At 69.8% G+C, this 42,511-nt stretch carries 32 protein-coding genes and 2 pseudogenes; 9 read left to right on the top strand and 25 right to left on the bottom strand.

Features of this window, described 5'->3' with window-relative positions; translation table 11 throughout:
- A partial coding sequence (locus A5704_RS18960) for a type I polyketide synthase (protein ID WP_156737704.1) occupies nucleotides 1–3,634 on the bottom strand: 3,634 nt, incomplete at its 3' end.
- A 338-nt stretch (nucleotides 3,635–3,972) separates the two neighbouring features.
- On the bottom strand, nucleotides 3,973–4,332 hold the full coding sequence (locus A5704_RS18955; RefSeq protein ID WP_082950444.1) for a hypothetical protein: 360 nt from the start codon (nucleotides 4,330–4,332) through the stop codon (nucleotides 3,973–3,975).
- A 169-nt stretch (nucleotides 4,333–4,501) separates the two neighbouring features.
- Between A5704_RS18955 and A5704_RS18950 the strand changes: the two genes are divergently transcribed.
- Complete coding sequence (locus tag A5704_RS18950; RefSeq protein WP_067760885.1) at nucleotides 4,502–4,837, top strand: RNA polymerase-binding protein RbpA; 336 nt, start codon at nucleotides 4,502–4,504, stop codon at nucleotides 4,835–4,837.
- A 12-nt stretch (nucleotides 4,838–4,849) separates the two neighbouring features.
- Here the strand turns inward: A5704_RS18950 and lnt are convergent.
- The 3 genes and pseudogenes from lnt to A5704_RS18930 form a co-directional block, all read right to left on the bottom strand.
- Nucleotides 4,850–7,434 (bottom strand): annotated as a pseudogene (gene lnt / locus A5704_RS18940) (apolipoprotein N-acyltransferase).
- Nucleotides 7,435–7,702: 268 nt separating this feature from the next.
- Nucleotides 7,703–9,235 (bottom strand): amidohydrolase, encoded by a 1,533-nt coding sequence (locus A5704_RS18935; protein WP_156675630.1) that lies wholly within the window; start codon nucleotides 9,233–9,235, stop codon nucleotides 7,703–7,705.
- Nucleotides 9,236–9,341: 106 nt separating this feature from the next.
- A complete protein-coding gene (locus A5704_RS18930) occupies nucleotides 9,342–9,878 on the bottom strand; it encodes an FxsA family protein (protein ID WP_067890464.1) in 537 nt (178 codons plus the stop codon).
- A 73-nt stretch (nucleotides 9,879–9,951) separates the two neighbouring features.
- Here A5704_RS18930 and A5704_RS18925 point away from each other — a divergent pair, with 73 nt between their 5' ends.
- Nucleotides 9,952–10,659, top strand: coding sequence for a dienelactone hydrolase family protein (locus A5704_RS18925; RefSeq protein ID WP_067760893.1), 708 nt, complete (start codon nucleotides 9,952–9,954; stop codon nucleotides 10,657–10,659).
- A 5-nt stretch (nucleotides 10,660–10,664) separates the two neighbouring features.
- Here the strand turns inward: A5704_RS18925 and A5704_RS18920 are convergent, their stop codons facing one another.
- The 4 genes from A5704_RS18920 to A5704_RS18905 all read right to left on the bottom strand — a co-directional run bounded on the left by A5704_RS18920 (nucleotide 10,665) and on the right by A5704_RS18905 (nucleotide 16,257).
- Nucleotides 10,665–11,519 (bottom strand): type 1 glutamine amidotransferase domain-containing protein, encoded by an 855-nt coding sequence (locus A5704_RS18920; RefSeq protein WP_067890462.1) that lies wholly within the window; start codon nucleotides 11,517–11,519, stop codon nucleotides 10,665–10,667.
- Between the two features lie 5 nt (nucleotides 11,520–11,524).
- Nucleotides 11,525–11,911 carry a PPOX class F420-dependent oxidoreductase gene (locus tag A5704_RS18915; protein ID WP_067890460.1) on the bottom strand — a complete coding sequence of 129 codons (387 nt, stop codon included), beginning with the start codon at nucleotides 11,909–11,911 and terminating at the stop codon, nucleotides 11,525–11,527.
- A 98-nt stretch (nucleotides 11,912–12,009) separates the two neighbouring features.
- The gene (gene cobN / locus A5704_RS18910; protein WP_067782271.1) at nucleotides 12,010–15,585 is read right to left on the bottom strand and encodes a cobaltochelatase subunit CobN; all 3,576 of its coding nucleotides are present in this window, start codon (nucleotides 15,583–15,585) and stop codon (nucleotides 12,010–12,012) included.
- A gap of 3 nt (nucleotides 15,586–15,588) precedes the next feature.
- Complete coding sequence (locus A5704_RS18905; RefSeq protein WP_067890457.1) at nucleotides 15,589–16,257, bottom strand: alpha/beta hydrolase; 669 nt, start codon at nucleotides 16,255–16,257, stop codon at nucleotides 15,589–15,591.
- 67 nt (nucleotides 16,258–16,324) lie between these two features.
- On the opposite strand from A5704_RS18905, the gene cobG reads away from it, so the two are divergent.
- From cobG to A5704_RS18890, 3 genes are read left to right on the top strand one after another with little or no spacing between them, the layout of a single operon-like run.
- Complete coding sequence (cobG, locus tag A5704_RS18900; protein ID WP_067890454.1) at nucleotides 16,325–17,473, top strand: precorrin-3B synthase; 1,149 nt, start codon at nucleotides 16,325–16,327, stop codon at nucleotides 17,471–17,473.
- A gap of 9 nt (nucleotides 17,474–17,482) precedes the next feature.
- Nucleotides 17,483–18,109, top strand: a complete 627-nt coding sequence (locus A5704_RS18895) for a precorrin-8X methylmutase (RefSeq protein ID WP_067782262.1) — start codon at nucleotides 17,483–17,485, stop codon at nucleotides 18,107–18,109.
- Nucleotides 18,106–19,587: a precorrin-2 C(20)-methyltransferase gene (locus tag A5704_RS18890; RefSeq protein ID WP_067760907.1), complete on the top strand. Its 1,482-nt coding sequence runs from the start codon at nucleotides 18,106–18,108 to the stop codon at nucleotides 19,585–19,587. Before A5704_RS18895 ends, A5704_RS18890 begins: the two co-directional genes overlap by 4 nt.
- On the opposite strand, the gene A5704_RS18885 is transcribed toward A5704_RS18890, so the two are convergent.
- A complete protein-coding gene (locus tag A5704_RS18885; protein WP_067890452.1) occupies nucleotides 19,584–21,164 on the bottom strand; it encodes a PPE family protein in 1,581 nt (526 codons plus the stop codon). The two genes, A5704_RS18890 and A5704_RS18885, sit on opposite strands and share 4 nt — an antisense overlap.
- Before the next feature lie 131 nt (nucleotides 21,165–21,295).
- On the opposite strand from A5704_RS18885, the pseudogene A5704_RS29570 reads away from it, so the two are divergent.
- Both A5704_RS29570 and sigC read left to right on the top strand, forming a co-directional pair.
- A pseudogene (locus A5704_RS29570) lies at nucleotides 21,296–21,964 on the top strand (DUF2275 domain-containing protein); the annotation flags it as partial.
- A 147-nt stretch (nucleotides 21,965–22,111) separates the two neighbouring features.
- Entirely contained in the window at nucleotides 22,112–22,669 is a 558-nt protein-coding gene (gene sigC, locus A5704_RS29300) for an RNA polymerase sigma factor SigC (protein WP_231969178.1), read from the top strand.
- On the opposite strand, the gene A5704_RS18875 is transcribed toward sigC, so the two are convergent.
- The 4 genes from A5704_RS18875 to A5704_RS18860 are packed head-to-tail and all read right to left on the bottom strand — an operon-like array spanning nucleotide 22,666 to nucleotide 26,061.
- Complete coding sequence (locus A5704_RS18875) at nucleotides 22,666–23,391, bottom strand: cobalt-precorrin-6A reductase (protein ID WP_067755047.1); 726 nt, start codon at nucleotides 23,389–23,391, stop codon at nucleotides 22,666–22,668. The genes sigC and A5704_RS18875 overlap by 4 nt on opposite strands.
- The gene (cobM, locus tag A5704_RS18870; protein WP_067890476.1) at nucleotides 23,391–24,146 is read right to left on the bottom strand and encodes a precorrin-4 C(11)-methyltransferase; all 756 of its coding nucleotides are present in this window, start codon (nucleotides 24,144–24,146) and stop codon (nucleotides 23,391–23,393) included. The genes A5704_RS18875 and cobM overlap by 1 nt, the downstream gene beginning before the upstream one ends.
- Nucleotides 24,143–25,315, bottom strand: a complete 1,173-nt coding sequence (locus A5704_RS18865; RefSeq protein ID WP_067890449.1) for a bifunctional cobalt-precorrin-7 (C(5))-methyltransferase/cobalt-precorrin-6B (C(15))-methyltransferase — start codon at nucleotides 25,313–25,315, stop codon at nucleotides 24,143–24,145. Before A5704_RS18865 ends, cobM begins: the two co-directional genes overlap by 4 nt.
- Complete coding sequence (locus A5704_RS18860; RefSeq protein WP_067890445.1) at nucleotides 25,312–26,061, bottom strand: SDR family NAD(P)-dependent oxidoreductase; 750 nt, start codon at nucleotides 26,059–26,061, stop codon at nucleotides 25,312–25,314. The genes A5704_RS18865 and A5704_RS18860 overlap by 4 nt, the downstream gene beginning before the upstream one ends.
- A 35-nt stretch (nucleotides 26,062–26,096) precedes the next feature.
- Between A5704_RS18860 and A5704_RS18855 the strand changes: the two genes are divergently transcribed.
- A complete protein-coding gene (locus A5704_RS18855; protein WP_067755029.1) occupies nucleotides 26,097–26,510 on the top strand; it encodes a F420-dependent biliverdin reductase in 414 nt (137 codons plus the stop codon).
- Nucleotides 26,511–26,589: 79 nt separating this feature from the next.
- On the opposite strand, the gene A5704_RS29295 is transcribed toward A5704_RS18855, so the two are convergent.
- The 4 genes from A5704_RS29295 to A5704_RS18835 form a co-directional block, all read right to left on the bottom strand.
- On the bottom strand, nucleotides 26,590–26,853 hold the full coding sequence (locus A5704_RS29295) for a hypothetical protein (RefSeq protein ID WP_082950447.1): 264 nt from the start codon (nucleotides 26,851–26,853) through the stop codon (nucleotides 26,590–26,592).
- A complete protein-coding gene (locus tag A5704_RS18845; RefSeq protein ID WP_067890440.1) occupies nucleotides 26,850–29,447 on the bottom strand; it encodes a hypothetical protein in 2,598 nt (865 codons plus the stop codon). The genes A5704_RS29295 and A5704_RS18845 overlap by 4 nt, the downstream gene beginning before the upstream one ends.
- Nucleotides 29,448–29,535: 88 nt before the next feature.
- Entirely contained in the window at nucleotides 29,536–31,803 is a 2,268-nt protein-coding gene (locus A5704_RS18840; RefSeq protein ID WP_067890437.1) for an alpha/beta hydrolase-fold protein, read from the bottom strand.
- A gap of 35 nt (nucleotides 31,804–31,838) precedes the next feature.
- A complete protein-coding gene (locus A5704_RS18835; protein ID WP_067782884.1) occupies nucleotides 31,839–32,966 on the bottom strand; it encodes a Xaa-Pro peptidase family protein in 1,128 nt (375 codons plus the stop codon).
- 102 nt (nucleotides 32,967–33,068) lie between these two features.
- Here A5704_RS18835 and A5704_RS18830 point away from each other — a divergent pair, with 102 nt between their 5' ends.
- Complete coding sequence (locus tag A5704_RS18830) at nucleotides 33,069–34,049, top strand: 5'-3' exonuclease (RefSeq protein WP_067782887.1); 981 nt, start codon at nucleotides 33,069–33,071, stop codon at nucleotides 34,047–34,049.
- Nucleotides 34,050–34,053: 4 nt separating this feature from the next.
- Here the strand turns inward: A5704_RS18830 and A5704_RS18825 are convergent, their stop codons facing one another.
- The 7 genes from A5704_RS18825 to pafA form a co-directional block, all read right to left on the bottom strand.
- Nucleotides 34,054–34,794: a DUF4333 domain-containing protein gene (locus tag A5704_RS18825; RefSeq protein ID WP_067755000.1), complete on the bottom strand. Its 741-nt coding sequence runs from the start codon at nucleotides 34,792–34,794 to the stop codon at nucleotides 34,054–34,056.
- 81 nt (nucleotides 34,795–34,875) lie between these two features.
- Complete coding sequence (locus A5704_RS18820) at nucleotides 34,876–37,680, bottom strand: RNA helicase (protein WP_067890435.1); 2,805 nt, start codon at nucleotides 37,678–37,680, stop codon at nucleotides 34,876–34,878.
- Complete coding sequence (gene tatC, locus A5704_RS18815; RefSeq protein WP_156737703.1) at nucleotides 37,670–38,638, bottom strand: twin-arginine translocase subunit TatC; 969 nt, start codon at nucleotides 38,636–38,638, stop codon at nucleotides 37,670–37,672. The genes A5704_RS18820 and tatC overlap by 11 nt, the downstream gene beginning before the upstream one ends.
- Before the next feature lie 45 nt (nucleotides 38,639–38,683).
- Entirely contained in the window at nucleotides 38,684–38,971 is a 288-nt protein-coding gene (tatA, locus tag A5704_RS18810; protein ID WP_067754997.1) for a Sec-independent protein translocase subunit TatA, read from the bottom strand.
- A gap of 72 nt (nucleotides 38,972–39,043) precedes the next feature.
- Nucleotides 39,044–40,015, bottom strand: coding sequence for a YafY family protein (locus tag A5704_RS18805; RefSeq protein ID WP_067890432.1), 972 nt, complete (start codon nucleotides 40,013–40,015; stop codon nucleotides 39,044–39,046).
- On the bottom strand, nucleotides 40,012–41,007 hold the full coding sequence (locus A5704_RS18800; RefSeq protein WP_067890429.1) for a YafY family protein: 996 nt from the start codon (nucleotides 41,005–41,007) through the stop codon (nucleotides 40,012–40,014). Before A5704_RS18800 ends, A5704_RS18805 begins: the two co-directional genes overlap by 4 nt.
- 189 nt (nucleotides 41,008–41,196) lie before the next feature.
- On the bottom strand, nucleotides 41,197–42,511 hold a 1,315-nt coding region (pafA, locus tag A5704_RS18795; RefSeq protein WP_067754988.1), incomplete at its 5' end, for a Pup--protein ligase.

The raw sequence follows: 42,511 nt of genomic DNA, 5'->3' as shown, positions 1-42,511 counted from the left end.
CCGCACGCAGCTGCCGCTCGCTCACCGGCCGGGCGACCATCGTCCCCACCGACAGCACCGGCAGGCCCAGCCCGTCGGCCAGCTCGATCGAGATGGCGGCGGTGCCGGCACCCGCATGCGGGCCATTGTCGGTCGGTGCGATCCGCACGCGGACCGCGGTCGCGCCCGCGGCATGCAACGACACGTCCTGCCACGAGAACGGCAACATCACTTCGACGGGCTGGCCCGCCGCCTGCTGGGCCATGATGACGGCATGCATCGCCGCGTCGAGCAACGCCGGGTGCACGCCGAAACCGCCGACGCCTCCCGCCGCGTCCGGCAGCCGCACCTCGGCGAACACCTCGTCTCCGCGGGTCCACGTCGCGGTCAAACCACGAAACGCCGGGCCGTACCCGTAGCCGTGCGCCGCGAGCTGGTCGTAGCCGTCGGCGACCTCCACGGCAACCGCGCCCGCGGGCGGCCACACCGACAGATCGGCGCGGGGCTCGATGGACCGCGAACTCAGCACACCCTCCGCGTGACACACCCACGCCGAACCGGCGTCGGCGCGGGAGAACACCGAGACGGCGCGGCGCCCCGATTCTTCGCTGGGACCGACAACGACCTGCACGGCAACGGAACTGGCCGCGGGCAACATCAGGGGCGCCTGCAATGTGAGTTCGTCGACCACCGAGCAGCCGACTTCGTCGCCGGCCCGGATCGCCAACTCGACGAAACCCGCGCCGGGGAACACCGCGGCACCGGAGACGGCGTGATCGGCCAGCCAGCCCTGCAGGCCGGGCGACAGCCGGCCGGTCAGCAGCACCCCGTCCGAGGCCGGCAGTTCGACGACCGCGCTGAGCAATGCGTGCTCGCTGGTCCCGAGCCCCAGCCCGGCGGCGTCGGCCCCGATGCCCTCGCCGGACAGCCAAAACCTGCGCCGGTCAAAGGCGTAGGTGGGCAGTTCCACGAAGCCCGCCCCGGACAAGACGCCACGCCAGTTCACGCTCACACCGGCCGCGAATGCTGCGGCGGCCGACGTGAGGAAGCGCTCGAGGCCGCCGTCATCGCGGCCCAGGGTGGGAACCACGATGGCCTCGGGGTCGCCGGCCGAGTTTTTCAGGCAGTCGTTGGCGCTGCCTTCGATCCCGGCGATCAGCGCGGGGTGCGGGCTCGATTCGATGAACGTGCGGTACCCGTGCTCGCAGGCGGCGCGCACCGCCTGGTCGAACTGCACGGTCTGCCGAATGTTGCGGTACCAGTAGGCCGCGTCCAAACCGGCTGTGTCCAAACGGCTTCCGGTCACGGTGGAGAAGAAGGCGACACGCGAGGAACGGGGCTCGATACCGGCCAGGGCCTCGGCCAGCTCGTCGCGAATGGCCTCGACCTCGACCGAGTGCGACGCGTAGTCCACGTCGATCCGGCGGGTGCGCAGCTCCAGGTCCACGCAGAAACCGGCGAGTTCGTCGAGCGCGGCCACTTCGCCCGACACGACCACCGCCGAGGGGCCGTTGACGGCGGCGATGCTGACACGGTTGCCGTAGGGCGCCAACAACTCCCGTGCGCGTTCGGTGCTGCACGCGATGGACAGCATGCCTCCGGAGTGGGCCATCGACCGCAACAACTTGCTGCGCAGCGTGACCACCTGAGCGGCGTCGCGCAGCGACAGCGCGCCGGCGACGAACGCGGCGGCGATCTCTCCCTGCGAATGGCCGATCACCGCGTCGGGGCTGACGCCGACCGACTTCCACAGTTCGGCCAGCGACACCATCACCGCGAACAGCACCGGCTGCACGACGTCCACCCGGTCCAAGCCCGGGGCGTCCGCGTTGCCGCGCAGCACGTCGATCAGCGACCAGTCGACGAATTCCGCGAAGACTTCCGCGCACGCGTCGATCTGGTGCGCGAATACCGGTGCGGTGTCGAGCAATTCGATCCCCATACCCAGCCATTGCGAGCCTTGGCCGGGGAACACGAAGACGTTCTTGCCCGCGGGTGGCGCGCTGCCCTGGATGACCGAACCGGCCGGGTCCTGAATATCTGAGGCGGTCAACTCGTCGAGCCCGGCCAGCAATCGATCCCGATCGGCACCGACGACGACGGCCCGGTGCTCGAAGGTGGCGCGGCCGGCCAACGACCAGGCCACGTCGGCGACGTCGATCTCGTCGTGGCCGCGCAGGTGCCCGGCCAACCGGGCGGCCTGAGACCTCAACGCCGACAGTGACTTTGCCGACAACGCCCACGGCACCGTCGCGGGCTTCGGGCGGTCGGTCAGCGGCTCGGGCGCCGGGACCGCCTCGATGATCACGTGTGCGTTGGTGCCGCTGATCCCGAACGACGACACCCCGGCCCGTTGTACGTGGCGATTCGCGGGCCAGGGCCGCGCCTCGGTCAGCAACGAGACCGATCCCGCCGACCAATCGACGTGCGGGCTGGGCACGTCCACATGCAGTGTCGCCGGCAGCATTTCGTGACGCATGGCCTGGACCATCTTGATCACGCCCGCCACGCCCGCGGCGGCCTGGGTATGGCCCATGTTCGACTTGATCGAGCCCAGCCACAGGGGCTCGGGCCGGTCCTGGCCGTACGTCGCCAACAACGCCTGGGCCTCGATGGGGTCGCCCAGCGTGGTGCCTGTTCCGTGGCCTTCCACCACGTCGACGTCTGCCGTCGACAGGCCGGCATTGGCCAGCGCCGCCCGCACCACCCGCTGCTGCGAGGGGCCGTTGGGCGCGGTCAGCCCGTTCGATGCGCCGTCCTGATTGACCGCCGAGCCGCGCACCAGCGCCAGCACCGGATGGCCCAACCGCCTGGCATCCGAGAGCCGCTCGACGACGAGCATCGCCCCGCCCTCCGACCAGCCGACTCCGTCGGCAGCCCCGGCGTACGCCTTGGACCGGCCGTCGGGGGCCAGCCCTCGGTGGCGGCTGAACTCGACGAAGACCGTCGGGGTGGCGTTGACGGTCGCGCCCCCGGCCAGCGCCAGATCGCACTCCCCCGAGCGCAACGACTGAACCGCCATGTGCAACGCGACCAACGACGACGAACACGCCGTGTCCACCGACACCGCCGGGCCCTCGAGTCCCAGCACATACGACACCCGACCGGAGGCGACGCTGGAGGTCATGCCGGTCAGGCGGTAGCCCTCGATCTCCTCGGCGAGCATGCCGTAGCCCTGGACGATAAGCCCGGCGAACACCCCGGTCGCGCTGCCCCGCAGCCCGCTCGGGTCGATGCCGCCCCGTTCCAAGGCCTCCCAAGACAGTTCCAGCAGCATCCGATGTTGCGGGTCCATCGCGAGTGCCTCGCTCGGAGCGATGCCGAAAAAGGCCGGATCGAAGTCGGCGACACCGTCCACGAAACCGCCGGTCCGCGCGTAGGTCTTGTGGCGGGCGTCGGGGTCCGGGTCGTACAGGCTCGCCAGGTCCCAGCCGCGATCGTTGGGGAAATCGGTGATCACATCGCGGCCGTCGGCCACCATCTGCCACAGGTCTTCTGGTGTCTCGACTCCGCCGGGGAAGCGGCAGGACATACCGACGATCGCGATCGGCTCGCTCGACCGCTCCAGCAGCGCACGGTTGGTGCGTTTCAGGCGCTCGACCTGGACCAGCGCTTTGCGCAGCGCTTCGGTCGCATGCTGGAGTTGATCCACCATCACTACCTCTCGCCTAACTTGGCCGTCAGCTGCCCCGATGCGACTCTCGCCGAGTCACGGAATTTGCTGCACGATGCGATGCCGTGCCGCTCTCCGGCCCAAGAATGTCGCTGGTGAGTATGGCCAACTCTGACGGTATTTCAAAACGCCCGATGCTCCCGACTGCTACGGGAGAACCGGCATCGGCGTGAGGCACGCCTTGTCCAAGGGGATCCGGAACGCGCCGTTGCGCCCGCGGGTGCCGGGGCATCTCACGACCCCGGTACGCCGGGATACAACTGACGCGCCGTCCATGGCGCGACTGTACCCGGCTATGCATCGGCAGTGGTCAGGACGGCTCAGACGCCCACCCGGCGCCAGCCGTCGGCCGCCCGGGCGGCCCTGATCAGCAGGTCGCACAGTTCGCGCAGTTCGGTCGCCTGCGCTCCCTCGTCGAGGGCGGTGGCGACATCCTCCGCCGCGCACCGCACCTGGTAGACCCGGTCGGACAGGTCGGCGGCGTCGTCGGCCGAAAGGACCACCGCGTCGGGAGGCAAGGCCAGCGAGGCGCCGGCACCGCCCCGGGTCAACGAGGCGCGTTGTTCGTACGCCCGCTGCCGGCACGACTGGCGGCAGTACTGGCGGCGGCGTCCCATCCCGGCGTCGGACACGTCTCGACCGCACCAACGGCACGGCTGCGGGCGGGGACGGCGGCTCACGCCTGCCGACTTTAGTCGGGATTGCGCGGCGATCCCGGTATCATTGAAGGTCGCGTCGCGTACGCCGGCCACCCGACCGGGGAACTACGCAGACCGCCGCAACGTTTGCCAAGCGGACAGAATTGCATTACAGCAGCCCGAAGTTCAGTAGACCTAGAGGAGTAGCAACATGGCTGATCGCGTCCTTAGAGGCAGTCGCCTCGGAGCCGTGAGCTACGAGACCGACCGCAATCACGACCTCGCCCCACGTCAGCTCGCGAAGTACCGCACCGAGAACGGCGAAGAGTTCGAGGTCCCTTTCGCCGACGACGCTGAAATTCCCGGCACGTGGCTGTGCCGCAACGGCTTGGAAGGCACCCTGATCGAGGGCGACCTGCCCGAGCCGAAGAAGGTGAAGCCCCCGCGCACGCACTGGGACATGTTGCTGGAGCGGCGCAGCGTCGAAGAGCTCGAAGAGCTGCTCAAGGAGCGGCTCGAAATCATCCGGACACGCCGCCGCGGCTGACCTCAGACCGCTTTAGCTGCGGTTGTCGGCGCGCTGGGTGCCGGCGCGGGTCTTGCGGCCCTCGATGCCCCATCGGGTGACCTTCATCAGCGCCTCGCGGATGTTCGATCCGCTCATCTTGGAGACGCCGAGTTCGCGCTCGGTGAAGGTGATCGGCACCTCGACGATGACGAACCCGCTGCACACGGTGCGCCAGGTCAGGTCGATCTGGAAGCAGTAGCCCTTGGAGTCCACCGCCTCGAGACCGATCGCCTCGAGGACTTCCCGCCGGTAGGCGCGGTAGCCGGCGGTGATGTCGTGGACACCGATCCCCAGCGCGAGCCGCGCGTAGGTGTTGGCCGTCCAGGACAGCGCCCAGCGCCGCCATGGCCAGTTCCGCACCGACCCGCCCTCGACGTAGCGGGATCCGATGGCCAGGTCGGCTCCGGCGTCGACCGCGTCCAGCAGACGGTGAAGCTGCTCGGGCGCGTGGCTGCCGTCGGCATCCATCTCGACCAGCACCGAGTAGTCGCGGCTCAGACCCCACGCGAAGCCCGCCAGGTACGCCGCGCCCAGGCCGTCCTTGGCGGTGCGGTGCATCACGTGGGTGTGGCCCGCGTCGGCGGCCGCCAGCTCCTCGGCGAGCTCGCCGGTTCCGTCCGGGCTGCTGTCGTCGACGATCAGCAGGTGGACGTGGGGGCACGCGTCCTTCAGCCGCCGGTGGATGACCGGCAGGTTCTCCCGCTCGTTGTAGGTGGGGATGATCACCAGGACACGCTCGCTGGGACGATTCCCCGGGCCGCGGGGCGCCGGCTGGCCGGTGGTCATGTAGCTCCTCTGTGTCGCCCGAAATTACGCGACGGTCGTCGGCCGCCCTCGTGGAGCGGAGTGTAGTCACCGCCGTCGCCCGGCGGCGCCTGGTCCCCGCCCTCGGCGGGCGGACTGTCCTCGTCAAGCGGGGCTTCACCCGAGGGCGCACCGGTGTCTGGGGATTCGTTCGGGGCCTCGGACCTCCGACGAACCGGACGCGCGAACCAACCATTCTGCCGTATCCCGGCCAGGATCGCCCCCGCGGCCACCGCGACCAGGAGCCATTGCAGGATGGGACCCCAGCGGGTCGCCGGCGTCAGTTTCGTCTTCAGGCGCACCTGTATGTCCAGGTAATCGGGCTGGAAGAAGTCGGTGCGCACCAGCTCGGCGCCGTCGGGGGCGATCACGGCGCTGATCCCGGTGGTGCCCGCGACCAGCACATAGCGATCGTGCTCGACGGCCCGCACCTTGGCGAAGCCCAGCTGTTGTTCGCTCATCGTCTTGTTGAAGGTGGCGTTGTTGCTCGGCACGGCCAACAATTGGGCGCCATTCAGGACGGCTTTGCGCGGGACGCGGTCGAAGATCACTTCCCAGCAGGTGGCCACCCCGATCGGCACCCCGGCGATGTGCACGACGTCGCTGCCCGGGCGGGGCACCATGTTCCCGGCTCGGTTGGCGTAGCCGGATAGGTGCTTGAACAGCCACGGCATCGGCAGGTATTCGCCGAACGGCTGCACGATCTCTTTGTCGTGCCGATCGGCGGGCCCCGTCGACGGATTCCACACGATCATCGTGTTGGTGTATTGGGGGTTCTCCGGTGGGCTGCCGGGCAGCTCCGAGACCGTGCCGATCAGGATCGGCGCGCCGATCGCGGTCGCCGCCTGTGAGATTTCCAGCGCGGCGTCGACGTTGGCCAGGGGGTCGATGTCGGAGGAGTCCTCCGGCCAGATGACGAACTGGGGTTGTGGCGCCTGCCCCGCGCGCACATCCTCCGCCAGCCGCAGCGTCTCGCGGACGTGGTTGTCGAGGACCGCCCGGCGTTGCGCGTTGAAGTCGAGCCCGAGTCGCGGCACGTTGCCCTGCACCAGGGCGACGGTGACCGAGGGCTCGCCGCCCGACCCGGTGCCGGCGTGCCGAACCTGCGGCCAGACGACGACGGATGCGAAGAGCACCAGGCAGATGCAGACGCCGGGCAGCACCACCGCAGGCGGTGCCGCATCGGCGTTGGCCGCCTCCTCTTCGCCGGCACCGCGGTGCGCCCGGTTGCCGGTGCGCCACCACTTGACGATTTCCAGTTCGATCGCGGTCGCGCTGAACCCGATCAGCACGATCGCCAACGAGAGCAGCGCGGGCCCCCCTAGCTTGGCCAACGGCAGGAACGGGCCCTGCGCTTGTCCGAATGCCACCACTCCCCATGGGAAGCCGCCGAACGGGACGATCGATTTCAACCATTCCTGGGCCGCCCACACCAGCGCGAACCAGACGGGCCAGCCCGGCAGCCCGCGCACGAGCACGGCGCACAGGCCGAATAGCGCGGGAAACAGCGCACACGTCATCGCCAGCACCATCCAGGGCACGGCGCCGACGAGCGTGCTGACCCAGGGCAGCAGCGGAAGATAGAACGCCAGCCCGAACAGGAACCCGTAGCCCAGACCACCGGCCGGAGTTGTTGCCGGATGCTTGAGCACCCAGGCCAGCAGCGAGGCCGCAACGACCGCGGCCCACCACCAATTCAGCGACGGGAAGCTGGTGAACAGCAGAACGCCGCCCCCGATGGCGCACGGCAACCGGGTCAGCCGCGGCAGCATGGCCGCCCGGACGCCGGGCAGCCGCGCGAGCGTTCCCGCCCCCAGCGCCGCGAGCGCCGGCCGCAGTCGGTGCGTGAGCGGCACGGCGCCCGGTTCCGCGGCGGCGTCACCGGCCCCGGACTCCGGGGCGATGTCGGCGGGATCGTCGTCGCGATCCGATTCGGCTTCGTCGCCGATCGGGTCGGTGTCCGGGGGGACCGCCAGGTCGCCGGCCGCCGGGTCGGGCTCGTCGGCTGGGCCGGGGCGGTCTTTCCGGCCGAACCATTCCCTAGCCATGGATGACAGCGCCCCGATGCACCGTTCGCCGGCACCGCGGCAAGGCGTCGGTCGGGCCCAGGCGCGGCAAGGCCGGGACCCGGGCGCGCGGGTCCGTCGACCAGCGCTGAACGGCGTCGCGGGGCGCGTGGACCTCCAGGGCCGCGGCGTCCCAGACGGCGTAGGAGGCCGGCGCGCCCGGCACCAGGGTTCCCGTCCTGCCGTCGTCGATGCCGGCGGCGCGCCAGCCGCCGCGGGTCGCGGCGGCGAACGCCGCCCGCGCGGAGACCCCGCTGCCCGGCGTGTGGTGGTTGACCGCCGCGCGCACGCTCGCCCACGGGTCGAGGCCCGTGACCGGCGCATCGGAACCAAGCGCGAGGGGCACGCCTTGCGATGCTAACAGCGCAAACGGATTGAGCCGACGGCCTCGTTCGGCGCCGAGACGCCGCGCGTACATGCCGTCGGCGCCGCCCCACAGCGCGTCGAAGTTGGGCTGCACGCTGGCGATCACGCCCCATTGCCCGAGGCGGCCGGCCTGCTCGGCGGTGACCATTTCAAGGTGCTCCAACCGGTGCCCGCACCGGGCGACGGCCACCGCCCCGAGGTCGGCGACGACCCGTTCGAGGGCCGTCACCACCGCCGACACCGCGGCATCGCCGATGACATGGAAGCCGGCGGTCACCTCGGCCTCGGTGCACGCGCGCAGGTGCGCCTCGACGAGGTCGGGGTCGAGGTAGCAGGTGCCGAACCGGTCCGCGGCGTCGGCGTAGGGCTCGTGCAGCCAGGCGGTGCGGGACCCGAGCGCGCCGTCGACGAACAGGTCGCCGGCCAGCCCGCGGGCTCCGGTCTCCTCGATGAGCGCGCGCGCCCGTGCCGGGGTGCTCACGGCCTCACCCCAGTAGCCGGTCACCTCGACGCCCTGATCGAGCGACCGCAGCCGCAGCCAGTCGTCGAGGCCGCCGATCTCGGGTCCGGCGCATTCGTGCACCGCGACGATGCCTGCCGCCGCGGCGGCCCGCAGGGCGGCCGTGCGGGCTTCGGCGAGCTGCTCGGGCGTGAGCATGTCGCGGGCGGCGGCGCGGACCAGATGGTGCGCGTCGGCGGTGAGCGGCCGGTCGGGATGGAAGCCGCCGGCCGCCGGCAGGTCCGCGATGCGCTGGCGCAGCGCTGTCGAGGCCAGCGCGGAGTGGACGTCGACTCTGGACAGGTAGGCGGGCCGGTCACCCAGGACGGCGTCGAGGTCGGCGGTGGTTGGCGCGCTGTTCTCGGGCCACGACGATTCGTCCCACCCGTGGCCCCAGACGGGAAGGCCCGGGTGGGCCGCCGCGTAATCGGCCACCAGCTGGAGGCACTGCTCTCTCGAGCCGGCCGCGCGCAGGTCGAGGCCGCTGAGCGTCAGGCCGGTGGCGGTGAGGTGGATGTGGCTGTCCACGAATCCCGGCGCCAGAAAACCGCCGTCCACGTCGTCGATGTCAGCGTCGGGAAACAGGCTGCGGCCGACGTCGTCGCTGCCCAGCCAGGCGATGACGTCGCCTCGCACCGCCATGGCGGTGGCGTCCGGATGGCTCGGGCTGTGCACCCGGCCATTGACCAACAGCGTGGTGGGCGTGTGGCTCACAGGGCAAAACTACGTGGGCTTCGGGGCGGGGCGATCAGTCCCAGGCGGGCCGGCCCGGGAATCCGCCGCGGACCGGCTCGTTCTCGAGGGCGGGCGGGCGGTAGTCCCGGACGTCGACGACCTCGCCGTCGATGTAGCCGTCTTGCGCGGGGCCGCCGGTCTGACGCGCGCCGGCGCCGAACAGAGTCGTGTCGGCGAGCAGCGGCATGCGCCGCCGCAGTCCGCGCATCGCGATCGCGGCCAAACCGGGCCCGACGGCCGACCGTACGGGTCGCACCATCAGCAACAGCCCCAGCGCCGTTGTCACGAGGCCGGGTACCAAGACCAGCAGGGTGGCCAGCGAGACCAGCGTCCCGTCCCGCACCGCGGTGCGGGGCTCTGCGAGACCGGAGCGGAGGTCGCCGACCTGGCGCAGCAGGTGCGAGCCCATCATCGGCACCAGGAGGCCCCATCCGAGCAGGAAGGTGCCCGCCAATGCCAGCAGCGTCCAACCCCACCCGATCGTCGAGACCAGGGCGATGATCGCCGCCAGCTCGACGACGGCGTAGCCGAGAAACAGCCGTGACAGCATGTCAGGGCAACGTACGCCGACCGCGTCGAAGTTCCCATGGTGGTGTCCGGGGCGATTGCAGTTAGATGACGCTATGACCACGATTGAGATCGACACGCCCGACGGACCGATCGACGCGCTGCTGGACCTTCCCTCGGGTCAGGGCCCGTGGCCGGGCGTCGTCGTGATTCATGACGCGTTCGGATACGGCAGGGATAAGGAGTCGACGAACAAGCGCATCGCCCAGGCCGGCTATGTGGCGATCACCCCCAACATGTACGCGCGGGGCGGCCGGATGCGCTGCATCACCCGGGTGATGAAGGAGCTGCAGACGCAGCGCGGCCGCGCCCTATCGGACATCCTGGCGGCGCGCGATCACCTGAAAGCCATGCCGGAATGTTCCGGCCAGGTCGGCATCGCGGGGTTCTGCATGGGCGGCCAGTTCGCATTGGTCATGTCTCCCAAGGGTTTCGGCGCTTCCGCCCCGTTCTACGGCGCTCCCCTGCCCCGCAACCTCGACAAGACGCTGGACGGGGCGTGCCCGATCGTGGCCAGTTTCGGCGCCAAGGACCCGCTGGGACGGGGCGCGCCCGAGAAGCTGCGCGAGACCATCGCCAGGAAGAACATCACTGCCGATGTGAAGGTCTATCCCGGTGTGGGGCATAGCTTTGCCAACGACCTGCCGGCCCAGCCACTGCTGCGGATCACCGGTTTCGGCTACGACGAGGCGGCCACGGAGGACGCTTGGCGCCGGGTGTTCGCGTTCTTCGGCGAGCACTTGGCGGCGGGCGCGACGACGTAGCTGCGTCAGTTGAGCTTTCGCGACAAGACCGTCGCGAACGTGTGCGTGTCTCCGGGCCAGCGCGCGGACACGTAGTTGCCGTCGTCGACGACGAACGCGGGCCGCGGGTCGGTCGCGGTGTCGCGCGCCATGCCGGAGGTCTTGCGCCGCCAGTCCGGTGAACCGCGCACCACGTCGCGAAAGTCCGCCGGATCTTCAAGCGCACGAGTCACTTCCGCCTGCACCGACATGTACCCTTCCGCCTGGCCGGGTTCCTCGGTGTAGGTGCGGTAGTAGTCTCGGTCCCAGAACCGGGTGACACGCGTCAACCGCCACGCCAGGCGCTCCATCGCCCACGTCAGGGCCGTGGTCTGGTGCCCGTAGAGCACCGAGCGGCCCGTCTCGGGGTCGACGCTGCGCGCCGCGAGCAGCACGCCGTGACAGATGGCGCCGACGACCATGCCGCGTTTGAAGGCGTCCACCACAAGCCGATGCAGGATGTGGCTGTCGACGTAGCTGCGCATTCCGCGGGCCCGATGCCCGCCGGGCAGCAGCAGCGCGTCGATGCCGTCGAGGGTGGCCTGGGCCCACGCGACCGGGCGCTGAAACTCGTTTGACGCCAACATGTCCCGATAGGCGCCGCGCCCGGCCTTGTTCGCCCGCAGCATCAGACCGATGACGGGAATGGCCCCCAGCACCGGCAGGGCGGACCAGAGGTCCAGGCCACGGCCGCTCACCATGATGTCGTCCGCCGCGCCGGGCGTTCCGCTCTCGGTGGCGAACACCACCCGATGCCCGTCGTCGGTCAGGACGCGCCAACTGACCGCGACCTCGGTCGGGTCGAAGTCGCGGTCCGGGATCGGGACGAGAACGGTGCCCATGGCCCTTACGTCGGGGACACCCTGAGTTCGAGGCCGACGTTGTTCTCCATGCCGCCGCGCAGCTTGCTGAAGAGGTTGAAGACCTTACCGAGGATGCCGTAGCGCTTGCCGATGGCGTCGTACACGGCGGCGGTCTGCGACTTGTCGAGGATGGCGGCGGTGCCTTCGACTTCCTCGCTGGTCGGTTTGCCCTGCATGGTACAAGTGGCCAGCGTGACCCGCGGAGTGTTGCGGATCCGCTTGACCTTCCACGACTTTTCTCCGGTGATCACCAGCAGCCGATCCTGGTTGGCGGCGGCCCAGATCGGCGTCGGCTTGGGCTTGCCGTCCTTGGTGAACGTGGTCAGCAGGATGTATTGCGCCTTGGCGAGATCGGCGAAGGTGGGTGTCACGGTGTCAACCTACGCCCCGTAGCCCGCCCGTGCCGAGTGTGCGGGCAGCCGCACGTTCGCTGCCGAGTGTGCGGCTAGCCGCACACTCGCGTCAGGGGTCAGCCCTCCAGGTCCCCCTCGGTTTCCAACAGCGCCTGGCGCAGGCCGTCGAGGGTCTCCGGTTGCGGCTGTTCCCACATGCCGCGGCCGGCGGCCTCCAGCAGTCGTTCGGCCATGCCGTGCAGCGCCCAGGGATTGGACTCCGCCATGAATTTCCGGTTCTCGGGATCCAGCACGTAGCTCTGGGTGAGCTGCTCGTACATCCAGTCCGCCATCACGCCCGCGGTCGCGTCATAGCCGAACAGGTAATCCACCGTCGCCGCCATCTCGAACGCACCCTTGTAGCCGTGCCGGCGCATCGCCGCCATCCAGCGCGGATTGACCACTCGGGCGCGAAACACCCGCGTCGTCTCCTCGGACAGCGTCCGCGTCCGAATCGCGTCGGGCCGGGTGTTGTCACCGATGTAGGCGGCGGGCGCCTGCCCGGTCAACGCCCGCACCGTGGCCACCATCCCGCCGTGGTATTGGAAATAGTCGTCCGAGTCGGCGATGTCGTGTTCCCTGGTGTCGGTGTTCTTGGCGGCCACCGCGATCCGCCGGTACTGACGATTCATGTCGTCGACCGCCTCTCGGCCGTCCAGGTCGCGGCCGTAGGCGAAGCCACCCCACGCGGTGTACACCTGCGCCAGGTCGGCGTCGTCGCGCCAGTTGCGGCTGTCGATCAGCTGTAGCAACCCGGCGCCGTAAGTTCCCGGCTTGGAGCCGAAAATCCTTGTCGTGGAGCGGCGCTGGTTGCCGTGCTGCGCCAGGTCGGCCTGCGCGTGCGCCCGCACGTAGTTGTCGTCGGCCGGCTCGTCGAGCCCGGCGACCAGCCGCACCGCGTCGTCGAGCATCGTCACCACGTGCGGGAAGGCGTCGCGGAAGAACCCCGAGATCCGCACGGTCACGTCGATGCGCGGACGGCCCAGCTCGGCGAGCGGTATGGCGGTGAGGTCGACGACGCGCCGCGACGCGTCATCCCAAACCGGCCGAACTCCCAGCAGCGCAAGCACTTCGGCGATGTCGTCGCCTGCGGTGCGCATCGCCGAGGTGCCCCACACCGAGAGCCCCACCGACTGCGGCCATTGCCCATGGTCGTCGCGGTAGCGGGTCAGCAGCGAATCCGCCAGCGCCACGCCGGCCTCCCAGGCCAGCCGCGAGGGCACCGCCTTGGGGTCGACGGAGTAGAAGTTGCGGCCGGTGGGCAGCACGTTGACCAGACCGCGCAGTGGTGAGCCCGACGGGCCGGCCGGGATGAAGTGGCCGTCCAACGCGTCGAGCACCTGGTCGATCTCGGCCGCGGTGCCGGCCAGGCGGGGCACCACCTCGGTGGCGGCGAACCGGAGCACCGCCGCGATCTCGCGGTTGTCGGTGATGCGGTCGGCGGCGTCGGGCTCCCAGCCGCTGGCCTGCAGCGCCGCGATGAGTCCGCGGGCCGCTGCCTCGGCCGAGTCGACCGATGCGCGTTCGTCGGTACCGTCCTCCGCAAGGCCCAGCGCCTGCCGCAATCCCGGGATGGCCTGCTCTCCCCCGAACAGCTGGCGGGCGCGCAGGATCGCCAGCACAAGGTCGAGTTCGGTTTCCCCCGAAGGCTTTTGGCCCAGTACATGCAGTCCGTCACGGATCTGCACGTCCTTGATCTCGCAGAGCCAGCCGTCGACATGCAGCAGCATGTCGTCGAACGAATCCTCGGGGGGCCGCTCAGTCAGCCCGAGATCGTGGTCCATCTTGGCGGCCCGGATCAGGGTCCAGATCTGTTGGCGGATGGCGGGCAGCTTGCCGGGGTCGAGCGCGGCGACGTTCGCGTGCTCGTCGAGCAATTGCTCCAGCCGGGCGATGTCGCCGTAGGTTTCGGCGCGCGCCATCGGCGGAATGAGATGGTCGACCAGGACCGCGTGCGCCCGCCGCTTGGCCTGGGTGCCCTCACCCGGATCGTTCACCAGGAAGGGGTAAATCAGGGGCAGGTTGCCCAGCGCGGCGTCGGATCCGCAGGCGGCCGACATGCCCAACGTCTTGCCGGGCAGCCATTCCAGGTTGCCGTGCTTGCCCAGGTGCACCACGGCGTGCGAACCGAACCCGGCGTCGAGCCAGTGGTAGGCGGCCAGGTAGTGGTGGCTGGGTGGCAGGTCGGGGTCGTGGTAGATCGCCACCGGGTTCTCGCCGAAACCGCGGGGCGGCTGCACCATCAGCACCAGGTTGCCGGCTTGCATTGCGGCGATGACGATTTCACCGTCGGGGTCTCGTGTGCGATCGACGAAGAGGTCCCCGGGCGGCGGGCCCCAATGCCGTGTCACCGCGTCGGTCAGATCGGCGGGCAGGGTGGCGAACCAGTCCCGATAGTCCTTGGCGGACAGGCGGATCGGGTTGCCCGCCAATTGCCCGTCGGTGAGCCAGTCGGGGTCCTGACCCCCCCGTTCGATCAAGGCGTGGATCAGGGCGTCGCCGTCGTCGGCGTCGACGCCGGGGATTTCGCCCACCTGGTACCCGCGCTCGCGCATCGCGCGCAGCAGCGCGACCGCGCTGGCGGGCGTGTCCAGCCCCACCGCGTTCCCGATCCGCGCGTGCTTGGTCGGATAGGCCGAGAACACCAGGGCCACCCGTTTGTCGGCCGGGGCGACGTGGCGCAGCCGCGCGTGCCGGACTGCCAGCCCCGCGACCCGTGCGCACCGCTCCGGGTCGGCAACGTAGGAGATCAGGCCGTCGTCGTCGATCTCCTTGAAGGAGAACGGGACCGTGATGATGCGGCCGTCGAACTCGGGCACCGCCACCTGGGTGGCCACATCGAGCGGGCTCAGCCCGTCGTCGTTTTCGCTCCACTGGGCCCGAGAGCTGGTTAGGCACAGTCCCTGCAGGATCGGAATGTCCAGGGCCGCAAGATGTTCGACGTTCCAGCTGTCGTCGTCGCCACCGGCGGACGCCGTGGCCGGCTTCAGTCCCCCGGCAGCCAGGACGGTGACCACCATGGCGTCGGCGTCCCCCAGCCGTTGCAGCAGTTCGGGTTCGGCGGTCCGCAGCGACGCACAGTAGACCGGCAGCGGCCGCGCGCCGGCGTCCTCGATGGCCCGGCACAGCGCCTCGACGTAGTCGGTGTTGCCGGCCAGCTGCTGCGCGCGGTAGTACAGGACGGCGATCGTGGGGCCGTCGGACTCGCCGGGGTGTGACCGCTCCAGCTCGCCCCAGGTCGGTGTCACGACGGGCGGGCTGAACCCGAACCCCGTCATCAGCACGGTGTCGGACAGGAAGGCGTGCAGCTGGCGGAGGTTCTCGACGCCGCCGTGCGCCAGATAGATGTGCGCCTGCACCGCGATGCCGGCGGCGAGCGTGGACAGCCCGGTCAGCTCGGCGTCGGCGGCCTGCTCACCGCTGACCAACACGGTGGGCACGCCGCTGGCGACCACGCTGTCGATCCCGCTCTGCCAGGCGCGGTAACCGCCGAGGATGCGAACCACCACGATCGACGCGCCGGCCAGCAGTTCCGGCAGTTCGCTTTCATCCAGGCGCGAAGGGTTGGCCCACCGATAATTTCTTCCGCTGGCGCGGGCGCTGATCAGGTCCGTGTCGGACGTCGACAGCAAAAGGATGGTCGGCTCAGCCACCCCTCATTCGTACCGTAGGGTCGCCGCGATCCGGGCGGCGACCTCTCCGGCGACCCGCAGCGCCTCGTCGCTCTTACCCGGCTCGTAGCGATCTGCGGCGGCGTCGTAGTCGGCGCCCGCGATGGACCCGTGGTCGGCCGCCAGCTCCACCAACTCCACCGGCCAGCCGGCCCGTCGCAAGGCGGCGGCGAAGTCCCTGCTGGCCGTCACCGGGACGACATCGTCGGCCAGGCCGTGTAGCAACGTCAACGGTGTGCCGCCGCGCTCCGGCGTCAACGCCTCGGTCGGCACCCGGCCGGTGAGCGGGTCGGGCACCATGAAAGCCCCGGCGAGGCAGACGGTGTGCGCCAAGGGGACGTCGCCGCGAAGCGTCAGGCCCGCCGCGGCGCACCCACCCATGGACCACCCGACCAGCACGATGCCGTCGGGGTCGGCGGCACGTTCCCGGGTGAAGTCGAGCGACCGCAGCAGGTCTGCGCGCCCGCCGTCGTCGGCGTGGGAGTTCCAGTCCGGTGCGACCGCCGCCGCGCCACGTTCGGCGAGCAGGCGGGCGAGCGGACCGAAGGCCGCGCGCGCGTCGGTCTGCATGCCGTGCCATAACAGGACCGTGGGGCGAGTGGAGTCGCCGTAGACATCAGCCAAGCGGCCCGGGGCGTATTCGACCGTCTGCATGCGGACGAGGGTGCCCCGGATCCCGAGACCCCAATCGTGAGGCGGACCAGGCCCGTACCGTGGACGCGTGCCCAGGTCCCGCGACACCGACGCATGCCCGGGTGCGCTGCAGGTGCACCGCGCCGCCGACGGCGCCCTGGCGCGGGTCCGGCTGCCCGGCGGCATGCTGACCGCCGCTCAGCTCGCCGCGCTGGCACGGGTGGCCACCGAATTCGGTTCGGCGACGCTCGAGCTCACCGCGCGCGGCAACGTGCAGCTGCGCGGGATCACCGATGTGACCGCGGCGGCCGAGGCGATCGCCGACGCGGGGCTGTTGCCATCGGCGACCCACGAGCGGGTACGCAACATCGTCGCTTCGCCGCTATCCGGCCGGGCCGGCGGGACTGTCGACGTGCGTCCGTGGGTCGTCGAGCTGGACGAGGCGATCCGCGCCGAGCCGAGCCTGGTCGAGCTGGGCGGGCGATTCTGGTTCGGCCTCGACGACGGGCGCGCCGACGTTTCCGGCCTGTGCGCCGACGTCGGTGTGCACGCGCTTCCCGATGGCTGGGCGTTGTTGCTCGCCGGACGCGACACCGGCGTCCGGCTGACGGCCGGCGAGGTGATCGAGACGCTGGTCATGATCGCGACACGTTTCGCGGCGACACGTGGAAGCGCTTGGCGTGTCAAGGAATTGGACGACGTCGAAAGTCTGTTGCCCGGCGCGGAACTGGGCGCCGTCGCCTTTCCCGCGGTCACCAGGCCGCCGGTGGGCTGGATCAACCAGGATGATGGCCGGGTGGCGCTCGGCGCCGCGGTGCCGCTCGGGGTGCTGTCCGCGCGGGTCGCGGAATTCCTGGCGGCGATCGAGGCGCCGCTGGTGATCACACCCTGGCGCTCGGTGCTGGTGTGCGATCTCGACGAGGGCGTCGCCGACGTCGCGCTGCGGGTGCTGGCCCCGCTGGGTCTGGTGTTCGACGAGAACTCCCCCTGGCTGAACGTCAGCGCCTGCACCGGCAGCCCCGGATGCGCGCATTCGCTGGCCGATGTCCGGGCCGACGCGGCCGCGGCGCTGGGCGGGGATGCGGGAGTGCATCGCCATTTCGTCGGCTGCGACCGCGCGTGCGGCAGCCCGCTGACCGGCGAGGTGCTGCTGGCGACTGGCGACGGATACCGCCAGCTACGCGGTGACCGCAAGCGCGGCGAAGCCGGGCGAAGCGGGTCGCCGCCAGGACCTTAGGGTAAGCGGGTGCTCGACTACATCCGCGACGCAGCTGAGATCTATCGGCAGTCGTTCGCGGCCATTCGGGCCGAAGCCGACCTGGCGCGCTTCCCGGACGACATCGCGCGGGTGGTGGTGCGCTTGATCCACACCTGCGGGCAGGTCGACGTCGCCGAGCACGTCGCCTACACCGACGACGTCGCCGCGCGCGTCGGCGCCGCCCTGCGCGGCGGCGCGCCGGTGCTGTGCGATTCGTCGATGGTGGCCGCCGGGATCACCGGCGCGCGGCTGCCGGCCGGCAACGAGGTGGTGTCGCTGGTGGCCGACCCGCGCGCCGCGGACCTGGCCTCGCGCAGGCACACCACCCGATCTGCGGCCGGGGTGGAGCTGTGGGCCGATCGGCTGCCCGGCGCCGTGCTGGCCATCGGCAACGCGCCCACCGCCCTGTTCCGGTTGCTCGAGCTGGTCGACGAAGGGGTTTCCCCGCCGGCCGGAGTCCTGGGCGGGCCGGTCGGATTCGTCGGGTCGGCCCAGTCCAAACAGGAGCTCATCGACCGTCCGCGCGGGATGTCGTATCTGGTGGTGCGGGGCCGCCGCGGTGGCAGCGCCATGGCCGCCGCCGCGGTCAATGCGATCGCGAGCGACCGCGAATGACCACGCGGGGCACTCTCTGGGGTGTCGGGCTGGGACCCGGCGACCCGGAGCTGGTGACCGTCAAGGCGGCGCGGGTGATCGGCGAGGCCGACGTGGTGGCCTACCACAGCGCCCGGCACGGCCGCAGCATCGCGCGCGGGATCGCCGAACCGTACCTGCGGGCCGGGCAGATCGAGGAGCACCTGATCTATCCGGTGACCACCGAGGTGACCGACCACCCCGGCGGCTACGCCGGGGCCCTCGAGGACTTCTACGTGGAAGCCAGCGCGCGCATCGCCGCTCATCTCGACGCGGGCCGCGATGTGGCGCTGCTCGCCGAGGGCGACCCACTGTTCTACAGCTCCTACATGCACCTGCACACCCGGCTGACGCAGCGGTTCAACGCCGTCATCGTGCCGGGGGTTACGTCGGTGAGCGCCGCGTCGGCGGCCATCGCGACGCCGTTGGTGGCCGGCGACGAGGTGCTCTCGGTGCTGCCGGGCACCCTGCCGGTCGCCGAGCTCACCCGCCGCCTGGCCGACGCGGACGCCGCGGTGGTGCTGAAACTTGGTCGCTCGTATCGCGCTGTGCGCGAAGCGCTTTCGGCGTCCGGGCAGCTCGACGACGCGTTCTACGTCGAGCGGGCCAGCACCGCCGGGCAGCGAATCCTGCCCGCCGCCGACGTCGACGAGGCCGGCGTGCCCTACTTCTCGCTGGCGATGCTGCCGGGTGGGCGCCGCGGACGGCAGCCAGCGGCGGCCGGCACGGTCGCGGTGGTCGGCCTGGGGCCCGGCGGCAGCGACTGGATGACCCCGCAGAGCCGGCGTGAGCTGGCCGGCGCCACCGACCTGATCGGTTACGCCGGTTACCTGGATCGCGTCCCGGTGCGCGACGGCCAACGCCGGCACCCCAGCGACAACACAGACGAGCCCGCGCGCGCCCGACTGGCCTGCGCGTTGGCAGAGCAGGGCCGTGCCGTCGCGGTGGTGTCCTCGGGGGACCCCGGGGTGTTCGCGATGGCGACCGCGGTGCTGGAAGAGGCCAAAGAGTGGCCGGGAGTGGCGATCCGGGTGATTCCGGCGATGACGGCGGCCCAGGCCGTCGCCAGCCGGGTCGGCGCTCCGCTGGGCCACGACTACGCGGTGATCTCGCTGTCCGACCGGCTCAAACCGTGGGAGATCATCGCCGAGCGGCTGGCCGCGGCGGCCGCCGCCGACCTGGTGCTGGCCATCTACAACCCGGCGTCCAAGTCGCGAACGTGGCAAGTCGGCGCGATGCGCGACCTGCTGCTGGAACACCGCGAGCCCGGGACGCCGGTGGTGGTCGGCCGCAGCGTTTCCGGGCCCGACGAGGACGTCCGCGTGGTGCGGCTGGCCGATCTAGACCCCGCGCAGGTGGACATGCGTTGCCTGCTGATCGTCGGATCGTCGCAAACGCAATGGCATGCAAGCGATTCCGGCGACCGGGTGTTCACACCCCGGCGCTACCCGCTCGGTTAATCGTCGCTGCGCCAGCTGCTGGGCATCATCGGCACGGTCGGCCCGTCACCGAACCCGTCGCGGGTCAGCGTCGCCAACCCGGTCGGCTGCGCGAGACCGGATCTCGCTGCGGCACCGGCGAATCCGAGCGGTCCCCCGCCCTGGTCCGAGGCGCGCACGGCGTCCGGGTCCTCGTCGCCGGCCCCCGACTCCTGATCGAGGTCCATGAATTCGTAGCGGTACGCGCGGTCGGTGGCCGTTCCGGGGCGGCGCCGGCGGGCCCGCGCCTTCTTCTTGGCCGCGGCGGCCGCGGCGGCCGCGGCGGGGGCGTCGACGTCGTCGGGCGCCGGTTCCTCCGATTTGCGACGTGACCGGCCGCTGGCGCTGCCGCGGGCCGCCAGCCCGGACAGTCCCACGGCGTACAGGGCGTCGGGCATGCCCGCTCCGATGCCGTCCGTGGCCGTGGGACTGAAGCCGGCGCCCGGCCCGCCGCCGAACGGTCCGCCACCGGCCGGTGCGGCCACCGTCGATGCGGGGGCGCTGGACATGGTCTGGGCGTTGCTCACGCTCGCCGGAGCGGTGCCGATCGCCGGCGCCGGCGCGGTCGCCATCGGCGCCGGCGCGGGCGCGGGCGCCGGCAGCGGCGCGGCGGCCGACAGCGGGACGGCGACGCTGATCGCGGTGACCGCGGCCGCCGCTCCCCCGGCCGCGGCGGCGCCCAGCACGGACACCACCATCGGCGCCAGCACCACCGCCATCTGGATGGCGGCCTGCATGAAGGGCCAGAAGATCATCAGCGTGTGAAAGATCGCCCAGCCCAGGGCGCTGGAAAGCGCCGGCGATAGCCCCAATTGACCGAAGAACGAGGCGAGGCCGTTGACGAATGGCACCGGCGGAAACGGCCAGCCACCGGGGTTGAGGTCTTTGGAGACCGGCCACGCGAAATTCTTCGTGTACTGCTGCAACCAGGCGGTGAGCTGGTCCTGCCAGGACGGATAGGTCCGCGCCGGTTGCGGCGTGTCGGCGGCCTGCGCGCTTGCGACGCTCGCCTCCGCGGCCGGGGCCACGATCATGGGCGCGGGCGTGGTGGTGGGGACCGCCGCGAGCGCGGATTCGGCGGCCACTTGGTAGGTGGTCATCGTCGTGGCGGCTTGCACCCACATGCGCGCGTAGTCGGCCTCGTTGACGGCGATGGGAATGGTGTTGATGCCGAAGAAGTTCGTCGCCACCAGCGCCGCGTGCGTCGCGTGGTTGGCGGCGAGCTCGGGCATCGTCGGCATGGCAACCAGTGCCGCGGTGTAAGCCCCGGCCGCCGTCTCGTGCAGCGCCGCGGCCGTCGCGCTCTTGGCGGAGCCCTCCAGCAGCCAGGCCAGGTACGGGGCGTGGGCCGCGACGTACTGCTCGGCGGTGGGCCCCTCCCACGCGCCGCCCTGCACGGCGCCCAGGAGCCCGGTGAGTTCCTCTGCGGCTTCGGCGTATTGGCTGCTCATCGACGACCATGTCGCGGCGGCGGCGAGCATCGGCCCGGCTCCGGGCCCGCTGCTGAGCAGCGTCGAGTGCACCTCGGGCGGGAAGGCGATCCAGATCGGGGCGGTCACCGTCGGGGGTTTTCGGGCAGGAACACGAATACCTCTTCGAATGTCGGGGCTGTTGACGTCCAGTGGTCGGTTCGCCGGACGGATTAGTTCCCGCCGGCTGATTTCGGGGGCTCTTTGCGCCCGGCCCGGGCATGCGCAACGATGCAGGGATGCGGTGTGACGCGGCGCGTGAGGCGCTTTCGGCCCGACTGGACGGCGAGCGTCCCCAGGCGCTCGCGCGGCAGGTCGATGCCCATCTCGAATCGTGCCGGCGCTGCCGCTCCTGGCTCATCGGCGCCGCCGCGCAGACCCGCCGGCTGGCGTCGGTCGAGCCGGTCGACGGGCCCGACCTGGTGTCGCGAATCATGGCGAACATTGGCGAAGAGTCCTCCGGCCACCAGCGCAGGATGCGTTGGCTGCGTTCGCACTACCGGCGGTGGGGACTGATCGCGGTCGGGCTGTTCCAGGTGGCGATCGCCGCCGCGCAGATCAGCGGTGTCGATTTCGGCATGGTGTCCAGCCACATGCACGGCGCGATGTCCGGCGAGCATCTGATGCACGAGTCCACCGCCTGGTTGCTGGCATTGGGTCTGGCGATGGTGGCCGCCGGCGTCTGGCCGGTCACCGCGATTGGGGTGGCGGCGATTACGGGCGTCTATTCGGTCGCGCTGCTGGGTTACGTGATCGTCGACGCGTTCGCCGGCGAGGTCACTGCGACGCGCATCGCCAGCCACATGCCCCTGCTGCTGGGCCTCGCGTTCGCGTTGCTGGTGGCGCGGGAACGGGTGCGATCGGACCGGATGGGCGCGTCCGATGCTGCGGACGGCGCGGCCTGGCCAGCCGAGTCCCCCGCAGTCAGGCGCCGCGCTCACCTGTGGCCCATCAACCGGTCCGCCGCCGACCCCGCCGCAGCCGCTACGACAGGCCGTCGTAGACTCACTGAGCCCGCGAAACAAAGGTGGTTCGCCATGATCGCGTCCAGCGATGACGAGGCCGTTACCGAGCTCGCGTTGGCCGCCGCGCGTGGGAACGACCGGGCGCTCGAGGCGTTCATCAAGGCCACCCAGCAGGACGTGTGGCGGTTCGTCACCTATCTGTCGGACGCGGGCAGCGCCGACGACCTGACTCAAGAGACGTTCCTGCGCGCGATCGGGGCGATCGAACGGTTCTCCGGGCGTTCGAGCGCCCGGACCTGGCTGCTTTCCATCGCGCGACGCGTGGTGGCCGACCACATCCGCCACGTCCAGTCGCGGCCGCGCTCCGCCCCGGGCGCCGACCCGGAACACGTGATGCGCGGCGATCGCCACGCCCGCGGATTCGAAGACCTGGTCGAGGTCACCACGATGATCGCGGGACTCACCGCCGAGCAACGAGAAGCCTTGTTGCTCACCCAGTTGTTGGGTTTGCCCTACGCCGACGCGGCGGCGGTGTGCGGCTGCCCGGTGGGCACCATCAGGTCCCGCGTCGCGCGCGCCCGTGACGCGCTGCTGGCCGCAGACGTCGAGCGCGACGACCTGACGGGCTAATTCAGCCGCGTCACCCATTCGACGGCCTCGTCGACGCTGGCCACCGCCGTCACCCCGGGCGGCAGCGGCGGCCGCGCGACCATCACCACCGGAATGCCCAGCGCCACGGCCGCATCCAGCTTCGCCCGCGTCATCGCCCCACCGCTGTTCTTGGTGACCAGGGCGTCGATGTGGTGTTCCCGCATCAGCGCGACCTCGCCGTCGTAGCGATACGGCCCGCGGGACAGGACCAGCTGGTGGCGGCGCGGCAGCGAGGAGGGGTCGGGTTCGGTGACCGCGCGGATCAGAAACCACGCGTCGCTGCCGGCGAAGGCCCTGGTCCCCGAACGCCCGGTGGTGAGAAATACCCGCAAAAATCGCTCTTGCGCAACGGTTTCCGCCGCCCGCAAGTCGGATTCCACCACGATCGCGGAGCCGGGCTCCCACGCCGGACGGGCCAGCACCAGGTGCGGCATCGACAGTTCACCGCACGCTTGCGCCGCGTGCGCCGTCATGGCCGCCGCGAAGGGGTGGGTCGCATCGACCACCGCGTCGATACGCTCGTCGAGCAGCCAGCGCCGAAGCCCCTCGACGCCCCCGAAGCCGCCGATGCGGACGGGACCGACCGGCAACGCGGGGTCGGGTACCCGCCCTGCCAGGGAGCTGACGATGTCGATGTCCGGGTGGAGCGCCTTGGCCAGCGCGCGACCTTCGGCCGTGCCGCCGAGCAGCAGCACTCGCATCAGTGCCGGCTCCCCCGCGTCCGCCCGGTCGAATACAGGTAGCTGTCGGTGAACCCCTCGGCGGCCAGCACGTCGCCGACGACGATCACCGCGGTCTTGGTGATGCCGGCCCGGTGCATCTGGTCGGCGAGGTCGGCGAGCGTGCCGCGCAGCACCACCTCTTGCGGCCAGCTCGCGAAAGCCACGACCGCGGCCGGTGTTTCGGGTCGATAGCCGCCGTCGAGAAGTTGCGGGACGATGGCGTCGATCTGGGCCGCCGCGAGGTGCAGGACCAGGGTCGCGCCCGAACGGGCGAGGCTGGCCAGGTCCTCACCGGCCGGCATTGCGGTCGACAGGGTGGCGACCCGGCTCAGCGTCACCGTCTGGGCGACGCCGGGGACGGTGAGCTCCCGCTTCAGCGCGGCCGCAGCCGCGGCGAAAGCCGGTACGCCGGGCACGATTTGGTAGTCGATGCCCCGCGCGTCGAGCCGTCGGCATTGTTCGGCCAGCGCGCTGTAGAGGGACGGGTCACCCGAATGCAGCCGGGCCACGTCGTGACCGGCCGCGTCGGCGTCGGCGAGTTCGGTGATGATCTGCTCCAGCGTCAGCGGTCCGGTGTCGACGATCTTCGCGTCGGGCGGGCAGAGCGCCAGCAGATCGTCGGGCATGATCGACCCCGCGTACAGGCATACCGGGCAGGACTCGAGCAGTCGCTGGCCGCGGACGGTGATCAGGTCGGCGGCGCCCGGACCCGCTCCGATGAAATAGACCGTCATTTCGTCATCGTCCACTGGGTGACCGGCATCTGCGGCCGCCATCCGGTGAAGCCGCCGAGCGGCTCGCCGTGATAGTGCTGGAAGCGTCGCAGTTGGCCTCCTAAGCGCGAATAAGCCTGCACTACAACGGCTTCGGATTCCGCGGTGACGGCGTTGACGACGAGGCGCCCGCTGGCCGCCAGCGCGCCGAGGCAGGCATCGAGCAGGCCGGGCTGGGTGAGGCCGCCGCCGATAAAGATCGCCGACGGCGGCTCGGTGCCGCCGAACGCGCCCGGGGCCTCGCCGCGCACGTCGATGGGGGCGCCGAATGCTGCGGCGTTGGCTGCGATGTTGTCGCGACGTCGTTCGTCCCGCTCGAAAGCCACCGCGCTGCAACCTTTTCCGATAAGGCACCATTCGACGCTGATGCTGCCGGAGCCCGCGCCGACGTCCCAGAGGCGTTCACCCGGGCGCGGGGCCAGTGCCGCGAGTGTCACCGCGCGGATTCCGTGTTTGGTGATCTGCCCGTCGTGGGCGAACGCTTCGTCGGGCGGCGACGACGTCCGTTCGTCGGGCAGGTATCGGATGGCGATGACGTTGAGGTCGTCGACGTCATCGGGTGGCTCAGCGGCCCAGTGGCTTGCGGTGCCGTCACGACGCTGTTCGGTTGGGCCGCCGAGGTTTTCCAGAACGGTGAACTCGGAGTCGCCGCGGCCGTGCGCGTCGAGGAGAGCGGCGAGTTCTCTCGGTGTGGTGGCGTTTTTCGAAAGCACGACGGCTTGGCCGCCGCGGCGGACCGCGGTGTGCGGTTGCGCGGTGACCAGGCTGATCACCTCCGTGTCGTGGCGGTTCCAGCCCATTCGGGCGCACGCCAGCGTCACCGAGGACACGTGCGGCAGCACCCGGACTCGCCCGGGGCCGTGGAGCCGGATCAACGTTCCGCCGATGCCGTGCAGGAGCGGGTCGCCGCTGGCCACCACATGCACGTCCGCGGTGTGGTCGTCGAGCAGCGTCTGCAGCGCGGGCAACATCGGCGAGGGCCACTGCCGGCGGGGTGCGGTTAGCGTTTCGTCGAGCAGGTCGAGTTGCCTTTTCGATCCGTAGATTATTGTCGCCCTTCGCAATTCATCGCGAGACGTCTGAGCGAGCCCGGCCATGCCGTCGGCGCCGATGCCCACCACGATGATCATCGCGGCATCCTGCGCCAGACGAACTGCGGCAGCAGCCGCATCACGGCGGCAGCCGGCCCCAGCGCCCAGGGGATCCACACGGTGCGTCGGCCCTTGGCCAGCGCGCGCGCGGTCGCTTTGGCCACCTGGGTGGGTGTGCTGGACAGCGGCGCGGGATCCATGCCCTGCGTCATGCGCCCGATCACGAAACCCGGGCGGGCGATCAGCAGTTTGACGCCGGTGCCGTGCAGGGCGTCGGCCAAGCCGCTGGCGAAGCCGTCCAGGCCGGCCTTGGCCGAGCCGTAGACGTAGTTGGCGCGACGCACGCGAGCGCCCGCGATCGAGGAAAACACGACCAGTCGGCCTGTGCCGGCCTCGCGCATCGCGGCCGCCAGGTGGGTGAGCATGCTGACCTGGGCGACGTAGTCGGTGTGCACGACGGCGACCGCGTGGGCGGCGTCCGTCTCGGCGAGGGCTTGGTCGCCGAGGATTCCGAAGGCCAGTATCGCGGTGGCGATGGATCCGTGGTCGGCGATGACCGCGGCGACCAGGGCGCCGTGGGAATCCAGGTCGTCGGCGTCGAATTCTCTGGTGTGCACCGTCTTGGCACCGGCGGCTTTGAGCGTGGCGACCTGGTCGTCGAGTTGGTCGGCCTTGCGCGCCGCCAGCACCACCGTCGCCCCGGGCGCCAGGAGGCGGGCCAGCTCGATGCCGATCTCGCTGCGCCCGCCCAGGACTAGTACTGGTCCCGCGCCCGTGTCGCCCACGGCTGCGATTATGTCCTGCGCTAGCGTGGGCGGTGATGGCGAATACCACTACCCGGCTCACCGACGATGCGCTGGCGTTCCTGTCCGAACGGCATCTGGCCATGCTGACCACGCTGCGAGCCGACAATTCGCCGCATGTCGTGGCGGTGGGGTTCACCTTCGACCCGAAGACGCACATCGCCCGGGTGATCACCACCGGCGGCTCGCAGAAGGCGGTGAACGCCGACCGCGGCGGGGTGGCGGTGCTCAGTCAGGTCGACGGCGCGCGGTGGTTGTCGCTGGAGGGCCGGTCCAAGGTCAACAGCGATGCCGACGCCGTCCGCGATGCCGAACTCCGCTACGCCCAGCGCTACCGCACCCCACGGCCCAACCCGCGGCGGGTGGTCATCGAGGTGCACGTGGAGCGGGTGCTCGGGTCGTCGGGCTTGCTGGATCGGGGCGAGACGTAGGGCTGATTGCCCGGGTTTGCCTGAGACCGGCGGCACCCTTCCGGCGGCCCTTAACGAGGTCTTTGTTCGTGCATTTCTTTTAGACCGGGGTTCCTCGGTTTCTGCCGGGCTTCTGGATGAGAAGGTCATCGTGCGCTCGCCTACGGCATGCTTCGATGAACTCTATTGCAGCATTCCTATCGTGCAGCAAGTGATCGTATTCATCAGGGGTGAGTTCGTAGTATTCTTCATAATCTACGACGCCATTGCTTACCGGTAGTGAAGCATAATACCTGCCCGACTCCGACTCTACGCCGAGCGAGTACCTATCTTCTCGAGAGAAATAGGTGTCGTCAAACGTCATCTGATCTCTTTCTGGTCGAAGATGTTCGTTACAGTATAGTCATCAGGCGGTATTTCTCCACCGTCTATGACAGCCTCAGACGCGCCATCGGGGAGGACACCACCTGGAATCCATTGTTCATTTGCACCGGCCTCATTACCGGAAGGCATTCTTAAGTGGTACTCCCCGGGGTCTGCGATATCGATCCTGACAAGGTTGTTAGAATCAAGGAAGCCTTCGGGTAAGCCGAGTTCGTTTTCCATGCTTCTTAGGTTTCCACCCGAAGCCTCGAGCATTGCATCAGCTTCATTCCGCGGCATTACGAACGATGTTCCGTCTCTCTGAGCAATGCCATATTTCTCGAGGTTACTTGCCGGCATGAAACGGGTAGCACCATCGCTAAATTTTTGCAGATGGTTCTTTATATAGTCCGGCGATAAATATTCGGAAGGATCAGGTCGACTGCCTTTCGGCATCGCGATGATCTCACTCCGCTTTTCTGCGCTGATTCCATCGGATGAGGCGTCTTCGTTGCTCGCGTGATCCTTGCCATCGTCCCCGTCAGACCTACCATTCCGATCGTCACCCGACTTACCGTCATCGTGCTCATCGGGCTTCCCCTCGTGCGGCGGCTTTCGATGCGGATGCTCGCCGGGAGGCAGCCCGTCATTAGGCACATGCCCTCCGCCAGGTGCGGGCATCTCGGCCGGGTGGCCGCTCGGGGACGCAAAATGCGGCCCGGCGGGCGGCGCGCTGGACGGCGCGGACGGAGCTGGTCGCGGTGAATGCGCGGCGGATGCCGGCTCGAAGGGCGGTCTTGCGGGCGACACCGGAAGCTGCGTCGGCGAATGGTCGACCAGCCGCAGCACGGCGGATGCCATGCGATCGCCCACCGCGTGCCCAGCCTGCGCAGTGGCACCAGGAGCCGTAACCGGCTCACGTGGACCTCCACCCGGAGCCGGCTCGTGCGAACCCCCCACCGGTTCGGGGGCGGGTCGCTCGCCGGCCCCTCGGGGTGATTCGGGAGGCACCGTCGCCGGATCTGCCGGGCCGTGAGGTTGAACCGGCGGGTGGGGCGCCGACTCGACCGGCACCTCGGGCAACTTCCCTGGCGGCAGAGCCACCGCGCTGCCGCCAGGGAGCGGATCTCCCTTAGGCAGATCTTCGCCGAGATTCTGAAGGCCCTTCGTGAGGTCGGCGCCGTTCGTCGCGATATCAGCGAGCGTGCCGCCAACCCCGTTCAATTCGCCGGCCGCGCCTGCGGCGCCTTGGGCCGCCTTCTCGCCCTCGGTAGCCTCCTCGGTGGCTTCAGCACCCGCCGCCTCCGCACCTTCCGATCCCGCCTTCGCCAAACCGCCGCCCAGCAGGAATGTCATGCCGTCGAAGATGCCTTCCCCGATCCCCAGCCCGGGCCGACCAGAGGTCAGATCATCCCAGTGGGTAAGACCTTTCAAGACTCCTAAGTCGTTCTTCGCGGCGCCCTTCGGGTCGAAAAGCGCATACACAGGAATGGATTTGAACGCACTCTGATCCAGTGCCGCCCAACTGGCCGCAACGCCTTTGGGATCGAAGGCGAACCGGCTCGGGTCAAGCTGGTCCTGCAATTCGGCAATGCCGACTGCGCTCTTGAAGATTCCCTCACCGGCATCCGCGGTGAGGGCGAAGTCATCCGCCACGAACTTGCCGACGGTCTCGCCCAGAAATTCGACCAGCTGCCCGCGCACGTAGGTTTTCAGGTCGCCGACCAGACCGTCGATGATCTGCATCCCCGTTTTGATGACGTGCTCGCGGGCCTGCGCTTCCCGCTTCATGTTGTCCAGGACGTCGTTGATGTCTCGCACGATCTTCTCCAGCTCATCGGCCGCATCGCCTTCGAAAATCAACATCACGTCATGGGCAAGGTTGGTCAGGCCTGCCAGGCGGCCCAAGAGATCCCGAATCTTGTTCTGTGCGTTCTCCACAACGTTCGCGAATTCGTCCAGAGCCTTTGCCAGGTCGTCGCACCGACCGGCCAGCTTCTCCAATTTGCTGCCCAGTTCGGACAACACCTGCTGCACCAATTGAGCTTCGGGGACCTGCTGCCCGGCGACCACCGACTTCGGACCGTCAAGCCCGTGCCCCACCGCACGAAGTGCATCGCCGAAGCCTCGCCAACATCCGGCAGCCGCGTGCATTCCGACCCCGTTGCCGTTGGGCCAGACGTCGTCGACCAGCGCCTCCACCACGGCCCACAGCAGCGGTTGAGCGACCCCGGCGCCCACGGTCCCGGGGCGGCCCGGAGGCGGGAAGTCCTGCGGTTGCGCGGGCGTCGGCAGCATGTGGCCGCTCCCTCGGACATTGGATGCCGCCTCGGCCCGCGAGTAATTGGACGCGCACAGCTGCACCTTGGCCCCCAGGTACCTGCACGCGAAGATGCCGGCCGCCGCCCCGTTCAGCAGCGACTGGGCCGCATTCTGATACCCCAACCCGAACATTAACCCGGCCGCATCCTGGCCGCTGTTGATCCCGAAGCCCGCGGTGAGCGGTCCCAATGCTGCCGCCAAGCCCTCGCCGACAGCATCCACGGCGCTCCCCGCGACGAACATCGCCTCGGGATCAACCACCAACGGAGCCACGCGCGAATTCTCGCCGGAACCGCGCGCGGCCGCTATTCACCCAATGATGGCTTGGAAAAGCTAGCGAGGATCTCTGCAAAGCCGCAACTCATTTATCAACAGCCCGCGCGGCCAGCGTGATGCGGTGCCGTCCCACCGGCACCGCCACGGTCGGTTCGGCCGGTTGGCCGTCGAGGTGAACGCTGACCCCGGCGGGCAGGCCGCTCAGCGTGATCCGCGCGGCGGTATCGGTGGCCATCATGATGGTCGACGCCGGCAACGTGGCCAGGCCAGCGCGCCGCACATCCACCGTGATTGCGGCGACGCCAGTGAGCCGCAGCGTGAGATACGGCAGCGGACTCACGGGCGGGCCTACCCGCCAGTCCAATTCGCTGTACACGCCCGGGGTCGGGTCGAAGTTCAGCACGAACCCGCGATGGTGCCGAACGGTGTGTGTCGGGTCAGGGCGCGCATACGAACGCGCGTCGACTTCGGCGATGGCCCCGCGCCGCGCCGTCACCGCAGGGTCCGCGGCCAGGCCGGACAACCACCAGACCCGATGCGGCCCGATGCCCAGGTCGTCGCGCACCAATTGCGGGTGCCAGGCGAACGTGATGTGCCCCGGATCGGCCTGGCGCAGGCCGGTTTCCATGTGGGCGATCGGGTCTTCGAACTTGTCCTGCAACACCCAGGCGAGGTGATCCTCGAGCGGATACACCGTGAAGCGATGTCGGTAGCCCAGCCGATCGAGTTCGAGGGCCTGCTCGGCGGCCGACGGGAACGGCACCAGCTCGTCGACCAACCCGTGCGCGATCACATAGGGCAGCCAGCGTGCGTTGACCAGCAGCTTCCACGTGTCGCCCTCGCGGGCACAGGGCGAGTCCGGGTCGAGGTCGGCCGGGATGTCGACGTCGGGAAGTAGCCGCACCCCGCACGTCGGCGGGCCGGCAAGGACGACCGCCTGCGAAAACACCTGCGGGTAGGTCAATCCCAGCTTGTAAGCCGCGTAGCCGCCCATCGAGTAGCCGGAGATCACCGTGCGATTGGGATCGGTGCCCAGTTGTTCGGCGACGCGCGCCCACACTTCCCAGACATCCAGTTCTCCGGTGTCGAAGTACCACGTCGACGGGCCACGGGCCAGCGGCGTGATCACCACCGAGTCGCGCCCCTCGCACACCTCGTGCAGCAGGCGGGGGTCGATCGCGGCGAATTGGCTCTGCCCCAGCGCCAGCGAATGCAGCAGCAGGGTCAACGGCAGCGTCCGGCCCGGCTTGAAACTCGATGGCAGGCATACCGAATACGGCTGCACCCGACCGAGGAACTGCGGCTTGGTGCTCAAGATGTCGTCGGCGGCCCACCCTTGTTCCAAGCCCTGACCCAGCTCGATCGAGGACACGTACCACCGGGTCGACGGCCCGGTGATCACCGGCTCGGGCTCGGTCTCGCCGGCTGCCAACCGATCCCACTCCACGGTCAGGGCGAACTTCGACACGTCGCCATGGGTCAGCGCGTCGGCCTGGGCGGCATCCGACCAGAAATTCAGGTGCGGCGCCTCCTGCTCGGTCGTGCGAAACGCGACGTTATAGACGTTTGGTTGCCCGGGCAGCGCGCCATGCTCGGCCGGCACGTCGGCGAACCCGTCGCCCGCCGCGTTGGCCAGCCCCGCTGCCAGCCGCACCGTCCAGCTGCCGGCGGGCTCCAGCACGGCCCGCGGCACCTGCGCGATAAACGATCGGGACCCCATGTCGACGCTGTGTTGCACCGGCGTCGTGGACCGGGTGGTCAGGTCGATCAGCGCGGCTCCGCTACCGGAAACCAGCAGGGCCATGTCGATCCCGGGCGAGCGCACCCCGGCCCCCGCGGGCCACTGCTCCGGCGCGCTGCGGGCGGGACCGGTGTCGAAAGTGAACAGGGCGATGGGGACCGACGCGTCCAACAATGTGTTCCAGTCGATCCGCCACCACGTGTGGGTCGCGGTGAGCCCGACCGCCACCCGGAAGATGTCGGCGCCGTTGCGGGCCGCCGGGCCGTCGGGATAGATGTAGGTGCCGCGCGGCGGCGCCTGCACTTTCAGGTCACCGATCGGCAGGCCGGTCGCCCCGTGGTCGTCGTACAGAAAGTCGGTCCAGAACAGGGCACCGCCGGCCAACCGGCCCGCGCCGCACGTGCGCGGAAACTCTTCCCCGAACGGCCATCCCGACGGCACCGGTAGTTGCGGCTCTGGGCGCAGCGCCGCCGGCGGCACCCCCTCGGGCATGCCGTCGACCACGACGAGCTCAGCTGCTGGTGCCGGTGCCGTCGCGGCGGGATGGACCAGCGTGTCGGCGATGTGGCGTGCGATGCGGATCGGGAGGAGAGTCAAATCCAGAAGTGACATCAAGCCCCAACGTACGCGCCGGTGCGCCTCGGCTGCTACGGCACCGGCACCACGATGAGCTCGTGCGGCCGGTTGTTGACGGGCAGGGCGCCGTCTTCGGTCACGACGACGATGTCCTCGATGCGGGCGCCCCACCGGCCCGGAAAATAGATCCCGGGCTCGATCGAGAAGGCCATGCCCGCGGCCAGCGGCAGGTTGTTGCCCGCGACGATGTAGGGCTCCTCGTGCACCGATAACCCGATGCCGTGGCCGGTGCGGTGCACGAACACCTCCCCGAGTCCGGCGGCAGCAAGCACATCGCGCGCCGCCGCGTCGACCTGTTCGGCCGTCACGCCCGGGCGCACCGCATCCACGGCCGCCAGTTGTGCCCGATGCAGCACCGAATAATGTTGTGCTACTTCAGGATTTGGCTCACCGATGCTGTAGGTGCGGGTCGAGTCGGAATGATAACCCGGCTCGTAGGCGCCGCCGATATCGACGACGACGATGTCACCCACCTGCAGTTCGCGGTCCGAGTAGCCATGGTGGGGGTCCGCGCCGTGCGGACCGGAGCCGACGATGATGAACGCCACCTCCGAATGGCCCTCGGCGACAATCGCTTCCGCGATGTCGGCGGCCACGTCGGCCTCGGTGCGGCCGGGAACCAGAAACTCCGGCACCCTAGCGTGCACGCGGTCGATGGCCGCGCCGGCTTTGCGCAGCGCATCGATCTCGCATTCCTCCTTGACCATCCGCAGCGTCCGCATCACGCCGGTGGCCAGGATCGGCAATACCCCCAGGACACCGGCCAGCGGCAGCAGGTGCAGCGCCGGCATGGAGTCGGTGACGGCGGTCGCGGCGGGAGCACCCCCCAACGCGGCGCCCACCAATTGGTAGGGGTCGTCCCCGTCGACCCAATCCCGCACCGCCAGACCCAGTTCCGCGATCGCCGACCCCTTGAGCGACGCCAGCTCCAGCCGCGGCACCACTACCGTCGGGTCCCCGGACGCCGGCAGCACCAGCGCGGTGAACCGCTCGAGCGTCTGGGCGCGCGACCCCACCAGGTAGCGCAGGTCGTACCCGGGAGTGATCACCAGGCCGGCCAACCCCGCGTCGGCGGTCGCGGCGGCCGCCGCCGCCAGCCGGTGGGCATACACCCCGGTGTCGAACCGATGAGATTCCATGGCAGCCAGGCTAACCGGTCCGACGAACGCCGACTTGGTGCGCCGATTACGTTGGGTGGTCGACGAGAAGCCGACGCCCGGCAGCGTGAGACGATAACCCGCATGCCATCGGCCCCACGTACGACCGGCGAACCGCCGCTATTGCTGCTCGACGGGGCCAGCATGTGGTTCCGGTCGTATTTCGGGGTGCCGTCGTCGATCACCTCCCCCGACGGCCGGCCGGTCAACGCCGTCCGCGGATTCATCGACTCGATGGCCGTCGTGATCAGCCAGCAGCGTCCCAGCCGGCTGGTGGTCTGCCTGGACCTGGATTGGCGGCCGCAATTCCGGGTGGACCTCGTCCCGTCCTACAAGGCGCATCGAGTCGCGGAAGCCGAGCCCGAGGGCGAACCCGACGTCGAGGAGGTCCCCGACGATCTGACGCCGCAGATCGACATGATCATGGAGTTGCTGGACGCCTTCGGCATCCCGACGGCGGGCGCCGAAGGTTTCGAGGCCGACGATGTGCTCGGCACGCTGGCCGCCCGCGAACGCCGCGACCCCGTGGTGGTGGTCAGCGGCGACCGCGACCTGCTGCAGGTGGTGTCCGACGATCCGGTGCCCGTCCGAGTCCTCTACCTGGGCCGGGGGCTGACCAAGGCCACCCTGTTCGGTCCGGCGGAGGTCGCCGAACACTACGGCGTGCCCGAACACCGGGCCGGCGCCGCCTACGCCGAGTTCGCGCTGATGCGCGGCGATCCCTCCGATGGCCTGCCGGGCGTCCCGGGTGTCGGGGAGAAGACGGCCGCGACCCTGCTGGCCCAGCACGGCTCGCTCGAACAGATCCTGGCGGCCGCCCACGATCCGAAATCGAAGATGGCCAAGGGTCTGCGCTCGAAACTGCTGGGCGCGACGGACTACATCGACGCCGCGGAACAAGTGGTCCGGGTGGCCACCGACGCACCCGTCAGCCTGTCGACCCCGACCGACGCCCTGCCGCTGGCGGCCGACGACCCGCACCGCACCGCGGAGCTGGCGACCCGACTGGGCGTCGGGTCGTCGATAGGGCGGTTGCAGAAGGCGCTCGACGCGCTGCCGGACTGACCGACTACTGCGGGCGGCCCACTTCGTAGGTGCCCTTGTTGTCCTGGAAGGTCACCGTCACGTGCTTGGGGGCTCCGTCGATGCTGACGTCGCAGTCGAACGTGGCGCCCTTTTTGACGGTCGGGTTCTGGCCGTGGTTGCACTTGACGTTTTGGACGTTCTTGGCGCCGTAACCGTTGGTTTCGTCGGAAAGGACCTGCTGCACACCCGCCTGCGCCTTATTCACGTCCAGCTTGGTGGTGACGAAGAACCCGGGCTGCCAGAAGCCGAGCACCAGCACGACGGCGATGAGCAGGAAGGCGATCACCCCGCCCACGCCGGCGATCACGGCGACCGACCGCTTCTTGGGCGGCTGCTGCTCATATGGCGCGTACTGCTGCGGGTACTGGCCCGGCTGCCCGTACTGCCCGGGCTGGCCATACTGGCCGGGCTGGCCATACTGGCCCGGCTGCCCGTACTGCCCCGGCTGGCCGTACTGACCCGGCTGGCCGTACTGGCCGGGCTGCGCGTACTGGCCGGGCTGCGCGTAGCCGGGCTGCTGGGGGTATTGCTGCGGATACGCCTGTTCGGCCGGCTGCTGGTACTGCGGGTACTCGGCGGGCGGCGTGTAGGCCGGGGCCTGCCACGTCGCCTCCTGGCCCGGCTGCTGCTGCCACGGCGAACCGACCTGGGTCGGTTCGGACGACTGATCGCTACCTTGGCCGGGCGGTTGCCACTGCTGCTCCGGTCCCTGCGGTCCGCTCATCGTCTCTCCTCAGCCCCTTAGTGTCTTGGCACGCACTCTCGGCGTTGTGATTGATTGGATCTACGGTAGCTTCGGCACAGCCTACCCGGCGTCAACAGCGACGACGCCGCGCCGAACGTCATTGATGGCGCGCTTGGCCGTGGCCCGCAAATCGGGATCGGGGGCGGCGTTGCGGACCTGGTCCAACAGATCCAGCACCTGGCGGCACCAGCGGACGAAATCACCCGCCAGCAGCGGCGAGCCGGCGCCGGCCGGGTCGACGGCCGCCAGGGCCGCGGCCAGGTCACCGGTCTTGGCCCAGCGATAGATGACGTTGACGAAGCCGTCATCGGGTTCCCGGCTCGGCGCGATCCGATGGGTCTGTTCGTCGGAGCGCAACGCGTACGACAGCCGCGACGTTTGCTGCAACGCCTGTCGCACCCGCTGAGTGGGCGCCTCGGCGGCGAACGCCGCGCGCGGGCCTTCACCACCGCGGCTCTCGTACAGGACCGCCGAGACCACCGCCGCCAACTCGGGCGGTTTCAGATCGGCCCACGCGCCGGTCCGCAGGCACTCGGCGACCAGCAGATCGCTCTCGCTGTAGATGCGGGCCAGCAGCCGGCCGTCGTCAGTGACGTGGGGATCGGTCTCCGGGCCCTGGATGAAGCCGCGCTCGGTGAGCAGGCCGACGATCCGGTCGAAGGTCCGCGCCAGCGAATTGGTCGCGGCGGCAACCTTTTTCTCCAGCTGCGCGTTGTCCCGTTCGATGCGCAGATACCGCTCGGCCTGCCGGACTCGCGACTCCAGCCCGGCGCTGTTGTGCGACGGGTGCCGGCGCAGCTCCTCCCGCAACGAGGCCAGCTCCGGGTCGTGAAACGCCCCGTCGTGGTCGCCACGGCCGCCGCGGCGCCTGGCCGGAACGGCCAGCCCGGCCGCCGCCGACCGCAGCGCCGACGCCAGGTCACGCCGGACCCGCGGCTGGCGGTGCTCGACCCGCTTGGGCAACGGCATCGACCCGACCGGAGCCGACGCGCCCGAGTAGTCGGCCGTGGAAATCCTTCCCGCCCAGCGGTTTTCCGTGAGCACCAACGGGCGCGGGTCATCGCCGTCGCGAGCCGATTCCAGCACCACCGCCAGCCCGCCGCGCCTGCCATGGGTGATGTTGATGATGTCGCCGCGCCGCAGCGCGGCCAGGGCGTCGCTGGCCGCCTGACGGCGCTGCAGACGCGACGCGCGGGACTGCGCGCGCTCCATCTCCGAAATGCGGGCGCGCAGCCGCGCGTAGTCGAGGATCGGGGCCTGCGGGCCGCCCAGCTCGGCGGCGATCTCGGCGAGCATCGCGTTGCCGCGCTCGATTCCGCGGACCAGGCCGACGACGGAGCGGTCGGCCTGATACTGGGCGAACGACTGCTCCAGCAGCCGGTGCGCCTGCTCGGGCCCCATCTGCTGCACCAGGTTGATCGTCATGTTGTACGACGGGGCGAACGAGCTGCGCAGCGGGAAGGTGCGGGTGGAGGCGAGGCCCGCCACGGCGGACGGCTCGGTGTTCTCGTCCGTGGGATTCCACAGGACCACCGCGTGACCCTCGACGTCGATGCCGCGCCGCCCGGCGCGGCCCGTCAGCTGCGTGTACTCCCCGGGTGTCAGCGGCATGTGCTGCTCGCCGTTGAACTTGACCAGCCGCTCGAGCACCACCGTGCGGGCGGGCATGTTGATGCCGAGCGCCAGCGTCTCGGTCGCGAACACCGCCTTGACCAGACCGGCGGTGAACAGCTCCTCGACAGTGTGCCGGAACACCGGCAGCATCCCGGCGTGGTGGGCCGCCAGGCCGCGCAGCAGCCCCTCCCGCCACTCGTAGTAACCGAGCACCGCCAGGTCGGCGTCGGCGAGATCGCCGCAGCGGTGGTCGATCACCTCGGCGACCTGCGCCCGTTCCTCCTCGGTGGTCAACCGGAGCGGCGAGCGCAGACACTGCTGGACGGCGGCGTCGCAGCCGGCTCGAGAGAACACGAACGTGATCGCCGGCAGCAGCCCCTCGGAGTCCAGCGTCGCGATCACGTCCGCCCGCCCCGGTGGCCGGTAGAACCGCGGCCGGCCGGGCGCGCCGCGTCCACCGCGCCCGCGCCGCGGCTGCCAGTCCGACATCCGGTCGGCCTCCCGGCGATGCGCGATGTGGCGCACCAGGTCCGGGCTGACGCGCGCCTCGTGGCCGGCGACCGGCTGCCCGCCGGCTTCCGAGCTGCGGTAGTCGAAAAGGTCGAAGAGCCGCTTGCCCACCAACACGTGCTGCCACAACGGCACCGGCCGGTGCTCGTCGACCACCACGGTGGTATCGCCCCGCACCGTCTGGATCCAGCCGCCGAATTCCTCGGCGTTGCTCACCGTCGCCGACAGGCTGACCACCCGCACCTCGTCGGGCAGGTGCAGGATCACTTCCTCCCACACCGGGCCGCGCATCCGGTCGGCCAGGAAATGCACCTCATCCATCACGACGTAGGAAAGCCCTTGCAGCGCAGGCGAATCGGCGTAAAGCATGTTGCGCAGCACCTCGGTGGTCATCACCACCACGGGGGCGTCGGCGTTCACCGACATATCACCGGTCAGCAGGCCGATCCGGTCGCGGCCGTAGCGCGCGATCAGATCGGTGTGCTTCTGGTTGCTCAGCGCCTTGAGTGGCGTGGTGTAGAAGCACTTGCCGCCGGCGGCCAGCGCCAGGTGCACGGCGAACTCCCCCACCACCGTCTTGCCGGCGCCGGTCGGAGCGCACACCAGCACGCCGTGGCCTCGTTCCAGCGCCGCGCATGCGCGCTGCTGGAAACCGTCGAGCGCGAAGGGCAATTCGGCGGTGAACCGGGTCAGCTCGACGAGCTCCGTTGCGTCCTGCGGCACCGACGGTTTAGGTGACATCGTCATGCTGACCGGCGGTGAACGACGGCTCCCGCGCCGGCTCGTGTATCGGTGCGGGCGCCTCGATGACCGAGGCCTCGTCGTCCGGGATCGCTGTCTGCGCTTCGCGCTTTGCCTTCCGCCTGTCATGCAGGCGGGCGATCTGGATGGCGAACTCCAGCAGCACCGACAGCGCCACGCCCAACGCGGTCATCGAGAACGGATCGGACCCGGGCGTGAAAACCGCGGCGAACACGAACATCCCGAAGATCAGGCCGCGCCGCCAGGACTTGAGCCGCTCGTAGGTCAGCACGCCCGTCATGTTGAGCATGACGATGAGCAACGGGAACTCGAAGCTGACCCCGAACACCACCAGCAGGTTGATCAGAAACCCGAAGTACCGATCCCCGGACAGCGCGGTCACCTGCACGTCGCTGCCGACCGTCAGCAGGAAGCCCAGCGCTTTGGACAACACGAAGTAGGCCAGGATCGCGCCCGTGACGAACAGCACCGCCGCGGGAATCACGAATCCGACCGCGAAGCGACGCTCCTTTTGGTACAGCCCCGGCGTGATGAACGCCCAGAGTTCGTAGAACCACACCGGGCAGGCCAGCACCACCCCGGCGGTCAGCCCGACCTTGAGCCGCAACATGAACTGGTCGAACGGCGCCGTGGCCAGTAGGCGGCATTGACCGTCGGCGCTGATGCTGGCGCGCGCCGACTGGGGCAGGGAACAGTACGGGTGGCGCAGCCACTCGCCGAGGCTTTCCAGCCCGAAGAGCGAGTGCGAATACCAGAAGAACCCGAAGATCGTGGTGATCAAGATGGCGGCCAGCGACAGCAGCAACCGGGTGCGCAGCTCGGTCAGGTGATCGACGAGCGACATCGTCGCGTCGGGGTTGGTGCGGCTGCGCCTGTTACGCGGATTGAGACGCTTCAGCACGCCGGCAGTGCGCGCTGAAACCTTGAAAACTTTCACGACGCTCGTTCAGTAGCGCTCGGGCCCCGCGACGATGACGGCGGGCTACGCCGGGCGTGCTTCGGTGTGCCCCTGCTCGGCCGCCGGAGCGTCGACACGCTGCGACTGCACGGGAGTGGGGTTCGCCGCGGAGGGGGCGCTGTTGGTCGCGCTGTTGGTCTCCAAAGCCGACGACTCCGCTTTGTTCTCGGTCTGCATTTCGCGCAGCTCAGACTTGAAGATGCGCATCGACTTGCCCAGCGAACGTGCTGCATCGGGGAGCTTCTTGGCACCGAAGAGCAGGATCACCACCACGGCGAGGATCGCCCAGTGCCACGGACTAAGACTGCCCACTTTGATTACCTCCAGACGTCTACCCGATGCTACCGCAGCGCGGCGATACACCGGACCGCCCGCGCCGTGGCCTCAGGGGGCAAGCGCCCGGTAGGACTCGAGGGCCGCCGCCGCCGCATCCCGGACACGTACTGCCAGCGACTCCGGTTCAAGCACCCGCACGGCCGACCCGAAGCCCAGCACCAGGCGGGTCATCCAGTCCTCGGAGGCGTAGGTCATCACCGCCTCGCAGGACCCGTCCGGCAGCTCCCGCACTTCGCGCATCGGGTAGTACTCGAACATCCACGACGCCGAGGGCGCGATCCGCAGCTTGGCCGACGGCAGCGACGGGTCCCCGTCGAACAGGGATGTGTCCGGGGGCGCCTGCAGCGCCAGCTCGGGGGGCGCCGCCGGATCGTCCAACTCGGTGGCGTCGACGATCCGGTCGAAACGGAACAGCCGCACCCCTTCGGCCTCCCGCGACCAGGCCTCCAGGTAGCTGTGGCCGCCGATCAGCAGCACGCGGATGGGGTCGACGATCCGGCTGGTCAGGGTGTCGTGCGACGCGGAGTAATAGTCGATGGCCAGCGCGTGTTTGGACTGCACCGCGGTGCGCACCGCGGCCGCGGCGTGGCTCTCCGCGGGTGCCTGCTCGTCGACCGCTGCCGCCGACCCGGTGGCGTCCTGCCCGACGGCACCCGCCGCGGCCTCGATCTTGGCGATCGCGCTGCGCGCCGCCTCCGGATCCACAACGCCCGGAATGTCGGCGAGCGCGCGCAGGGCCACGAGCAGACCGGTGGCCTCGGGCGAGGTGAGTTTGAGGGGCCGGTCGATGCCCGCGGAGAAGGTGACCTCGATGGTGTCGCCGGCGAATTGGAAGTCGATCAGATCGCCCGGGTAGTAGCCGGGCAGGCCGCACATCCACAGCTGGTTGAGGTCCTCTTCCAGCTGCTTGGCGGACACCCCGAGGTCGGCGGCGGCCTTGGCGCGGGTGACCCGCGGGTTGGCCTGGAAGTACGGCACCATGTTGAGCAGCCGGACCAGGCGTGTGGATATGGCGGTCACGACAGCCCCCCGCCGTCCAGGTGGGAGCCAAGCCGCGCCAGGACGTCGTCGCGGAGCTGCTGCGGCTCGAGCACGACCGCGTCGGCCCCATAGCCGGCGATGTCGCTCGCCAGCCGGTCGCTGGACCCGATCTCCAGTTCGATCACCTCCCCGTCGCGGCCGGCCAGTTGCCGCGCGCCGGTGGACCTCCCGGCGCGCCGCAGCGCGGTGGCCCGCCCGTCGGCGACCCATACCCGCGCCTGCCCACCGGTCGGCGTCTCGGCGATCGTCCGGGCCACGATATGGCGCAAATCCACATCCGCGGGCACCACCACCGCCCCGGCCGGGCCGATCAGCCGGACCTCGGCGCCGATCCGCGACAGCCGGAAGGTCCGGGTGGCGTCGCGGTCGCGATCATGACCCACCAGGTACCAGCGGCCCTTCTGGGTGACAACGCCCCACGGCTCCACGGTGCGCACGCTGTACGGCTCGGCGCGCGAGGGCCGGTGCGGGAACTGCACCGCCTGCCGGGAATCGATGGCCGACAGCAGGATTCCGAGAACCTCTTCCGAACCGCGCAGCCCGGGCACCCCGGCGGGTGAGGCGATCGCCACCGGCGCATCGGGGTCGACGTCCACGCCCGCGGCGCGCAGCTTGAGCAGCGCACCCTGGGTGGCGGTGATCAATTCGGGCGACTCCCACAATTGGGTCGCGACGGCTACCGCGGCCGCCTCGTCGGGAGTCAGCTCGACCGCCGGCAGCGCGTAGGCGTCCCGATTGATCCGGTACCCCTCGGTGGGCTCCATGGCCGACGCCCTGCCCACCTCGAGCGGGATGCCCAGGTCGCGCAGCTCGTTCTTGTCCCGCTCGAACATGCGGGAGAAGGCCTCGGCGCTCGGGCTGTCCGCGTAACCGGCCACGCTGGACCTGATCTTCTCCGCGCTGATGTAGCCGCGGGTGGACAGCAGGGCGATGACGAGATTGACCAACCGCTCGACTTTCGAGGTCGCCATTCGCACCAGGTTATAACCGTCGCCCGTGGTGCGCCTGCACCGGCCGGCGAGTCGCAGTTTTCACAATTGGCACATCAGTCACTAGTTCGCCGGGACCACCGGCTCGACGGATTTGATAGCGCCCGCGATATCAAGTCGTGGCGCGCATCGGTGGGTACGAGCGACGGGTGTGGCAGCTGTGACCAGAAACTACATGCTGGCGATCAGCCGCTTGACCCGCTCGTCAACCGCCCGGAAGGGGTCCTTGCACAACACGGTCCGCTGGGCCTGGTCGTTGAGCTTGAGGTGCACCCAGTCGACGGTGAAGTCGCGGCCCGCAGCCTGAGCGGCGCTGATGAATTCGCCTCGCAGCCGCGCCCGGGTGGTCTGGGGCGGGTGGTCGACGGCCTCCGCGATCTCCTCGTCGGTGGTGACACGCGCCGCCAGGCCCTTGCGCTGCAGCAGGTCGAACACGCCGCGCCCGCGCTTGATGTCGTGATAGGCCAGGTCCAGCTGGGCGATCTTCGGGTCGGACAGCTCCATGCTGTAGCGGTCCTGGTAGCGCTGGAACAGCTTGCGCTTGATCACCCAGTCGATCTCGGTGTCCACCTTGGCGAAGTCCTGGCTCTCGACGGCGTCCAGCTGACGCCCCCAAAGGTCGACGACCTGTTCGATCTGGGCGTTGGGCTCGCGGGTCTGCAGGTGTTCGACGGCGCGGCTGTAGTACTCGCGCTGGATGTCCAGGGCGCTGGCCTGCCGGCCGCCGGCCAGCCGCACGGGCCGCCGCCCGGTGATGTCGTGGCTGACCTCGCGGATGGCGCGGATCGGGTTGTCCAGCGAGAAGTCACGGAAGGGGACGCCGGCCTCGATCATCTCCAGCACCAGCGCGGCGGTGCCCACCTTGAGCATGGTGGTGGTCTCGCACATGTTGGAGTCGCCGACGATCACGTGCAGCCGCCGGTACTTCTCGGCGTCGGCGTGCGGCTCGTCTCGGGTGTTGATGATCGGGCGGCTGCGGGTGGTGGCCGAGGAGACGCCCTCCCAGATGTGCTCGGCGCGTTGCGACAGGCAGAACGTCGCCGCCTTGGGGGTCTGCAGCACCTTGCCGGCCCCGCAGATCAGCTGGCGCGTGACCAGGAACGGCAGCAGCACATCGGAGATCCGGGAGAACTCGCCGGCCCGCACGATCAGGTAGTTCTCGTGGCAGCCATACGAGTTGCCCGCCGAGTCGGTGTTGTTCTTGAACAGGTAGATGTCGCCACCGATGCCCTCGTCGGCCAGCCGCTGCTCAGCGTCGATCAGCAGGTCTTCCAGCACCCATTCGCCGGCCCGGTCGTGGGTGACCAGCTGCACCAGGCTGTCGCACTCGGCCGTCGCGTACTCGGGGTGGCTGCCCACGTCGAGGTACAGGCGGGCGCCGTTGCGAAGAAAAACGTTCGAGCTGCGCCCCCACGACACGACGCGCCGGAACAGGTATCGGGCGACCTCGTCCGGCGACAGCCGGCGATGGCCGTGGAACGTGCAG

Source organism: Mycobacterium sp. E735, from assembly GCF_001666955.1.
GTDB lineage: Bacteria > Actinomycetota > Actinomycetes > Mycobacteriales > Mycobacteriaceae > Mycobacterium.
Note: the sequence above shows the minus strand (reverse complement) of the source record. Positions and strands in the feature narration are given on the sequence as shown.

Bases quoted from the DNA above. Each gene is read 5' to 3' on its own strand.
- A5704_RS18950 (WP_067760885.1), top strand. From the start codon at position 4,502: ATGGCTGATCGCGTCCTTAGAGGCAGTCGCCTCGGAGCCGTGAGCTAC.
- A5704_RS18935 (WP_156675630.1), bottom strand. From the start codon at position 9,235: ATGGCGGTGCGAGGCGACGTCATCGCCTGGCTGGGCAGCGACGACGTC.
- A5704_RS18930 (WP_067890464.1), bottom strand. From the start codon at position 9,878: ATGCTGTCACGGCTGTTTCTCGGCTACGCCGTCGTCGAGCTGGCGGCG.
- A5704_RS18925 (WP_067760893.1), top strand. From the start codon at position 9,952: ATGACCACGATTGAGATCGACACGCCCGACGGACCGATCGACGCGCTG.
- A5704_RS18920 (WP_067890462.1), bottom strand. From the start codon at position 11,519: ATGGGCACCGTTCTCGTCCCGATCCCGGACCGCGACTTCGACCCGACC.
- A5704_RS18905 (WP_067890457.1), bottom strand. From the start codon at position 16,257: ATGCAGACGGTCGAATACGCCCCGGGCCGCTTGGCTGATGTCTACGGC.
- A5704_RS18890 (WP_067760907.1), top strand. From the start codon at position 18,106: ATGACCACGCGGGGCACTCTCTGGGGTGTCGGGCTGGGACCCGGCGAC.
- sigC (WP_231969178.1), top strand. From the start codon at position 22,112: ATGATCGCGTCCAGCGATGACGAGGCCGTTACCGAGCTCGCGTTGGCC.
- A5704_RS18875 (WP_067755047.1), bottom strand. From the start codon at position 23,391: ATGCGAGTGCTGCTGCTCGGCGGCACGGCCGAAGGTCGCGCGCTGGCC.
- cobM (WP_067890476.1), bottom strand. From the start codon at position 24,146: ATGACGGTCTATTTCATCGGAGCGGGTCCGGGCGCCGCCGACCTGATC.
- A5704_RS18865 (WP_067890449.1), bottom strand. From the start codon at position 25,315: ATGATCATCGTGGTGGGCATCGGCGCCGACGGCATGGCCGGGCTCGCT.
- A5704_RS18855 (WP_067755029.1), top strand. From the start codon at position 26,097: ATGGCGAATACCACTACCCGGCTCACCGACGATGCGCTGGCGTTCCTG.
- A5704_RS29295 (WP_082950447.1), bottom strand. From the start codon at position 26,853: ATGACGTTTGACGACACCTATTTCTCTCGAGAAGATAGGTACTCGCTC.
- A5704_RS18840 (WP_067890437.1), bottom strand. From the start codon at position 31,803: ATGTCACTTCTGGATTTGACTCTCCTCCCGATCCGCATCGCACGCCAC.
- A5704_RS18835 (WP_067782884.1), bottom strand. From the start codon at position 32,966: ATGGAATCTCATCGGTTCGACACCGGGGTGTATGCCCACCGGCTGGCG.
- A5704_RS18830 (WP_067782887.1), top strand. From the start codon at position 33,069: ATGCCATCGGCCCCACGTACGACCGGCGAACCGCCGCTATTGCTGCTC.
- A5704_RS18825 (WP_067755000.1), bottom strand. From the start codon at position 34,794: ATGAGCGGACCGCAGGGACCGGAGCAGCAGTGGCAACCGCCCGGCCAA.
- A5704_RS18820 (WP_067890435.1), bottom strand. From the start codon at position 37,680: ATGTCACCTAAACCGTCGGTGCCGCAGGACGCAACGGAGCTCGTCGAG.
- A5704_RS18800 (WP_067890429.1), bottom strand. From the start codon at position 41,007: ATGGCGACCTCGAAAGTCGAGCGGTTGGTCAATCTCGTCATCGCCCTG.